Below are 57,671 nucleotides of genomic sequence, written 5' to 3' on the forward strand. Positions count from 1 at the left end.
GACAAAAATACTCCCCCTAAGGTAAAACAGATTTTTATTTTTTAATCTGTCTACCCTAGAGGGAGCATATCAAAAGGCAAAAACTAACCTTTTGTCCCAGCTTCTTGTGTTTCATCTATTTCGTAACTTCTACAAGAAGATCACCTGTTGAAATGGCTTCACCACTTGATACAAATAATTCTTTTATTTCACCATCAAACGGAGCTTGAACCGTTGTTTCCATCTTCATTGCTTCAGTAATCATGAGGTGATCGCCTTTTTTCACACGATCTCCTTTTGTCACTAAGGTCTTCACTACCGTCCCAGGCATTGATGCACCAATTTGATTTGGGTTTGATTTATCAGCTTTTTGCTTAACGATAGAAGACGTCTTTACATTTTGGTCTTTAATCATAACCTCTCGGGGTTGACCATTTAATTCAAAGTAAATGATTCGATTTCCATCGTCTTGTGGTTTGGAAATTGATATTAGTTTCACAATTAATGTTTTCCCTTGTTCAATTTCCACTTCAATCTCTTCGCCTAAACGAAGCCCATAGAAAAATGTTGGGGTATCCAGTACTGATACGTCGCCAAACTGTTCTATAAACCGCTGATAATCCATAAATACTTTTGGATACAGAGCATAAGAGAGGTTATCGAAGCTTGTCACTTGACGGTCCAACGTATGATATAATGTTTCTTTTAGCTCTTCAAAATTCACTGGCTCCATATGTTCTCCAGGACGACCAATCAACGGTTCTTTCCCTTTTAAAATAATCTGCTGTAGCTTCTTCGGGAATCCTTGATATGGTTGACCAAGTTGTCCTTGGAAAAACTCAACGACTGAATCTGGGAAATCAAGGCTTTCCCCACGTTCATAAACATCATCTTCGGTTAAATCATTTTGGACCATATAAAGGGCCATATCTCCAACAACTTTAGATGATGGCGTTACTTTGACCACATCACCAAAAAGGTCATTCACGCGGCGATACATTTTCTTAACCTCATGCCAGCGATTTTTTAAGCCAACAGCTTTCGCCTGTTGTTGAAGATTACTATATTGACCACCTGGCATTTCATGTTCATATACCTCGGTATGTGGGGCATTCATACCACTTTCAAATCCACTATAAAATTTACGGGTTCCTTCCCAAAACTCACTTAATTGCTCGAATGCTTTGATATCAAGGTTCGGTTGTCTACTAGAGCCTGTTAGTGCATAGTAGAGACTATTCGCACTTGGTTGTGAGGTTAAACCCGCCATTGAGCTAACAGCTACATCGACAATATCTACCCCTGCCTCAATCGCTTTAGCATACATATAGACACCATTACCACTCGTATCGTGTGTATGCAAGTGGATTGGAATATCAATCGTTTCTTTTAAAGTTGATATTAACTGATATGCCGCTTCCGGTTTTAATAAACCTGCCATATCTTTAATACCGAGAATGTGTGCGCCGGCACCTTCAAGCTCTTTGGCCAAGTGTTTGTAGTAGTTTAGGTCATACTTTGCACGACTTGAATCTAGAATATCTCCTGTATAGCACATCGAAGCTTCAGCTATTTTACCAGACTCACCTACCGAGTCAATCGCCAGCGTCATCCCCTTCACCCAGTTAAGGCTGTCGAAAATACGAAAAACATCAATACCAGCTTCAGCTGATCGGCTAACAAATTCCTTAATGACATTATCAGGATAGTTCGTATAGCCTACAGCATTTGAAGCACGTAATAACATCTGGAATAAGACATTTGGTGCTTGTTTACGTAATGTTAACAACCGCTCCCACGGATCTTCATGAAGGAATCTCATTGAAACATCAAAGGTTGCCCCGCCCCACATTTCCATTGAGAAAAGATTAGGCAGTAATCGTGCCGTTGGTGCCGCAATTTGTTTTAAATCGTGCGTACGAATTCGCGTTGCTAGTAACGACTGGTGAGCATCCCGAAATGTGGTATCTGTTAAGAGAACTTCTTCTTGCTCTTTTACCCAGTTTGCCAAGCCAACTGGACCTTTTTCATCTAATATTTGCTTTGTTCCTAATGGCATCTGTTCAGAATACTTCACATCAGGAATCACGGGTTTATCAAATACAGGTTTTTTCTGTCTTTCTAGCCCAGGATATCCATTAATGGTTGTTTCACCGATAAATGATAACATTTTCGTTCCTCGGTCTTTCCGCTTCGGAAACACAAAAAGCTCAGGTGTTGTATCAATGAATGATGTATTGTATTCACCCGTTAAAAATTGACGGTGTTGAACAACATTTTCTAAAAATGAAATATTCGTCTTAATACCACGGATCCTGAACTCCCTTAAATTGCGGAGCATCTTTGCAGCAGCACTTTCAAACGTTAACGCCCACGTCGAAACCTTTACGAGCAACGAATCATAAAATGGCGTAATCACCGCACCTTGGAAACTGTTCCCCGCATCTAGTCTTACACCAAATCCTCCACCCGAGCGGTATGCCATGATTTTACCTGTATCAGGCATAAAGTTATTACTTGGATCTTCAGTCGTCACTCGTGATTGGATGGCAAATCCGTGACATTTAATATTCTGTTGTGTCGGTATTCCGAGCTTTTCTCCATGCAGTGGCTCGCCATCAGCAATTAATAGTTGTGATTGGACAATATCTACCCCTGTGACCATTTCCGTAATTGTATGTTCCACTTGTACACGTGGATTCACTTCAATAAAGTAGAATTCCCCTGTCTCTGTAACGAGAAACTCAACTGTACCGGCATTCACATAATTGATATGTTTTGATAACTGTACAGCTGCATCACATACCTCTTCACGAACATCCTGCTCTATAGAGACACTCGGTGCTACTTCGACCACCTTCTGATGGCGACGTTGCACCGAACAATCGCGTTCATATAAATGAATCGTGTTCCCATGCTTATCAGCTAAAATTTGCACCTCTATATGTTTTGGGTTTTCAATAAACTTTTCGATATACACCTCATCATTACCAAATGCAGATTTCGCTTCTGACTTTGCACGCTGAAACGCTTCTTCTGCCTCTTGGGCTGTGCGGACAATTCTCATCCCTCGTCCACCGCCACCTAACGACGCTTTAATAATGAAAGGAAAACCATGTTTTTCTGCAAAAGCTTGAACATCCTCAAAACGATGTACAGGTCCGTCACTACCAGGAATCACCGGCAAGTCTGCATTAATGGCCTGCTGACGTGCTTGCACCTTATCCCCGAACATGACGAGGTGTTCAGATTTCGGACCGATAAAGATCAGACCTTCTTCTTCACAACGCTTCGCAAATTCAATATTTTCTGAAAGAAACCCATAACCTGGATGAATCGCATCAACATCATTTTGTTTAGCAACCTGAATGATCCCTTCAATATCGAGATAAGCATCAATTGGCTTTTTTCCCTCACCAATTAAATAAGCTTCATCAGCTTTATAACGATGATAGGAGCCACTATCTTCCTTAGAATAAACAGCGACAGTACGAATATGTAATTCAGTGCATGCCCGAAAAATCCGTATTGCAATTTCCCCACGATTAGCCACTAGTACCTTATTAATGTTCTTTAAGCTATTCAAAGAATGTCCCCCTCACAAAATAGTGTTTCACTCTCATTTTATCGATGTTTGATGCGAAAGTCCAAGCTCTCTTATCAAAACATTCCAACTATTCAATCATACGGTCATCAGATGACCTATATCTCTATTGTATACGAACAAAACGATAATTTCAAATTATTTTAATATTTACATCCTTTCTAGGGTAAATAAAAACCAAGCTATGAACATATAGCTTGGTTAGGTTTATTTTCGAAGCGAAGCATCATGTAATTCAGCAAGTTTACGCTCCAATTCGGCTAACAAGTGTTTCCCAGCGTCCTCACTCACTAATTTTAAGCGAGTCGCAAAGTCAATCTCCCTTGATAATCCGAACATTTGTGTGTCTAGTACTTCTTCATATAGAGGACACTGTGGCATGGTTAAATTGTCCATCTGCACTTCGATCAACTTTAAGATCTTATCTGCATCGGCTTTAAGAAGGGCATATGCTTTTTCGCTATGTCCTGTCATTGTCTCGGTCGACAAGGTTGATCCCTCCTTTAAGAAAAATACCCTATACTTAATACTATCTGTTCACTTTAAAAATTGCAAGATTTTTAAAACAAACTCTTACGAAGCGGTTGGAAAGAGATCACTTCTATCAGGACTCTAATTAAAACATACTTAAATCAAAACGACTTGATAACGTTTCTAGCAATTTCATCCCGGCAATGCTGTTACCTTTTTCATCTAATGCAGGACCATAAATACCAATTCCTAATTTATGAGGAACAGCACCTAATATCCCTCCTGAAACACCACTTTTTGCAGGTATACCTACTCGAATCGCAAATTCACCAGATGCATTATACATCCCACATGTCACCATAAACGTCTTTACAATTCGCGCAATATGGAGAGGGATAATTTCACGTTGCGAAACAGGGTCCACACCTTCGTTGGCGAGAACATAGCCAATTTTCGATAGATCTTCACAGTCCATCTCGATGGCGCACTGCTTTGTATACAAGTCCATTAGCTCTTCTACTCCGCCATCAATACCACCGTGTTGCCTCATAAAGTAACATAACGCACGATTCAAATCCGCTGTTTCGAATTCTGAGGTTGCGACTTTTTCATTGTAAGTAATCGATGTGTTGCCTGTTAAATCGTGAATAAACTCAAGCAACCTTCCTAATTTGTCTTCTGTCCCTGCACCTGCAATCATATTCGTTACCGCTAGAGCTCCCGCATTAATCATCGGATTTAGCGGTTTCGATGGTTTGAGACTCTCTAGCTTTGCAATTGAATTAAATGGGTCACCCGTTGGTTCCATTCCCACTCTCGTAAACACCTTTTCAGCGCCATTATCAAGTAAAGCAAGGGCTAGCGAAAGAACCTTTGATACACTTTGTAATGTAAAGGTTTCTTCAACATTACCTGCGGATAGACACGTTCCATTTCCATCAAACATAGCAACAGCCAAATTGTTGGGGTCAGCTTCTCCTAACGCAGGTATATAGTCCGCCACTTTTCCATCTTTTGTATATTTTCGCGCTTGCGAAACGATCTCATATATATCATCGAAATTATCGCAAATCACAGACTCACTCCCTTTTTCCTCGATCGTTTACCATTAGCTTTTCCAAATGTGACAAAATGAATGATTCGAATTATACTAGAGAGAGAATTCATAAGTTTACAACTTATGACATGATTAAACAAAGGAGAAAGAGAGGGAGACGATGGAATTTATTATCGACATTACGGGTGATGTTGATCATCCATTAACAATTGACCCATCTGTATGGATTTTTGATGAGCGTAAAGTGGATCTCGATACATATTTTGATACAGAAAGGGAAGATGAATTAACCGCTTATAAAAAAGCAATTTCTGCTCAATGGGATCGTGAAATTACTGAGGGATCGAAGCCTCCGAGCCAAACAAATGAAAACCAAATCGACTATAACAAGCAACAGTTAATGAATGGATCATTCGGAATGCGCTTAGAACCCTTTTTAAAAAATGCAAAACCAAATGAAAATGCTACCATTGTTTCAATTGAAACCGCTGACAACAGTACGGTTGATGTTGCAATTGACAAAGCGTACTCACTCATTTTAGGCTTCTCCTATAAAGGTAAGCCACTTAAAGATGATGGCCCTGTACACATTTATTTTGATGATGGTTCAAATCGAGATCAACCCATTAAAAACGTCTTACGTTTACGTGTCAAATAATAAAAAAACAGCCAGGAATGAACCTGGCTGTTTTTTTATAATATATCAGCAGCTAACTGTGCTAATCCTGAGCGCTCACCTTTTTCTAATTTCACATGACCGCTCACTGTTTGGTCTTTAAACTTTTCGACGACATAAGTCAGTCCATTATTATATTCATCCAAATATGGGTGGTCTATCTGGGCTGGGTCTCCCATTAGAACAATTTTGCTCCCTTCCCCTACCCTTGTTAAAATCGTCTTCACTTCATGTTTAGTTAAATTTTGTGCTTCATCAATGATAATATATTGATCGGGGATACTTCGTCCACGGATATAAGTTAAAGCCTCAACTTGAATCGATCCCATCCCAGCAAGAATTTGATCAAGTTCCCCTGGCTTTTGCGCATTAAATAAATACTCTAAATTATCATAGATCGGCTGCATCCAAGGACGGAGTTTCTCCTCTTTTTCCCCCGGTAAAAAGCCTATATCTTTTCCAACTGGTACAACCGGCCTAGCTACGACTAACTTTTTATAATCACATAAATCTTCGGTTTGCAAAAGCCCTGCTGCAAGTGATAGTAATGTTTTCCCCGTCCCTGCTTTACCGATTAAGGTAACTAACTCAATATCGCGACGAAGAAGTAATTCGACCGCCATTTTTTGTTGCACATTACGTGCTCGAATCCCCCAAACATGATCATATTCTGAAACAAATCGTTTTACTTTTTTTCCATCCGGCTCCACTTTTCCGATTGCCGAACTGGAACTCCCTAAAGAATCCTTCATAATAATAAATTGGTGCGGATAAAACGGATGCTCAGCTAGCTCTGAAATGGCAAGCTCATTTGCAGAATAAAACTTTTTTAAAACGTCATTTTGTACATAAATTTCAACATATCCAGGATAAATATGGTTAAATTCAACGACACGATCACTTAAAAAGTCCTCTGCTTGTATACCTAAAGCATCTGCTTTCACCCTCACTAATGCATCTTTACTAACAAGGATAACTCGCTTTCCATCTTCCTTTTCATTTTCTTCTAACATTAAATTAAGCGCAACTGCAATAATACGGTTATCATTGGTCATATCAGCAAACGAGTGCTTCAATTTTTGAAATGAGCGATGGTTTAACTCAACTCGTATTTTACCACCGTTTTCCAACTGGACAGCTTCATGAAGTTTTCCTTTTCCTCGTAACCCATCCATAAACTTTGAAAATTGCCTCGCATTCCTACCAATTTCATCCATATACCTTTTTTTAGAGTCAATCTCCTCTAAAACGACGGCTGGAATGACCACTTCATTTTCTTCAAAAGCATAAATCGAATGTGGATCCTGTAGAATTACATTTGTATCCAAGACGTAGATTTTCCTCAATATCTCGCCTCCCGACTGATGTGTAGTGAACATTATAGTTACTAATATCCTATTCAAAAATTGATCATGTTGTTATCTAGACCTTGTACCAGTTGTTTACTATAAATGTATGTTGCATTGGATAAACTTAGACGAAAAAACCAACAATATAAACAAATAATCAATAGCTAGAAAGGACATCCATCATGAAAATCATTCAGATGATTGGGTATATCGTCTTAATAGGCATGATAACAGCCTGTCAATCCAGCCCTCCCGAACAACAAGAGCAACACGTGCAAAATATCGGCCAACAGGGCATGAGAGAGGTCGACCAAGCTCATGTTCGAGACTCACAAACCGTTGCCAATCACTTGTCAGAACTCGCTACCAACGTTAACGGTGTCAACCATGCGGTCACGGTTGTAGCGGGTCAATATGCGGTTGTTGGTCTAGATGTCAACGCTACTCTTGATCAATCGGAAGTGGGCGCCATAAAGTATCAAGTCGCAGAAAGCCTCCAAGATGACCCGTACGGCGACCATGTCGTTATTACTGCAGACACCGATATTCTTACCCGCTTGAGAGATATGCAATCAGAGATTGACAGAGGAAAACCTGCACACCTCTTTCTAGAAGAGCTCGCAAGCATCGTAGGACGACTCATGCCAATCACCTCACAGTGATACCATTTCAGTGTACTACCCCTTACTCCAATCTAAGGCGGTGCGAGTAAGCCTCCTTCTCTGATTAGCTCCCCGGCGGGCGCACTCCGCCCCTTCCCCCCAAAAAAAGAAAAAAGCTTAGTCTAAGACTAAGCTTTTTTGATCGCTTCCATTACTTGCTTATCTAATTTTGCTGCCGCTTGTGGGTCATATGTTTTTTCATATTTCGGCTCGACAGAAATTTTCGCACCATAGAACATAACATCTCGCACTTCTTTGATCGAGATCTCCACACAAGCTAATTTTAAAGGAACATCGTCTAACTTCTCAACCTTAACCTTAGCGTCACCTGCAATCGAATACGTCGAACCATTACCAATGACACTTAATACGACTCCCTCTTTTGCGTTGATATTTTCAACGATACGTGAACGATTATCAACAGCAAAGCGTACAGTTTCCTTGTCTGGTGCGTGAACCCATGAAATTGCACTTACGTTAGGTGCTCCCGTTTCATGATCAACCGTTGCGATTGTTACTAAACGCTCACTTTGAAGAAGCGGTAGTAATTCATCTGTTAATGTTTTTTCTACCTCATTTGCCATAGTTCATACCTCCGTTAAAATTAAGTAGCTTACAACTATACTATACCTACTTTTTACCAGAGATAAAACCGAAACGCATCAATTGATTTATTTTTTCTTGCAAACTCTATTATCCAGTAGCTGATACATGCTATACTGACTTCAAGAGATTGTGAGGTGTAGACATGAGGGTGAAATGTGTTATATGCGATCAGGTCAACACAATTGATGATTATGACCCATTAGCAAAAAAATTACGCAACCGTCCGATTCACACATATATGTGTCCAGAGTGTCACGAACGAATCAAACAACGTACAGAAGAACGAGCTGCAACAGGTAACTTTAGATTGTATCGAAGTAAGAAACGCGAATCAGATTGGTAACTGGTCTTTTCATTTAACTCGTTCATCTATACCCTGCTGCGAGTGTACGTATGCATTCCTGTCATTTAAAGCAGACCCTGCTCCTTAATAAACAGAAAAACGACGCAAGCTGCTGTTGCTTGCGTCGTTTTTCTGTTTATTCATTGTATTTTGGCTCAGCATTTATACTATCCAACAATGCGTCAATAAGTTCAATGGGGTACTGCTTTTTATGCTCTTCCCCCGCAATCCAGTAATGGACATAATATAGAACATCATCTTGAGTAATTTCAACCTTCTCAATTTCAAGATCGTTAGTCAGCATCTCATCGAAAAACTCATACGTATCCCTAGCCGCATCATCATCGGGACGCGCGTCAGCCACAACCTTAATCGACAACCAGTTATAAATAGCGTCTTGAATATTCATCGGCTTACCCCTCTGCCTCTTCTTTTTGTTTGCGAGCAAGATTAAACTTATACACACCAAGGATAATAGCTGCAACTATCAACGATTCTATGACAGGCATTCCGATCGCAAATATCGTAATCGGAATACAACCAACAAACAATGCGATATAGACGATTGCAGATTTTAGCACTGGAAGCTTTCTAGCAAAGCCTAGATTATACACGACAATTGATAAGATTACAATAATCGCATATAACATCCAAAATCCGAACACAGGATTTTGATCTATATTGACTAAGGCCGCGAACGTTGAAAGATCTTCTGGATTGACTTGAACTTCATCGATTTGCACTTCCTCCATTAGGCTCCTCCTTTAATCATATCTAATGAAGAACTTACATGAAAACCTATTTATTCGCAAGCTTTTTCTTCTTTTCAGCACGTTCACGCTCCGACTTATTTAGAAGTTTTTTACGTAAGCGAATGGATTCGGGCGTCACTTCACAGTATTCATCTTCATTCAAATACTCAAGCGCTTCCTCTAAAGTCATAATTCTCGGCTTCTTCATAGTCACCGTTTGATCTTTCGTCGCAGAACGAACATTCGTTTGCTGTTTCATCTTTGTAATATTTACGGACAAATCGTTATCACGAGTATGTTCACCTACAATCATACCTTCATAGATTTCTGTACCAGGTTCAACAAAAATGGTCCCACGGTCCTCGACTTGCATAATCCCATACTGTGATGCCTTTCCTGATTCCATTGACACAAGCACACCTTGGCGACGTCCACCGACTTGCCCTTGAGCAACAGGTTGATACCCATCAAAAGAGTGGTTAATAATACCGTATCCACGTGTTTGTGTTAAAAATTCAGTCGTATATCCAATTAAGCCACGTGCTGGGACTAAAAACTCTAAACGAACTTGTCCACTACCAGTGTTCGTCATGTTAAGCATTTCACCTTTTCTCGCACCTAATGACTCCATGACTGCACCTGTGTATTCATCTGGCACATCAATTTGTACGCGTTCTACAGGCTCACTCTTCACACCATCAATGTCTCGAATAATAACCTCTGGTTTTGATACCTGAAGCTCAAATCCTTCACGTCGTAAGTTTTCAATTAAAATCGATAAGTGAAGCTCACCACGGCCCGAGACAATCCAAATATCAGGGGAATCCGTATTCTCAACACGCAAGCTTACATCTGTTTCTAACTCCGCTCGTAACCGTTCTTCGATTTTACGACTCGTCACATATTTACCTTCTCTACCTGCAAATGGACTATTATTCACTAAAAATGTCATTTGCAGTGTTGGTTCGTCAATACGCAGTGTCGGCAATGGGTCTTGCTGTTCTACCGGGCAAACGGTCTCTCCAACATTTATTTCTTCCATTCCGGAAACAGCGATTAAATCTCCTGCTTTCGCTTCATCAATTTCAATTCGCTTCAAGCCAAGGAAACCGAAGATTTTTGTCACACGGAATTGTTTCACTGAACCATCTAATTTCATTAAGGCCACTTGTTCGCCGACCTTCATCGTTCCTCTAAACACGCGGCCAACCCCAATTCGCCCGAGGTAATCATTATAATCAAGCATTGTTACTTGAAATTGTAAAGGCTCTTCACTATTATCAATAGGCGCTGGGATTTCACTAACAATGGTTTCAAATAGTGCTGACATATTCTCGTCTTGCTGTTCGGGGTCCTCACTTGCTGTTCCATTGATGGCTGAAGCATACACAACAGGGAACTCTAATTGGTCTTCATCAGCACCTAGATCAATAAACAAATCAATGACTTCATCGACCACTTCCGCTGGTCGAGCAAAATCACGGTCAATTTTATTAACAACAACGATCGGCGTTAATTTTTGTTCTAATGCTTTTTTCAACACAAATCGAGTCTGTGGCATACACCCTTCATACGCATCAACAACAAGTAATACACCATCAACCATCTTCATGATTCGCTCAACTTCACCCCCGAAGTCAGCATGTCCTGGCGTGTCCATAATATTAATTCGCTTATCTTTATAGTTAATGGCAGTATTTTTTGCTAAAATCGTAATTCCGCGTTCTTTTTCAAGGTCATTTGAGTCCATCGCTCGCTCATCTACTTGTTCATTCTCTCTAAATGTTCCAGATTGCTGCAACAACTGGTCAACTAATGTCGTTTTCCCGTGGTCAACATGGGCAATAATCGCAATATTGCGTAAATCTTTACGAAGTTTCATTCTTTACAAATCGCTCCTTACCGTCTATTTGATAACTGTACTAGTATATCACAACAAAGCCCATATTCCTAAACAAATCTTTTTTGCAAGGGTAAGGATTATACAGTTTTATGACAATTCCACTTTATTCACAGTATTTTACTTATTTTTAATCACAAAAGGGTTTCTATCTACTTATTTAATCATGTAAACTAGAATGAGAACGAACATACTGCCATCATCGCTATATAAAAAAGGCGCTAGAAGGGAGGTCCTTATGAAAAAAGAAAATGTTTTATTTCTATCGTTAGCCATTTTCACTGTGATCAGCATTATGGCGATTGGTATTGCGATCGCCGAAAGAAGTGTTTTCATTTTTATTCTTGCACTCATTGGGGTTACTGCAGCTACAGGCTTTGGCTTTACACTTCGAAAAAAATTACGAGAACAAGAGGAGCAAAAAGCATCTCTAAAAGCGGAATGACAACATTGTCTATTCCGCTCTTTTTTATTTATTTGTTGTGAGCGAGCGTGTCAAAATGAGAAACTCCCTTTCCTTTAGATCTTTTTGAACGCCATATTGTTCAAACTGAAGGTGACCCAGGAAATCAAGCCACTCATAAGCTGAAATGGGGACGGCAGCAAAGAGAACCAGTTGCTCTTTTTTTCGAAAGCAAAGTTCGTCCACAACAGCTCGAGCTACCCCCCGACCTCGAAACAAAGGGGCAACGATAATTATCCCTAGCCATGGCTTATGGTTGGACTCTGCTTCATCTACATGAAACGTGACAGCAACACACGTATCATCTATCTCCCAAACGAGCCACTCACCTCCGAATTCCCTGACAGCTTCGTCCATATAGCTACTCCATTCGTCGTGCTCCACTTTCGATTGTCCCCATTCATAGGTTAACCATTGTGGCGATTGAGAAACGAACTGAACAACAGTATCAATATCAGAAGGATGCAGTGGCCTCGACCTTACTCGTCTTTCCATCGTTTAACAACAACACCCGTTTTTTCTTCAAGAGGGCGGATAACCGCTGATACATCCTCATCACTGTGCTCTTTTTTCGCTTTTGAAACCATCTCTTCTGCCAAGGTTGCGACCTGAACGGGAATATCAAGCCCTTTCGCTAAATCAAGAGCGAGGTTCATATCTTTATGAAGTAGCTTTACACTAAATCGTTGCTCAAACTGACGATCAAGAATCGCATCAACCGACCAATCCATGCTCTTTGAAAACCCTGAACTTTTTTTAATGATGTCATACAGAACAGCTGGATTCACGCCTGCCTTTTCTCCCATCACATAAGCTTCGGAAAGAGCTGCAGTGTGAACACCGACAAGCATATTATTGATCAGTTTAATCACGCTACCATTACCGGTTTGCCCCACATGAACGACATAATCACCGATTACGTTTAACACCTCGTATGCATGTGTAAATGTATCGTGATCACCACCACACATGATCGTTAGCGTCCCAGCTTTCGCTCCCATTGGACCACCACTTACAGGTGCATCAAGAAAGGACGCACCCTTTGCGGCTAATGATGTACTGACTTGTTTGTTAAGTTCAGGACTAACAGTCGAATGATCAATCACAATTTTGCCTTCCGTAGCCCCAGCAACTAAACCGTTGTCACCTTCATAAACATCGACCACGGTCTGAGGCAGTGGCAAACAAGTAAGAACAATATCGACTTGTTCAATTAGCTCTTTTGGCGACTCAGCTTCTTTTGCTCCGTGTGCCACCGCTTCATCAATCGGGGGACGACTGCGACTTACAACATATGTATCAAAACCCGCAGCAAGAATATTTTTCACCATCGGTAATCCCATCGTTCCTAACCCAATAAATCCTACTTTCATACTCTCATCTCCTCATTCCCTAAATTTTAAAATATCCTGATGGATTGTTGGATTGGCAACAAAAACTGAACTAGATTGTAAAATATTTAGCTCTTCTCCTGGATAGGTAGAATAAGTTCCTCCAACCTCATGTAGCAGAACTAACCCAGCAGCAAAGTCCCATGGTGATAGCCCCATGCTGATGTACCCATCCAATCGACCAGCTGCTACATAAGCAATTTCAATCGCCGCTGACCCATATGAGCGAACCCCACGCACAGTGTTAACAATATTAGCTAGCCTCTCACGGCCAGGAACACCGTCAGTCACTAACCAACCAGCATTTAAACCGATAATCGCTTTCTCTAATGACACCGGTTCCAATGGTGAAAGTGCTTCACCATTTAAATAAGCTCCGTGATTTCGTACCGCACTAAAAAATTCATTACCGATAACATTATAGATCATGCCGACCATACCGATACCGTTATGATAAACCGCTACTGAAATGGCAAAATTAAATTGTTGGTGGACAAAGTTTGTTGTACCATCAATGGGGTCAATAATCCAAACCGTCCCTTTCGTTGATGCCACTTCCTCCCCACTACCCTCTTCACCTAAAAATGAATGGTTAGGGTATTTTGCTTGTATCTTTTCTAGAAAAAAACGTTCAACATAGCGATCCATTTCGGTGACGAGATCATCAGGATTGGATTTCCATTCGACTTTAATATTTTCAGATAGTGATTCTTTTACAATATCGCCAGCCTCTCTTGTCCATTGTTCAGCTACCTTCTCGATTTCAGTCCAATCAATCCCATTCATAATAGTGCCGCCCCCTCGTTTTCTTTCTCTCGCTCATATGGTATATTATGACACAAAGGTGAACGGTAAGAAAATATTAAACTATTTATATTCGAAAAATTGCAAATTGACAACCACCTTAAGTGACTTACTATTATGTCTTCTCTATATCCAAAAAAAGTGAACCCCATGCAATAGGGCTCACTTGATTGATTCCTTTTTCACTTCTACACTTCGAGTTGGATTAATTCTTGCCTGAGCTTTTCTAATCGTTCCTTACTTGCATTCATTTCCTCTAAATTTTCCTCAAGCATCGCATCGTGTAGTGTTACCAGTTCATAATCAATTTCTAAACGAAGAACAGGGACTCTCTTTTCACCATCGGTTCTTTTAAACGTTTGAATTACTTGTTCCATGGAAACCTACACTCCTTTTTATTTAATATACAAAAAAAGGTGGAAGTAGAAAACTTATCTATTAACTAAATTTTCTGATTATTTAGTTTATATTTATTATAACATATGAGATTTATGTATGAAATGGTACATTTTCAAAACATTTATTTTTTCGTCGTTACTCACGCCCAGATTACAAAATTATCGTCCATTCGCATCATATGGTACACTTATTCTTATACGTTTATTCTATTTTGTAAAGGAGTTGTTCACATGGAGTTCAAAGGGTTTGATCGCATTGACTTTGATACATTTTCAATTGAGGGTCTTGACGAACGAATGGAGGCTATCCGCGGACGAATTCAGCCAAAATTCCAGGCAATCGGAGAGCAATTAAGTGGAGATGCCGCCGTTTTTGTTGGAAATGAGATGCATTTACATATCGCAAAACACGCACGCCGTACCGTAAATCCACCAAAAGATACGTGGTTAGCCCTATGCCACAATAAGCGCGGCTATAAAAAGCACCCTCACTTTCAAATTGGGTTATTTGATGATCACTTGTTTATCTGGCTTGCGTATATTTACGAATTACCTAATAAAAAGGAAATTGCACAAACCTTCCTTGATCATTTCGACACCTTAAACGATACCATTCCAAATGATTACGTACTTTCCATGGATCATACAAAGAAAGATGCCGAGTCAATGGGTGTATTATCAGCAGATGACTTCTCAAAGCGGCTAGAACGCTTTCGTGATGTAAAAAAAGCTGAATTTCTCATCGGACGACATATCGATAAAGATGATCCCATTCTAAAAGATGGCGAGCAATTTCTAGCATTGGCGCGAACAACATTTGAAACATTGACTCCCATCTACCGCATGTCATTTGTATAAGAACAAAAGGGGTGTCCTTAAAGGTTCATACCTTCTGGGACATCCCCGACATAACTTTGTCATCGCTACTTTACTACATCCCTTTTAGTTCCTGTCCATTTTAATCACATCGAGATTACTGTTCTCTCGCGCTTTCTTAACAGTATGGTAACATGACACCCCAGCATCCTCGTCGAATTGACGGCATAATTGCTTCTCTTCACTTTTACTCGGTACAATCTCTTTAAAGCGCTTGTATAGCCCTAATAGCCGTTCACGCTTTATCCCTTTGCTATAGGCCTGTTCAATGCCTTGAAAGAAATTCGTTACATCAATCACTTCTTGCTTACTCCAATCTAACGAAATCGGCATATTTATTCCCATAATCTTCACCACTTCTTTCTTTTTTCACTAGTTACTTTTATGTTTGCCTGAGAATCCACTTTGAGAATGCACACCCTTAACGTATGCCCATAATCCGAATATAAAAACACTGTAAGAATATCATATTTTCAACACATTATACAAAACCTAACATCTAAATCACTTCTACAGTAAAAATAATCTTTGAATTTCAACCTGCATTTGGTATACTCAATTTTGCTTTTTAGATTTTGATAAAAGAATGAGGTGACAATGGTGTCCCACCAAAAGCGTACGCCGTTATTTAGCGGCTTGGTCGAACATGCGAAGAAAAACCCTATCCAATTTCATATCCCTGGGCATAAAAAAGGAAATGGCACAGATTCTAACTTTCGATCATTTATCGGTGATAACGCCCTATCGATTGATTTAATTAACATTGGACCACTAGATGACTTACATCATCCACACGGTATTATTAAGGAGGCACAAGAACTTGCCGCAGAAGCTTTCGGGGCAGATCATACGTTTTTTTCTGTTCAAGGAACAAGCGGTGCCATCATGACGATGATTATGTCTGTCTGCGGTCCTGGTGATAAAATTATCGTCCCACGAAATGTTCATAAATCGGTGATGTCAGCAATTATTTTCTCAGGTGCTACCCCAATATTTATCCATCCTGAAATTGATAATCGTTTAGGGATTTCACACGGCATCACAACAGATGCTGTTGAAAAAGCACTTGAACACCATCCCGACGCGAAAGGTCTACTTGTCATTAACCCGACATACTTTGGGATCTCAGCGAATTTAAAGGAAATCGTGAATATCTGCCACCGCTATCACATACCGGTCCTCGTTGATGAAGCGCATGGTGTTCATATACACTTCCACAATAAACTCCCTTTATCGGCGATGCAAGCAGGGGCAGATATGGCTGCGACAAGTGTACATAAATTAGGTGGTTCGATGACCCAAAGTTCAGTCTTAAATGTTAAAGAAGGACTTGTATCCCCGACACGAATCCAGTCGATCATAAGTATGCTCACAACAACATCAACGTCATATTTGCTGCTTTCTTCTCTCGATACTGCTCGTAAGCAATTAGCTACGAATGGACATGAAATGATTGAAACAGCCTTACAATTAGCCGAACAAACAAGAAATGATATTAACCAAATTCAGGGTCTCTATTGTGTTGGACAAGAAATTATTGGCTCAAAAGCAACTTATGATTATGATCCAACCAAGCTGATCATTTCCGTAAAAGACCTCGGAATCACTGGTTACGAAGTCGAGGGATGGTTACGTGAGAATTATAACATTGAAGTTGAACTCTCCGACCTCTATAACATCCTGTGCATTGTTTCGTTTGGAGATACACGCCAAGAGACAACAACATTAGTTGAAGCACTATCGAATTTATCAAAGCTTCATGTCCACTCGATTGAAGCACGGCAGCCACATCCAGTGACTGTTCCTAACATTCCAACACTAGCCCTTTCGCCAAGGGATGCCTTTTATGCTGAAACAGAAGTCATTCCTTTCGAGAAATCAGCTGGTAGAATCATCGCAGAGTTTATCATGGTGTACCCACCTGGCATTCCGATCTTAAGCCCTGGAGAAATCATCTCTCAAGAAAACCTAGACTATATTAACGAAAATGTTAATGTCGGGTTACCTGTCCAAGGGCCTGAAGATGATCAATTGAACCAATTACGAGTCATCAAAGAACATCAAGCAATTAAATAAGACAAAAGGAAGGCGACAATAGATTGTCGCCTTCCTTTTGTCTTCAACATATTATCTGTTATTTCCCACCGTTTCATGTTTGCAATTCTCACACTCAGTACTTTTGGCGTAAAGCGTTGAAACCTTCTCCCCTTCAAAATGTTCAATTGTTTTTTCACAAGATTGGCAGACGATGATTCCCATGATTTACAACTCCCTTTTGTTTTTTGTAAGCGTTTAACGTTTTCTGTAATTCCATAATAATATGTCACATTAAAACTGTCAACTGCAAATTGTATAACACATTTATTTTTTTAGGTTTTATACTAATACCCAGATCAGAAGCACCTTTTATTAGACAGAAAAAAACAGCCCCTCGGTAGGGACTGTTCCTTTTATGTTTTAGCATTGAGATTAATATTGAGGTTCTAACGGTAAATTAGGTAACGTTTCATCAAAGAATGAAGCTAAATCCTCCGCCTCTTGTTTCGTTTTAATATGAAAGACATTTTGTAGATGCTTGACATCTTTAACGTCTTCCGCTGACAAGAGTGTTGATCGCCCCGTTTGCATGCAGATCACAAGAGGCTTACCAAAGAACATGTTTGTATAAACGATCCCAAAATCATAGCGGACCTCATCAGTTGTAAACCCAATAAACTGCACCTTCACATTTTCCTGCTCATCATATAAACGCTCAAACAAATTCATCAGCAACACCTCCGTTAAGATTTAATATTCTGAATTTTATTATAACGTAAATCCTTTAGGGGTGCAACTATTTATTTTAACATATCGTTGAATAATTTGTGAACATATTTGTCTCACAAACAGGAATTTTGATAATAAATATGATGAACTTCTATAAATCGAGTCACTTCTTTCACAAAGATAATATCCTCCTCCGTAAGAGGATATTCCATTTTGGGTGTTTCAATGACAAAGAATCCTTTTAAATGGTGCCCCTCAAAGAAAGGAGAAATGATACAGTTGCGGCTAGCCGTCTCTTGAACAAGTAAATGACTACGTATCGCACTTATACTTAACATCCCCTCACCAAAGCGCTCAAACCGACCTGGACTTACTTCCCCAACACTTGAACACAACTCAAAATGTGGAGGATGACTTATGTACAAACCAACAGCAAAGCCTTCGGTAAGGTGCTCTCCGATCGTCCAGACGATCCCTCTATAAAACTCAGTTAATGACTGTGCATAATCCAAGACTTGCCCAACCTCTAATCTTAATTCATCTAATAAATCCGATTTATTCATACTTGTACCCCCAAAAACATAATACACAATCAACGTACTCTATATGTATTTTTGAACATACACTCCTCAAATAGAATAACACGAAAGTAAACAATCGTGCATACAGTTTTCAAATTTGACAAGTCATATAAATTTATAGTTGTCAAAAAAACTTTGAAAGTGCTAAGATAATACTAGATAATGAAAACGCTTTTAGACGGGAGTGTCGTCAATGTCCAATCATGCCTACATAAAATTAGTCGAAGCATCATCACAACAGACCATTACGTTAGCTGAATTAAAAGACATTTTCACTTACTACAAGGGCATTACAACCAAAACAGGGGATCAATTAAGTTGGAATTACAGCGAAGCTGCTTTCCCATATGAGATTGTTGACTTACCAGAAGAAGATGGAGAATGGTTTTATTTAAAAAATAAAGATCAACCACGCTATAACTATATCGTTTTCGGAATCGGGAACGAAGAAATCAACACAGACGATGGTGAAACGAAGTCTCAAACATATATAGAAATTATTTTACCAGAGGGAGCCACTCACGGCGATAAGGCAAAAGCTAATGAATTTTGTAAGTTTCTTGGCAACAAATTAAAAGGTGAAGTCCACCTATTCAACAATCGTATTATGTATTACTACAAGCGTAAATAACAATAAAACACTTCGAGTTAGAATCACAATGTTACCTGTGGTTATAGACGAAAGGCTGCCTAAAGTGAATTTAGGCAGCCTTTTCTACAGCATGTATTATTTGGCTTGAAAAATACGAACGAGCACGTCTCTGACTTCTTCTTGGCTTAACGGCTTCCAGAATAACTCACCATATATTAATAAGTCTTGATGCAAATGGAGTTCAGACGAGTCTTGATTTACAGCTCCACTCGTCCCCGAATTTCCGACATACCCAATCACTGTGTCCTTATCAACAGGATCTCCTACCTGCAATGATTCAGGTACATCATCAAGATGAGCAAAACGGTTCATGACTCCGTGATCGTATTGTACCCAGACCTGTCTGCCTCGTAATCGATCAAAGATATACTCCGGGGTTTCTTCAAGAGCAGCTGTGAGCTTCAAATCATCGTTACGCTCCTCTGGAGAAGAATATTCCTCAAAGTCATGGTCTACACGAACAACAACCCCTTCAGCCATTGCATAGACAGGAGTGTCTGTACTAATATCTCCCCCAGAAGCAAAGTCATACCAGTCAATTCCTTCGTGATAACCGTTTCGGTATGCACGCTCAGCCCCAGGCAAATGACTCGAAATTGTACTGACCTCTGCATCTTTAATCGGCTTCTCTAAAAAGGATAAATAATCAACCATTTCATCTGCACCCCATTTTTCAAAACCGAAGTTTTCAGGTGGGCCTCCTACCTTTTCTACCGGACCAAACCAATCAAAAACAACAATTTCTTCTTCATAACCAATATCCAGGTTTAAACCCTTTTCCAAAAATGCAACAGGCAAATAGTGCTGCTGTTCTTCCTCACTCATCAGATAAATGTCTTCTGTAGGTAAATACTCACCATTTCGCTCTAATACAGGTACGCCCTCAATTAAATGATACTGATCATCGTGAATCGTCATCGTTAGCGTTCGGTGGATCTCATTATAAATAAAATCCCCGTCAACAATGTCGAATAAGTCATCTACAAGAAACCTTGCCTCATTCTCCGTTAATTCAATTGGAAGTTTCTCTTGATTGGTAGATTCCTGAGCATCGTCTGTTATCGAAGTCGTTCCTAACTCCGTTTCATGCTCAGCTACTTGCTTCTGTTCTTCACTTTGTTGACATGCTGTTAGTGCCATTACTAAAAAAAAGATTGTCATCCACTTCAAAACATCCACACAACTTTCTTTATTACGTTTCATTTGTCATTTTAAGTTTTTCTTCATTTTTTGACAAGATTCATCAGCAATTGTTAACAAAAAAGAAAAGCTATAAACCCAATTAAACTGGTTTTAGCTTTTCTTTTGAGACTCATTCATTCGATTTTATTTCTGTAGGATCTACGAATGTATAGCCTTGTTCCCGAATTCCTTTAATGATTTCTGGTAAGGCATCCTTTGTCCATTCACGGTCATGCATAAGTATATTTGCTCCATCTGAGAGTAGATTCGTATTGACCATAATATCTGCTAATGCATCTGCATCCATATATTCAGGCTCCCAATCATATCCGTACGTCCAATTCATCCATTGCATCCCTTCCTCCTTAGACACTTGTTTTGAAACATCTGTATTCGCTCCAAATGGTGCCCTGAAAAAACGTGGCCGTTCCCCTATAATTTCTTCAATTAAATCATTGAGGGCAACAATTTCCTCTCTCTGTTCTTCAGGTGCTAAATCACGCAAATTAGGATGAGTCATGGTATGGTTTCCAATTTGAAAGCCAAGCTCATGAATCGTTTTTAAGTGTTCACGACCCTCCTCATCCAAAAAGTGACCATTGATAAAAAAGATCGCGTTAACTCCTAACTCACTCAAGGTCTTAGCCATATCCACACTATAATTCTCAGGCGCATCATCAATGGTTAGCAAAACGACCTTTTTATCGGCATCATCAATTGGCTCAACCCGCCAATTGCCTTCATTAATTCTATACCGCGGTTCTAGTTGCCGTTCATCGACCTCTTCAAACTCTTCGGGATTATATTCATCTTGTTCACTTTTTTCTACAACTTCCTCAAGCTCTAGATCTTGCTCTTTTTCGACAGCTTCATTTGTCTGGTTAGTTCCTTCAGCTTCTGGCTGTGGAAGATCAGTTCCTGTTTGACAGCCAACAAGCAGAATAACCATCATCATTGTAACTAAACATTTGCTCATTATCTCCCCTCCTCGCTATTCTCACCATTCTCCCTGTGCTCAAAGAGAATTCACTTTACACAATACCATACTTTTCTAAATAACTGGCCTCTGTTACCACTAGTTACTACTTATGACAATTTTTATTGTATAACTTTATTGTCTCCTTCTCATACTAACGTTAAATCTCACAACAAGGTAAAGGTGAGTTGCATGAAACATTCAAAATTAATAGGTAGACGTGTAATAAAAACAGGTGTAGCCGTCTTTATTACAGCTTGGATTTGTAGAACATTTGATTTACCGGTCATGTTTGCCGTTATTACTGCGATTGTGACAACAGAGCCCACAGCTGCTGACTCGATTAAAAAAGGGATTGTTCGCTTGCCTGCAGCAGCAATTGGTGCATTATTTGCTATTGTATGCGACCTCTTGATTGGGCATTCAGCACTCACATATGCAATGGTTTCGATGTTAACGATCGTTGCTTGTTATCGCTTCAAACTCGATTATGGTACGCTTGTTGCAACGTTAACAGCTGTTGCCATGATCCCAGGAACGAGCGAAGGTTTTTTCATTGACTTTTTCACACGATTATCTGGGACGTCTATTGGGATTATTGTCTCTACTCTCGTGAATTTTGTTGTTTTACCACCGAAATTTGGCCCGATTGTCGTTCATAAAGTGAACCAATTATTTATAGATACAGCAAAGGAAATATATCAATATACCGAGCAATTCCCTGCTGTCTCGTTAGAAGACAGCAATCCAATTGTACATTACCGAACGTTAAGTCAAGAGATCGATAAAACGTACCAATTAACCACATTCCAATACGACGAATGGAAATATAGGAAATTTCATTTAAATGAAAAACGGTCATTTCAATTCCTGCAAAAGAAACTTCATATTTTGCAAAAAACGATCTCTCACATCGGTAACTTACGTTTCATTGAAATATCAAAACAAGAATTATCAAGGAAGGACATTAAAGTCATTCAATCCTCATGTGAAGCGGTTGCAATGATTTTTGAAGACCCTCTTCACTCTATTACTGCAGAACAAAACAGTCATATCAATGAAATGAAAACGTACCTTACAAAACGATTACAGTTCGAACAGCATACAAATACGCTTCACCCAGTTACGATGGTGTTTTATGAGCTACTGTCGCTCCTTTTAGTCGCCGAGCAGTTATCAGAGCTAACGATTAAAGAAAAACAATTCTCAAATAATGAAACAACATATCCGAAGTACATTTTTCAAAATCAGGTACAATACGATTAACTGAACTTCGAACCTATTGAAGACCATTTGGCTAACGACAAGATTCGGCACTGTTTTACACTTTTTAATTGTTTCATAGACTATAATATGTTATTTTAGGTAGGGTCATGAAGCACCAAGTGTCGTTGAACGTTAGAAAGGTGGTCTTTATTTTTGAAGAAGTTAACTCCTGTATTTTTTATTGCTGTTCTAATAGCAATAGCATTTATTTTGTGGGGTGTCATTGCTCCTCAGCACTTAGATACAGTAACAAGTAACATTCAAGGATTCATTACAGAACAGTTTGGTTGGTTTTATTTATTAGCGGCTTCAGGGTTTTTAGGTTTTGCGATCTTCCTGATTTTTAGTCGCTACGGAAAAATTAAATTAGGTAAAGATGATGATGAACCAGAATACAATTTTCTTACTTGGTTCTCATTTTTGTTTACGGCTGGCATGGGGATTGGGCTCGTCTTTTGGGGAGTCGCAGAGCCGATGAATCACTTTTACGCCCCACCAACCGGTGATCCTGAATCAACCGGTGCTGCAAGTGCCGCATTAACCTATTCTTTTTTCCATTGGGGATTACACCCATGGGCAATTTATACCATTGTCGCTTTGGCACTTGCTTATTTCAAATTTAGACTTGGCGCTCCAGGTGTGATAAGTGCCGTATTTCACCCGCTCTTAGGTGATCGAGTTAAAGGTCCAATTGGGACAACGATTGATGTTATCGTTGTGTTCGCAACGATTTTCGGTGTTGCGACTTCCCTTGGACTAGGTACCGCTCAAATTGCTGGTGGCGCTGCTCACATTGTTCCAGGAATCTCGAATACAATTTGGACGCAAATGATTATTATTATAATCGTTACAATTCTCTACATGCTTTCATCTTTAACAGGTTTAAACAAAGGAATTCGCATACTAAGTAAAACAAACATTTACTTAGCGATTGCATTGTTACTTTTTTTATTGTTCGCTGGTCCAACAAACTTCATTATGAACGTATTTACACAAACAATTGGAAGTTATATTCAAAATTTAGTTGGTATGAGCTTCAGACTCGATCCATTTGATCCAGAGACAAGCTGGGTACAAGGATGGACGATCTTCTATTGGGCGTGGTGGATTGCGTGGGCACCATTCGTAGGTTCATTTATAGCCCGTGTTTCTAGAGGTAGAACAATACGAGAATTTGTTATTGGTGTACTTGCTGTTCCGACGGTTTTCGGTGCCCTATGGTTCTCTGTTTTTGGAGGAACAGCCATTAGTTTAGATCTTTATGGCAACGGTGGAATCATGGAAGTCATAAATACAGAAGGAATGGAAATGGCATTATTCTCTGTGTTACAACAATTCCCACTTGGTACATTTATGTCGATCGTTGCTGTGCTTTTAATTGCATCTTTTTTCATTACATCAGCCGATTCAGCGACATTTGTTTTAGGGATGCAAACCACGAATGGAAGCCTCTATCCGCCTAATTCAGTAAAAATCATCTGGGGAATTATTCAATCCGCAGCTGCGGCTGTTTTATTATGGTCTGGCGGGTTAAACGCGTTACAAACGGCATCGATCATCGCTGCCTTCCCATTTGCGATTATCATGATCTTTATGATTATTTCTTTAGTCATCGCCCTACGCAAGGAAATAACCTCAACAAAAAAACATAAGTAGCATCCGATATCTAACTCGAGACAAAACTAATTAAAATATTAGCAATGGCTTCACTCGCCACATGCCCGATGTGAGAAACACACTCACATCGGGCTTTTTAAAAGTAGTGGCGGTTACGCTCACTACTTCGAGGCTAGGACAAAAAAGGTAAAACCCAACCTTTTGGTCCTAGCCTCTTACTTTGAGAGCTATTATTCTTCATTGCTACTATTGCGTTTCTATTTGATTACATTTTTGTTACTATGGTTTTTACAACAACAACTCATGGTAAAATAAAGGAACGATAGAATGCTCGTCAAAGGAAGTGAATTACTTTATGAAGCGTCATCTTTCTTATTTTATTTTAACGTCACTTATAGTCACTTCTGGTTGTTGGTCAAGCAATGCAGATGCCGATCACGACATCTTACCATCAGACGGAGAAAAAATGACCGTACTGTTTTCAAATGAGAATTCACTTCAAGATGAAAGCAATTTTTATGATGCCATTCTCGAAATCCAACAACGAGAGCCTAGTATCTCTTCGGTTAAAATTGTCTATGCGACAGATCGAAGCCTTGTACAGCAATATGAGATCTCTGAATATCCAACGTTATTAGTATTCTACGGTGGAGAGATTTGCGTACGAATGGAAGGAGCCCACCCAAAACGCGAAATTATTGAAACACTAGAACAAGCCTATCAACTTACTGATGCTACCATACACTAAACTTTAACATCAATAAAAAATGCGTCCTCTTCAAAAAGAGAACGCATTTTTTGATTTCTTATTTTACGATATGAATTGGTGAACCTATAGCAACTTCTGCTGCTTCCATTGTTACCTCACCTAATGTTGGATGAGCATGAATCGTCATCGCAACATCTTCAGCCGTCATACCCGCTTCAATCGCAAGACCAATTTCAGCGATAACATCTGAGGCATTTGGACCTGCAATTTGACCACCAATTAATAAGCCATCTTCTTTACGAGTAATTAGCTTCATAAATCCATCAGTATCATTTAGAGATAACGCACGACCATTTGCACCAAATGGGAATTTAGAAGCAACAACATCAAAGCCAGCTTCTTTTGCTTCTTTTTCATCATAACCGACGCTTGCTAATTCAGGGTCAGAGAATACAACGGCAGGAATTGCTAAATAATCGATTTCTGCTGCTTCTCCACTGATCGCTTCAGCGGCAATTTTTCCTTCATAAGAAGCTTTGTGTGCAAGTGGTGGTCCTGCAACGACATCACCAATTGCATAAATACTACCTTTGTTGGTACGGCATTGTTTGTCAATCTTAATTAAACCTCTATCATCTAACTCAACGCCTGCTTGCTCAAGTCCTAATTCATCTGTATTTGGTTTACGACCTACAGTTACAAGGCAATAATCAGCTTCAAAAACTTCTTCTTTCCCTTTAACTTCTGCTGTAACTTTTACACCATCAGCCGTTTCTTCGACACCTTTTGCCATTGCTTTCGTATGAATCGTCACACCGTTTTTCTTTAAGCGACGGGCAACAAGTTGACTCATTTGCTTTTCAAACCCTGAAAGAATTTGACTGTCACCTTCTAAGACAACAACTTCCGTCCCCATGTTTGCATAAGCACCACTTAATTCAATTCCAATATAACCGCCACCGATGACAACCATTTTCTTCGGAACTTCTTTTAATGAAAGAGCACCTGTTGAATTAATCACGCGATCACTGTATTTAAACGATGGTAATTCAATTGGGCGTGAGCCAGTAGCAACGATTGCATTTTTGAACTTATACGTTTGAGTTGTATACTCATCTTTCATAACACGAACTGTATTTTCATCAACGAAGAAAGCTTCACCTTTAATAATTTCAACTTTATTTCCTTTTAAAAGCCCTTCAACTCCACCTGTTAATTTATTAACAACAGAAGCTTTCCACTCTTGAACTTTAGAGAAATCAAGTGAAACATTTTCAGCAGTGATCCCCATGTCATCAGAATGCTTAGCATGGTGATAACGATGGCCTGCTGAAATTAATGCTTTAGAAGGGATACACCCTACATTTAGGCAAACGCCACCCATGTTGTCCTTTTCAACAATCGCTACTTTTTGTCCAAGTTGTGCCGCGCGAATAGCAGCAACATATCCCCCAGGACCTGAACCGATAATCAGCGTATCTAATTCTTCTGCGAAATCGCCTACTACCATTACTTATCCCTCCATTACTAATAATTCTGGGTCATTTAATAAACGCTTAACATGGTTTAGTGCATTTTGTGCAGTTACACCATCAATTAAACGATGGTCATAACTTAATGAAACAGCGAGAACTGGTGCTGCTACAATTTCTCCATCTTTAACTACTGGCTTTTCAGCAATGCGTCCAATACCTAAAATAGCCACTTCAGGATGGTTGATAACTGGTGTAAACCATAATCCGTTGGCTGAACCTACGTTTGAAATCGTACAAGATCCGCCCTTCATTTCATCACTTGATAATTTACCATCACGTGCTTTAAGCGCTAATTGATTGATTTCATCAGCCAGCATAAAGATCGATTTACGATCTGCATCTTTAACAACCGGAACAACTAGTCCTTGCTCAGTATCAGCTGCAATTCCCACGTTATAATAGTTTTTGTAAACAATCTCTTCATTTACATCATCAATTGAAGCATTTAATGCTGGGAACTGACGAAGTGCTGAAGTTAAAGCTTTAACAACGTATGGTAAGTATGTTAATTTAATATCTTTTTCAGCAGCCACTGGTTTATATTTCTTACGATGAGCAACAAGTGCTGATACATCAACTTCATCCATATGCGTTACGTGTGGAGCTGTCTGCTTAGAGTTAACCATCGCTTTTGCAATTGCTTTACGGATACCTTTTAATGGTACACGCTCCTCATTCGCACCTTCAGGGATTGCAGTAGGCGTTGTTTTTGGCGCTGCTTTTTCTTGTGGTGCTTCCGCATTTGCAGCAGGCGCTTCTGCTGGTTGTTCTCCACTTGCAAACTTATCAATATCTTCTTTTAAGACACGTCCATTTTCACCGCTTCCTTGGACTTGACGGATGTTAATGCCTTTTTCTCTTGCATATTTACGTACAGATGGCATCGCGATCACACGTGTCGTTTCATCACCATCGTCTTGCGTAGCTGCTGGCTTTTCTTCTGTTTTTGGTGACTCTTCCTTCGTTTCAGATTGAGAAGCTGGTGCTTCTTCTTTCGCAGACTCTTCCTCCGCAGCCGGTGTTTCTTCACCTGTATCAATGGTAAGAAGAGTATCGCCAACAACCGAAACGGTCCCTTCTTCTACTTTAATATCTAACACTTTTCCATCAACTGGAGATGGAATTTCTACTACAGCTTTATCATTTTGTACTTCTAGTAAGATGTCATCTTCTTTAACTTCATCACCAGATTTTACAAACCATTTTACAATTTCACCTTCATGGATACCTTCTCCGATATCAGGAAGTTTAAATTCGTATGCCACAAAAAGCGCCTCCCTTAAATTATATTCGCTTCGTTAGAGATTGAAAAAGAAATCAGCAAGCCGCTGACCCCTTTTCAATTCGTTCATCATCTATAGCTTTTGTTAACAATTAAAAGTTAATAACTGTCTTGGCTTTTTCAACAATATCTTTAAAGTCAGGAAGCCATACATCCTCTGCTGCAGCAAAAGGATAAACCGTATCAGGTGCTGCCACACGTAATACAGGTGCCTCTAAACTTAAGATTGCACGTTCTGTAATTTCTGCTACAACATTAGCCCCAATACCTGCTTGCATTTGTGCCTCTTGAACAACAATAGCTCGGTTTGTCTTTTCAACTGAGGCAATAATCGTCTCAATATCTAGTGGGCTAACCGTACGAAGGTCAATAACCTCAGCGTCAATGCCCTCTTTTTCAAGCTCTTCAGCCGCTTTTAATGAAGAATGAACCATTGCTCCATACGTAATGATTGATAAATCTTTACCTTCACGCTTCACATCAGCTTTACCAAGCTCAATTGTGTATTCTTCCTCAGGCACTTCACCGCGGAATGATCGATACAATTTCATATGCTCTAAGTATACGACAGGGTCGTTATCACGGATGGCAGAAATCAATAGCCCTTTTGCATCATATGGCGTAGAAGGGATTACAACCTTCAACCCTGGAGTCTGAGCCATTAACCCTTCTAGGTTATCCGCATGAAGTTCTGGAGTTTTAACCCCTCCACCAAATGGAGAACGAACGGTAATTGGTGAATGATACTTACCACCTGAGCGGTAACGCATACGAGACATTTGTCCGGATACTGAATCCATTACTTCAAATACGAAACCAAAGAATTGGATTTCCATAACCGGTCTAAAACCTGTTAAGCCAAGCCCAATGGCTAAACCACCAATCCCTGATTCAGCAAGTGGTGTATCGAACACACGCTCTTCTCCGAATTCCTTTTGTAAACCTTCTGTCGCACGGAATACACCACCATTTTGACCTACATCTTCACCGAACACGAGAACATCTTCATTCGTTTTTAATTCATTTCTCATCGCATCCGTAATTGCTTGAATCATCGTCATTTGCGCCATGGTTTACTTCGACTCCTTCGCTGTGTATTCTTCCATTTGCTCACGTAGGTGGCTTGGAAGTTCCTCAAACATCGTTCCAATCAGATCAGTCACCTTTTGTTTTGGTGCTGCGTCAGCTTCTTTAATGGCCGCTTTGATATCTTCTTTTGCCTTATCTACGACCTCATTTTCTTTTTCTTCACTCCATAGTCCTTTTTTCTCTAGGTATTTACGGAAACGGACAATCGGATCTTTCTTTTCCCACTCATCATCAAGCTCTGAAGTACGGTAGCGTGTTGGGTCATCCCCTGCCATTGTATGTGGACCATAACGGTAACACATCGTTTCAATTAATGTAGGAACACCGTTTAATGCACGCTCACGCGCATCCTTTGTAGCTGCATAAACCGCCAAAATATCCATACCATCCACTTGAACGCCTTCGATTCCAGCAGCAACAGCTTTCTGGGCAATTGTTTTTGCTGCAGATTGTTTTTCAACTGGAACAGAAATTGCAAATCGGTTATTTTGAACAACGAATACTGCAGGTGCATTATATGCTCCAGCAAAGTTTAAGCCCTCATAGAAGTCACCTTGAGATGCACCACCATCACCTGTATACGTAATCGCAATATTGTCTTTGTTCTTACGCTTAAGACCTAGTGCAACACCAGCCGTTTGAACGATTTGTGCGCCGATGATAATTTGTGGCATAAGCACGTTGACTTCATCAGGAATTCTCCCACCTTCAATGTGTCCACGAGAATAGAGAAATGCTTGATAAAGCGGGAGTCCATGCCAAACGATTTGTGGGATATCACGATACCCTGGTAAGATCCAATCTTTGTTATCTAAGGCAAATTGTGAGCCTAACATTGAAGCTTCTTGGCCCGCAACTGGTGCATAGAACCCTAATCGTCCTTGGCGGTTTAAAGAGATTGCACGTTGGTCCCAAATACGTGTATAGACCATTCGTCTCATCATTTCTTGTAATTCTTCATCAGATAATTTAGGCATCGCTGATTCGTTTACGATTTCGCCTTCTTCATTCATAATTTGAAACATTTCAAAGTTGTTTTCAACTTGCTCAACATTTTTTGTACTCAATACCTTCACCTCTTCCTTTGTATTCAAGTCCATCGTATTAACTTGTTGTTACCTGACTTGCACCTTATTAATAAATAATAATTTCGAATGTACTGTACGATTCGATGCAAACTCCCTACTAGGATACCCATATTTTCTCCATAAATAACTTCATCTAGACGATCAACTGATTTAACTACCATCATTAACATCCATTTTTTGATACTCATATCTTTCACTAGTTCGCAAGTACAACGGTTAATACGTTTCATAAAAACTGTATTAGTTGTTTTTTTAGTAAAATAAATACAACTTCTTTTCACAAAATAAGTCTACATGAAAGAGGTAAAATCCGTCAATCATTTTGTATTATATATTTTTATTTTTTCTCTCACACGTCAACACCCTACAAATCCAAATAATCTGAACCTGTTACACAACAAAACAACAAACACAATAATACAGACAAACAAAAAAAAGAAGACATTATTTACATAATGTCTTCCAATACCCTTTTGTAACAGATGAACTTTATTCACTAGGATAGCTAACGTCCAATTCTGCGGCCTCGTAGAAGTCTTTTTTGTGTTGATTGTAACTTTCCGTATATTGATTAAATGTTTCCTTTAATTCTGAAACGCTTTGATAGGAAGTGTTAATCAGATCAATTTGCTCCTGAAGAACATCAATGGTTAATTCCTCGTCTTGGAGCATTTCATATAACTCTCGATCAAGGTCAATCGCATTTTCATATTCATGATAAAGTTCTTGATACTTGTCGTAACGCTTATTCATAACTTCGACTAATTCATCAGCTGACGAACGAACATCTTGGTTGTCGATACTTTCAATTTCAGTTTCAACCTTCAAAAACTCCTCAAAGCTAGCATCAAGACTTTCCTTTTCTTTTTCAATGTACCCCTGCCGCTGTTCAACAATCGTTAAGGCCTCTTCTGCGAGGGAACGAATTTCTTCAAACTCTTCCACCCCTAACGAAATAATTTCTTCATATAATTGATGCTCCCGTTGCTCTGCGTCGACTAATGGTTGCTGCTGTTGTTCAAAAACATCCTCCATTGCAACAGCCTTTTCTAAATGATTGTAAATCGTTTCCGCTGGATCTGTACTACAACCGCTAAGAACCATTGATGCTAGCAACATAATGATAAATAAACCCATCCTCATCTTACGTTACGCCCCCTTATGTATACCTTCATTAAAGTGCCAATAAAACCTTACCTTAATTTATTTTCATTGACAATAACCGAGCAACAACCTGATAACTTCTATATGCTTGACGATTCAAAGATTGTCTATATAGTATATTTCATACTTCTTCTCATAGTACCCCATTTTACATTTCTCCCCCACGCAACCTTCCATTTTTAATAGCTTTGCTTTCTCAATTTTTGGGTATGCGTCCACCCACATTATTCCAATTAGCATAATGTAATAGTGAATCGTCAAAACGACGATGATTACAAAAAGGAGGTTTTCTCATGCATTGCTATGACCCTTGTGGATATGGATACGGATATCAAACTGCACCTGCATACGGGCCAGGTTATGGACGCGGCAGAGGATTTGCGTTAATCGTTGTGTTATTTATTCTGTTAATCATCGTTGGCGCATCACGGTTCGGTGCCTGTTAGAGGCATAAAAAAGCGGGAGCGATGAAAGGAAATTGTAATAGCTTCGCACGTTGCGCGCTTGCTACGAGAAACTCACTCGTAGCAAGCTTTTAAAAATGGCAACGGCTTCGCACAATACTTCGAGGTTGCTAAAAAGTGAAAATCGTATTTTTTGCAACCTCATGAAAGCTTCAGTTTTTTCATCTTAATCAATTTGATATACTAAAGAGGTCTTGATTTCTAGTTATTTTATACATATAGTCATTGATATCGAATAAGGAGTGAAATGTGAATGTTAACAATGAAAGATGTAATTCGCGAAGGTAATCCTGTTTTAAGAAAAGTCGCCGCCGAAGTCAACCTTCCCGCAAGCGATGAGGATCAAGAAATCCTACAACAAATGCTTGATTTTGTTAAAAACAGCCAAGACCCTGAAGTGGCTGAAAAATATGATTTACGCCCAGGAGTCGGACTAGCGGCACCACAAATAGGTATTAGTAAACGAATGATTGCAGTTCATGTTGAAGATGAAAAGGAAAAGCTATACAGTTACGGTTTATATAATCCAAAGATTGTAAGTCACTCTGTTGAAATGACTCATTTGGAAAACGGCGAAGGTTGTTTATCTGTAGATCGTGAAGTTCCCGGAATAGTACCTAGATATGCACGGATCACAGTACAAGGTATGACACTTGAAGGGGAAGAAGTTTCTCTACGTTTGCGAGGATTACCCGCCATCGTTTTCCAACACGAGATTGATCACCTAAATGGCATTATGTTTTATGATCGCATCGAGGGCTTAAAAGACAAAATGAAGCGCGAGCTACCAAAAGGACTTTAAGTAAAAAGAGACGTGTGAAAAGTTCATAACTTTTCACACGTCTCTTCCATTTTATAATATGTGTGTAGCGCACGTGCAGCTCAACGAAGAACTTCGACAGTCATTTTACCGGACTTTTTGAACATCCTCTATAATAATCCAACTTTCTTTAAGCCATTGAAAATCCCATCACCTGAGACATCAGAAGTGACAACATTGGCGACTTTTTTAACTTCATCTAATCCATTACCCATCGCCACACCTGTCCCAACAAGTTCAAGCATTTCTAAGTCATTTAATGCATCACCAAACGCGTAAGTATTTTCCACTTTGATTGAATTTTTACGTAATAATTGCTCGATCCCCTTTGCCTTTGAGCCACCTTTCGGTAAAACGTCGATGGAAAATTGATGCCACCGGACAAAATCAAATAAGTGAGGTCCTCCTACATATGTATGCTCTTGTTGACGTTCACAAAAAATTAAAGCCTGATAGATCTCTTCGTTGTGATAAAACGTATGATCATATGGTGGATAAGGTAACTTCAATCCAGTCATACATTCATCAATATGTGTATGTCCCTCAGCATTAGCACGTGCAACTTCGTGATTTAAAAAAACCATCGGATGTTCATTCTCACTTGCCTGCCCTTCTAGGCGATAAAGGTGATCTTTATCAAGCGGTTGCTTATAAATTACTTCCCCTTCATATACGACATAGGAGCCATTAAAACTTATATACGAGTCAATCCCTAATTCTGATCGGAGCTCTCTAAACATAAATGGCGCCCTCCCAGTCGCAATAGCAACATGAACACCTGCCTGTTTCAAATTTATAATGGCTTCCTTTGTTGAGGCTGGCACTTCTTTATGATCATCCACAAGTGTACCGTCAATATCGAAAAACACCATTTTCTCTGCCATAGACTTTTTCCCCTTTACTAGTTTCTCCTCTGTATTGCTATTGTTTATTGCCACCAACATTAGTATGAAGGATACATTAGAAAAAAGAAAGATTTCGTGTTTACTTCCTTCCGGCATTAATTTCCTTGTAGAAGTGCAGCTTTTTCAACACATACTAAAAACAAATCAGGAGACGAATCTATAGTCAAAGGAGTGGATCAAAATGTTTAAACGAATGAAAAGAAGGATATTAAAACGAGTCAAGGATTTATTACCAAATAAGAATCTTTCAAGCGTATAAAAGGTTTTAGATTGTAGCGAAAAGGCAAGGATGACATGAGGGAATTAATAAAAATCTGAGTGGCAAATGCACAAGTTAAAAAATTAAACATGAAAAACAATCCAATTTCCTTTATAATGAAAGACATATAATAATACGTTTTACAAGGAGAGGTAACAAAGCATGATTTATAAAGTTTATTATCAAGATTCATTTGACCAAGTACCCGTTCGTGAGAATACACACTCATTGTTCATCGAAGCCGACAGCGTGCGTGATGTTCGCCGAAAGCTCGCTGAAAAAAACTATAACATTGAATTCATTTCACCATTAACAGGTGCCTATCTCGATTATGAACAACAAAAAGAAGACTTTAAAGTGGAGACGTTTTAATATATGAAGCAAATTAAAAACAATCAAACAGCCGTTTTCGCCCTAGGCGGACTAGGAGAAATAGGCAAAAACACATACGGCGTCCAGTTTCAAGACGAAATCATTTTGATTGATGCTGGTATTAAATTCCCTGAAGATGAGCTATTAGGGATTGATTATGTCATCCCTGATTATACGTACTTGGCAAAGAACGAAGACAAAATTAAAGGATTATTTATTACCCATGGCCATGAAGACCATATTGGCGGCATCCCTTACTTGTTAAGGGAAGTTAATATCCCCATTTATGGCGGAAAGCTTGCATTAGGACTGTTAAAAGGAAAGCTAGAAGAACACGGTCTACTCAGGCGGGCGAAGTTACACGAAATTCACGAAGATCAAATTGTAAAATTCCAAAAAACTTCGGTATCCTTTTTCCGAACAACACACAGCATTCCAGATTCTTATGGAATTGTCGTGAAGACACCTCCGGGCAATGTTGTTCATACAGGCGATTTTAAATTTGACTTCACTCCTGTTGGTGAAGCAGCTAATCTTACGAAGATGGCGAAAATCGGTGAAGAAGGCGTACTCTGTTTATTATCAGATAGTACAAATAGTGAAATCCCTGAGTTTACAATGTCAGAGCGCAAAGTCGGTGAAAGCATTGACTCTATCTTTCGTAAAGTGGACGGCCGAATTATTTTTGCTACATTCGCTTCTAACATTCACCGACTGCAGCAAGTCGTAGAATCTGCCGTTAAAAACAATCGAAAAGTCGCTGTATTCGGTCGTAGTATGGAATCAGCGCTGACAATTGGACAAGAACTAGGCTATATTAAAGCACCGAAAAATACATTCATTGAACCATCTCAATTGAACAAGCTTCCTGATAATCAAGTGACCATTTTATGTACCGGGAGTCAAGGTGAACCAATGGCTGCCCTATCAAGAATTGCTTTTGGGACACATCGACAAATTCAGATTATCCCTGGAGATACCGTTGTCTTTTCATCTTCACCGATCCCAGGGAACACGCTTAGCGTTAGCAAAACCATTAATCAGCTATTCCGTGCAGGAGCAGAAGTTATCCATGGCTCATTAAATGATATTCATACTTCTGGTCATGGTGGACAAGAAGAACAGAAGCTCATGCTTCGTTTAATGAAACCAAAATACTTCATGCCCATTCACGGTGAGTATCGCATGTTAAAAATGCATACACACTTAGCTCAGGATTGTGGTGTACCAGAAGAAAATTGCTTTATCATGGACAACGGCGAAGTACTGGCCCTCCACCCTGACGAAACTGGGATTGTTGGTAAAATCCCATCTGGAGCCGTCTATGTCGATGGTCACGGCATTGGCGATATCGGTAACATCGTTCTACGCGATCGCCGGATACTCTCTGAAGAAGGGCTTGTCGTCGTTGTTGTTAGCTTAAACATGAAAGAGTTTAAAGTCACTGCGGGGCCTGATATTATTTCAAGAGGGTTTGTATACATGCGTGAATCTAGTGATCTGATCTATGATGCACAGAAATTATTAGCAAAGCATATTAATGATGTGATGGAGCGCAAAACAACTCAATGGTCTGAAATCAAAAATGAAATTACAGATGTGTTAGGGCCATTTTTATATGAAAAGACAAAACGAAAACCGATGATCTTACCAATCATCATGGAAGTTTAAACTGAAATGCGCAAGGCTCCCGTTCATCGGCCACCATCAAAGGAGATCTGACAAGCAGAAGCGCTTCTTTGCTTCTCTTGACAGAGCGAAGTGACCTCGAACCGATGGCGCCTGAGCTAGACAAGAAAATGAGCTTAGGGAATTTCCCCTAAGCTCATTTTTAGTCTACATCTAATATACCCTTTTCTAATCGCTGAATATCTTGATCTGCACCGATAATGATTAAAATATCACCACGCCGCACTTCTTTATCTGGTTTAGGTGACACATGAATTTCTTTACCTCGCTTAACGGCCATGATGTTACACCCGTAGTTTGCCCGAATATCAAGGTCAATCAATGTTTTACCGTGAATTTTATAACCAGCAATCAACTCAACAATACTATATTCATCGGAGAGTTCGAGATAATCTAGAACATTTTTCGAAACAATGTGGTGAGCGATTCTTGTTCCCATGTCTCTTTCTGGATGAACAATACGGTCAGCACCTATTTTACTAAGTACCTTTTCATGATAATCATTTTGGGCTTTGACGGTAATGTGCTTAATACCCATTTCTTCTAAAATAAGAGTCGTTAAGATACTTGCTTGGATGTTATCTCCAATCGCGACTATTACATGTTCAAAATTCCTAATCCCCACGCTTTTTAACGCCTTTTCATCAGTAGAATCAGCAACAACTGCATGTGTAACGATAGTTTTATATTCATTCACTCGATCTTCATTGTTATCGATCGCTAAAACATCCATCCCTTGGTCACTTAACGACTTACAAATACTACCCCCAAAACGTCCTAATCCGATGACTGCAAATTGCTTTTTCACGATTATGCCCCCAGTGCTAACTTCTTCTCATTTGCGTACGTTTTTACAATATCTTACCACATTCAAATCAAGATGAAAATTGGAGTAGGGACATAACCATGACAAGAGGATTATCCTCCCGGAAATAGCCGCGACCACGTGTGCGGTCCCACGATCCCATCTACACTAATTCCTTCTTGTCGTTGGAAATTTCGAACTGCACGCTCCGTAACCGGCCCATACAGGCCATCAACAGCAACGTTAAGTTCACGTTGAACTCGTTTGACATCATCTCCACGCATATAAGGTGACTGCAACGATAGTAAGCGCTGGTAAGAGGGTTGATTATCTCCGTTGACTCGGTCAAGCGCACGCCAAGTTTGCGGTCCTACAATGCCATCAACAGAAAGGCCATGTTGACGTTGAAACTCTCTAACTTTTTGTTCCGTTTCATTACCAAACACCCCATCAACCATCGCTCCAACTTTTTGCTGCACTTCTCGAACATCTTCTCCCCGCATCATCGGACGAATGTGACGTAACATCCGGCGTGATTCACTATTAAACCGCTCTTCACTTTCGTCAGGTTCATCCGTAGGTGATGCATGCTCGATTTCTTCATCATTTCCATTACCTTCGTAATTACTGAGAGCAGTCCTAGTCTCTGGACCGACGATCCCGTCTACACCAATACCTGCACTTCTCTGAAACCGTTGCACAGCATCATACGTTTGTGGTCCAAAAATGCCATCAATTGGCCCAGGTTTAAATCCAAGTTCATTTAGACGCTCTTGCAAAGCTAAAACATCGTCTCCTTGGTCGCCACGGCTTAAATAATTTCTCTGACGGACACCGGCAACGTAATTAGGAGAGCGATATGAGCCACTAATATCTTCACCAGCCCGTTCTGCAAGCTCTCTTCTAAAGTTTTCCATGTTAATTGATGGGCACTGTTTCCACTCATAACCTGGAAATTCGATGTGTCCCCACACATTTTCAACTGAAATATTTAACTGATCCATTAACATCAATGTTAAATCCAAGGTTGCATTACGCTGCGCTTCACCTAATGATTGCTGAGTGAAATCACCAACCATACAAATACCAACTGCTCGACCATTGCTATTACCTACATGATAACTAACAACTTCAGCATTATGACACCAATTGATCGTGCCATCTTTATCAACGACATAATGATAACCAATTCCTGGCCATCCTAAATTATTTACATGATAGCGTGCAAAAGCTTCTGCACTTCCTGATGTCGTTGCACTATGATGGATCGCAATATTTTGTATTGCATTTCTAGAACGTTGACGATAACTTCGATTTCGATTTTGTGTTAGTTGATTTCGTTTATCGATAATTTCCATTTCAGCAATCACCTCATTGTATATATATAACTTACAGCTTTCATAGGTGATTGTTCTAGGAAAATTTTTTAAAAGAAGTCATAAAAAAAGCGATAAAAATCGCTTTTTTTAAACCTTATTCTTTAATCCCAAGCACACGATTTACTCGTTTGGTTAGCATCTTCATGCCACCACCACCAGCCTGGAAATGACGAAGTTGACCTTCAGCATCAAAAACGTAGTAGGAAGGTACATACTCATTTTCAAATGCATCGGTTAATTTATGTGCATTATCAACAAAGATCGGCTGTGAAATATCATGTTCATCTGCTACTTGTTTAATTTCATCAAGATCTAGATCTTTTTCAGAGCGCGGCATATGAACAGCGATTACATTTAATTGATCTTTGTACTTATCACGAAATTCATTTACATTTGGCATCGCTTCTTTACATAAACCACAGCTAATTGACCAAAAATGAATCAATGTCGGCTTATCACCAATTAACTGCTCTTTTGAGATCTCACCATTAAACCAAGTTGTAGCTCCTTCTAGTTCAGGCATTGGAGAACGTAATTTTAACGCCATATTGCTTCCTCCTTTATGTGTAAAAAACGGTTAGAAAAAGGCCTAACATGTTTGCTAGACCTTTATATCCACACTTATAATATGTTCAAATGATCGAATTATAATGTTTCTTGACCTGGTTTCCAGTTTGCTGGACACAGTCCACCAGTTTGAAGCGCTTGAAGTACACGTAGCGTCTCATCAACGTCACGTCCAATGTTGTTATGGTTAACAACAGAATACATTAATTCACCTTCTGGACTAATGATGAATAGGCCACGAAGTGCAACACCTTCATCTTCAATAAGAACGCCATAATCTTCAGATACGCGGTGGTTTGTATCTGCAGCTAGTGGATATTTCAGCTCGCCTAAACCATTGCTGTCTCGAGGTGTGTTGATCCACGCTTTGTGAGTGTGGATTGTATCTGTAGACACACCGATAACTTCTGCATCTAAATCTTCAAACTCATCGTAGCGATCACTCATTGCAGTAATTTCCGTTGGGCACACAAATGTGAAATCCATTGGATAGAAAAATAGAACTGTCCACTTGTCATTTTTCATATTCTCTTCAAGGCTTACATTACCAAATTCCTTGTTAGGTAATACTGCATCCATTTCAAAACGAGGCGCCTGCTTTGCAACCATACGCTTATCTGTCATATGTACATACCTCCTAATAGTTATTAAATATTTTGATTATAGTAATGATTATAAGAGAGAAATTACCTATATTAAATAATAATTAGTTTAAATTACTAATGTTCCCCTCTTTATAACACTAAAGGTATTATACCCGTTTTCTCATCAACTCAAACCTCAATCTTATGCTTTTTCTTCCTTCATTTATTCATTCCATCAATAAAAAGACCACTCTTACTGAAGTGACATCCTTTTCTTACGAGAACAGTTATGATAGTATATTCGTTATTCTTAATTAAACATTTTTGTTTAGGTTTTAGTTGGGAGGATTAGCGGTTACGTTAAAAGTATAATAAACAGAGGAGTGTTAAACATTGGATTATATTAAAAATATCGATTATTCTTCTTTCATAAGTGGAGCATTAGTTATCATTCTCCAAATCCTTCTACTTATCATTATATTTCTAATTGCAAAAGCCATTGGAAAGAAACTCATTACAACAAGCTTTACTAAAATGGCGGAACAGAGACAGATGACAGCAGGTCGAATGAAAACACTGCAAAAATTAGCGATTAATGTCTTCTCTTATGCATTAATTTTTATCTTCTTCACCATTCTCATTGGTATTTTCGGTCTTGATATTGCCCCTCTCATCGCTGGTGCTGGTATTATCGGACTAGCAATCGGTTTTGGTGCTCAAGGGCTCGTTAGTGATATTGTTACAGGGTTCTTCCTATTATTAGAAAAACAAATTGAAGTCGATGATTATGTAACAATGGCAGGCGTTGATGGTGTCATCGAAGAAGTTGGGTTACGTACGACACAGCTTCGCGGCTTTGATGGTACACTTCACTTTATTCCAAATCGCGAAATCAGTAATGTTAGTAATCATTCACGCGGCAATATGCGTGCCCTTGTTGACATTAGCATTTCATACGATGATGATATTGATCAAGCTATTGATGTATTACAAAAGGCTTGTGACGATGTCGCTAGACAAGATGAGTCAATTAAAGAAGGCCCGAACGTCATTGGTGTTCAAAGTTTCGGTTCTTCCGATGTAGTGATCCGGGTAATTGCGAAGACGGAAAATATGTCGCAATGGGCTGTAGAACGACAACTTCGTAAAGCAATGAAGGAAGCTTTAAATGAAAACGGCATTGAAATTCCATTCCCTCATCAAGTATACCTTACAAAAAACGATAAGAAAGGACAGCACTAAAGGCTGTCCTTTTCTTATTTACCTTGTAATGTTTGATCAACACGTTCACAGATTTCATTAGCATTCATGCCATGTGCATTAATAACTGACCCAGTTGTTATTGTATTCTGTATCCCCATCATATTTTCATCTTGCCCAGTGATCACGCAGCAATCACAACCTTTAGCATCCTGTTCCTGCTTTAATTGGACAACATCATACCCTCTTGATTGTAGTTCTTCTTGTACATTTGTTAACGACTGCTCAATACCTACTTTAGGCATGAAAAACACCTCCAATAAACTTTTAAAACCATTCGTTACTAGTGTGACCAGAAGTAGCAAAATCATACGGATTCACTTTTCGCATTACTGTAATTCGGTTATTTAAGAACTTTCTGATCCACTCTTGGTCAATAGAAATGTAATTCATAAAAAAACGCTCAGAATAACATCCTCCTGAGCGTTTTACTAATGCTTCTTATATTTAGTTTAGGAGACTTTCCATGATAGGTAGTCGATCATATGTTTTATCGCAACCGGGATCGCTTCTTCCGATGGCTCAATTTTCGCGTCATGTAAGCCATGGTTCGTATCGACTCCTAGCCAAAACATAAAACCCGGAATTTCATCTAAGAAATAGCCAAAATCTTCGCCTGTCATTGCTTCGCGGCATTCAATGACATCAACGCCCGCCTTTTCTTGGCTGAATTCAAGGAACTCTCGAGTCAACGCATGCTCATTATACACTTGACGGTAATTCGCCCCATAATCAATGACAGCATCACATTCAAATCCAGCTTCAATTCCGTTTACTAATGCCTCTATTCTCGATTTAATCTTTGTCATGGATTCAATCGAAAGCGTTCGAATCGTTCCTTCAATTCGTGATTGTTCTGCAATAATGTTTTGCTTTGTGCCACCTGAAATTTTGCCAATCGTAACGACACCGGAATCAAGTGGATCAACGTTACGTGAAACAATGGTTTGTAATTGTGTTACGAGATGACTTGCTGCCACAACCATATCATTGGCCGTATGCGGATAGGCGGCATGTCCACCTTTTCCTTTTAAATCAATGAATAGTTCAGAAGTATTGGCAAATAGCAAGCCTTCACGCGTCGCAATCGTCCCTACCGGATATTCTGGCGCAATGTGTAGTGCAACGATCATATCTGGTTTCCATTCTTGGAAAATTTCTGTTTCCATCATCGGCTGGGCACCACCTGGCCCTTCTTCAGCCGGCTGAAACAGAAATAATAAGTCATCTTTTGGTTGGTGGTTCGCAAAGTGAGTTAGGATCCCAAGTGCTATCGTCATGTGCAAGTCATGACCACATGCATGCATATTGCCCTCATGCGTTGATTGGAAGGAATAGCTTGTCTGTTCACGAATGGGCAGTCCATCCATATCCGCACGATAACCTACCATTTTTGCCGGGTTCGTACCGTTCACTTTTACAAAAATACCCGTCTTCCACGTTTTCACTTCAATAGATTCTTTTGGTAACGTTTCAATATACTCTAGAAGGAACGCTTGTGTTTTCACTTCTTCAAAGCCTAGTTCAGGGATCTGATGAAGCTTTCTACGAATGGTTAGAAATGGATCAACTACACTCATTTGGCAACCTCTTTTTTAATTGCATTTAAATTTTTTTCAAAGGCTACTATGAAATCATCAATCTCTGCACGCGTTAACGTTAACGGCGGTAGCAGCCGCACGATCGTTTGTTGCGTGACATCAATCAGGTACCCTTCATCTAACATTTGCTTTTGGAATTGTTTAACGTTTGCTGCTGTTTCTTTCGTTGCAATCCCAATCATCATTCCTATACCCCGGATATCTTCGATTAGCGCTGGGTAACTTTCCTTAAGATGAAGCAACCGTCCCCATAAGTAATCAGCATGTTCCTTGCCAGCTTGCAACTGTCCTTCATGTAAGAGGACATCGAGGACCGTATTACCAAGTGCAGCACTTAGCGGCGATGGTGCAAAGGTTGTTCCGTGGTCACCAGGCTGAAACAGATTTGCAAGTTTCTCACCAGAGATCAATCCCCCTAATGGCAGGCCTCCACCAACGCCTTTGGCAAATAAAATCAAGTCAGGTGTGATGTTCGAATGTTGATAAGCAAATAATTTTCCAGTTCGACCAATTCCTGTTTGAATTTCGTCAATCCCGAATAGGACTTGATGCTCTTTACAAAGCTTTTCAATCCCTTGTAAGTAATCTGCTTCTAGCGGAACAATTCCACCAGATCCGAGCACAGGCTCCATCAAAATTGCTAATGGCTTTTTCGTTTTAAAAAGCTCTTCGACTTGCTCTAAATCACCAGGGTCCACCTCATAGACAGGTGTCGATGTCACCGGAAAGTCTTGATACACATTTGGCTGTCTGGTTAGCTTAAGTGCCCCTAAAGTCCGTCCGTGGAAACTCTTCTTTAAAACGACAATCCCATCACGGTCGCTCTCTAGCGTTTGCTTCCATTTATGAATCAGTTTTAACGCCGCTTCGGTTGCTTCTGCGCCTGAATTAACAAAAAACACTTTGCCAGGAATTGAATTCTCAACAAGCGTTTTTGCTAATGTAATCGCAGGAGGGTTCAAAAACACATTAGATATGTGTAAAAACTTCTCACCTTGATCTTTAATTGTTTTTACAATTGCCGGATGTGAATGCCCTAAAATATTGACCGCTAAACCTGTAAATAAATCTAGGTAAGCTTTACCATCCACATCATACAAATGATTGCCGACACCACGTTCAATGGCAATCGGCAATCGGTTGTACGTCGACATGATATAGGTTTGATCGAGGCTTTTCCAGTCAGTCATGTTCATGCCTCCTTCATATCAATCACGAATTAGTTATCTTCATTCAAACGACGAAGTTCTGTTTTAATCTCTGTCTTCCCTTTTGTCTGTTCATCAATTTCTTTAATGACACGTGCTGGCGTACCTGCTACAACCGTATTCGGAGGAACATCTTCTGTTACAATCGCACCGGCTGCAACAACTGCCCCTTTCCCAACAGTTACTCCTTCAAGGATCACACAGTTTGCTCCAACAACTACGTCATCTTCTACAATAACAGGCTTCGCTGATGGTGGCTCAATCACACCTGCTAGGACAGACCCTGCACCAATGTGACAATTGTTTCCTACTGTTGCACGTCCCCCCATAACAACGTTCATATCAATCATTGTACCTTCACCAACTACAGAGCCGATGTTGATTGATGCTCCCATCATGATGACCGCATTTTTCCCAATTTCCACTTGGTCACGAATAATCGCACCAGGCTCAATACGTGCTTGAATGTTCTTCATGTCAAGCAAAGGAATGGCAGAGTTACGGCGATCATTCTCAACGACGTAGTCCTCAATTTTTGCTTCATTTTCTTTTAGTGCTTGTTCGATCTCTTTCCATTCACCGAAAAGGACACCTGTATTTCCAGTTACAAACGTCTTTGTCGATTCACCAAAGGTAAGTCCTTCTAATTCACCTTTAATATGTACTTTTACTGGTGTTGATTTTTCACTATTTGAAATAAATGAGATAATTTCATTTGCATCCATCATTTTCATGGGATTGCCTCCTTCTTAATATGTAAATGTTTTTTTCTTCTATACCATGATAGTTATTCCAATTAAAAAATGCAATCATAAGTACGAAAACACTCACAATTGTTCGAATCATTATCATAGCACCTTCGATTTTACCATGAATGCTCACTTTCCTCTACGAATTGCTAAAAAAGAATTCCACCTTTAAATGCTTTTTACATCATGAATCCTAAGAGCCAAGCACGTTTGTGACATTCTCCCACAAGAAGATTAGCCTGATCACTAAGCAGGAATTTGCCATATTTTAGCGAATTTCTAATTATGTATAACTATTTTAAAAAGGGGATGAACCGATGAGTTTTCATACTGCCGATTTATGTGATGATTACCGTGATGAACTAAAGTTAGCTGATCCGCTCTTTAATCAATTTGGTAAGAAGAGAAATTTTTCTGGACCGATCGTAACAGTCAAAGTGTTTGAAGACAATGTTTTAGTAAAAAAAGCACTTGAAACGATTCCATCAGGAAGTGTACTTGTTGTAGATGGTGGGGCTTCACGTCGTTGCGCACTTATGGGAGATAACTTAGCTGAAATTGCAGTTAAGAGAAAGCTTGCTGGTGTGATCATTAATGGGTGTATACGAGATTCAGGAGAGATCAATGAGATGGACATCGGCGTCTTCGCCTTAGGGACAAACCCGTTTAAAAGTATAAAAGAAGGGAAAGGATACGAAAACCTGTCCGTACAATTTGCCGGAGTGGATTGGTCTCCTGGCCAATATGTTTATGCTGATGAAGATGGTATTTTGCTCGCTGAACGAAAATTAATCTAACGAAAAATATTGTTGAACGTTGAATATTGTAATAGAACAGAGGTGGTATAACCACCTCTGTTTATAGAACACATCGGACAACACCTATTCTCACACAAAAAAAAGACTCCGCGATCAAAACGGAGTCTTTCTATAATATATGATGAGATGAGAGAGATAATCAATCGTGATTACTTTTGGAATTGCGCTTCTTCTGTTGAACCTTTAAGTGCTGTTGTAGAAGAAGTGCCACCAGAAACAACTTGAGAAACTTCATCAAAATACCCTGTACCAACTTCACGTTGGTGACGTGTTGCTGAATATCCTTTTGCTTCACTAGCAAACTCAGCTTGTTGAAGCTCAGAGTATGCACCCATTCCACGAGTTTTGTAGCCGTGAGCAAGTTCAAACATGCTATGGTTAAGAGCATGGAAACCAGCAAGCGTAACGAATTGGAACTTGTAGCCCATTTTACCAAGTTCAACTTGGTATGTTTCAATCGTATCTTTATCAAGGTTTGCTTCCCAGTTAAATGAAGGTGAGCAGTTATAAGCAAGCATTTTGCCTGGGAATTTCGCATGAATCGCATCAGCAAATTTTTGTGCTTCTTCAAGACTTGGTTTTGATGTTTCACACCAGATTAAATCAGCATATGGCGCATAAGCTAACCCACGTGCAATCGCTTGATCGATACCAGCATTTGTACGATAGAATCCTTCTGGCGTACGCTCTCCTGTAATAAACTCGTGATCTGTCGGATCTACATCTGAAGTAATTAAGTCAGCAGCATCCGCATCTGTTCTTGCAACTAGAAGCGTTGGAACACCACTTACATCTGCAGCTAGTCGAGCAGCCGTTAAGTTACGTACCGCTGTTTGCGTTGGGATTAATACTTTACCACCAAGGTGACCACATTTTTTCTCAGAGGCCAGCTGATCTTCAAAGTGAACGCCAGCAGCGCCTGCTTCAATCATACCTTTCATTAGTTCGAATACGTTTAATTGACCACCGAATCCAGCTTCAGCATCAGCAACGATCGGAGCAAAATAATCAATGTCACCTTCTCCTTCAAGGTGTTGAATTTGGTCTGCACGTTGTAATGATTGATTAATCCGTTTTACGACTTGAGGTACACTGTTTGCAGGATACAAGCTTTGGTCAGGATACATTTGTCCAGCTAAGTTTGCATCTGCCGCCACTTGCCAGCCACTTAAGTAGATCGCCTTAAGGCCAGCTTTTACTTGTTGTACCGCTTGCCCACCTGTTAAGGCACCTAGTGCGTTTACAAATGGTTCTTCATTAATTAACGTCCATAACTTTTCCGCTCCACGACGAGCAAGTGTATGTTCAATTTGAACAGAGCCTCGTAAGCGAATGACATCTTCAGCTGAATATGGTCTTTCGATGCCATTCCAGCGTGAATCATTTTCCCAGCTTTCTTGTAATTTTCTAGCTTCCTCTTGAATGTTTACGTTTGTCATAATACTCCATCTCCCTTTTTTGAAATTAAATGATTCCCCTCTACATTCAGTCCCGACGACTACAATAGCTTTCACGCGATCGTCTGCATTAAACATTTAGCTTATCAGCTGGCCAATCACACGAAATCTCCTAATCTGAGCAATCACCCCTACCTTCAACTTAATGGTATGTAGTAAATTTCTTTCTCGCTGTGTTAATACAGTGTTTTTATTTCTGGTATTATAATATAACAGACTTTTGTAAAATACAACCACTTTTTAGAATTTTCTCATCTTTAAATAAAAGTTTAAATATTCAGATAATAAACCGATTGTTAGGTCTCTCACTTCTTCCTTGTATTAAATAGTAAACTATGTTACTTTGTTGTTAACTTAAAAGATGACCACTAGGGGTGCCATCGTGCTGAGAGAGGCCTTCGCCTTAACCCTTAACCTGATCTAGATAATACTAGCGTAGGGAAGTGGATGGGATACATCGTACATCGATCAATGGTTTTCTGAATAGATTGACATTGGTCCATGTCCAATTGTTAAACCAAACCACTCCTTATGTTGGAGTGGTTTTCTTTTTGGTTTATAGCCATAGCAACATTAAATCTCCCAAGAACCTACATACTACAAACTCATAACAAACAAAAAGGAGTGAAACATATGAAACAGACGATTGACCCCCATCAGGTTCAACGGGAAGTAGACAACAGAAAAGATGAACTACTTGAGCTCGTTCAGGCATTAGTGCGCTATAAAACACCAAGTCCACCCGCTCGCAACACTGTAGCTGCTCAAACATACATTGCCTCCTACCTAGAAGACCTCGGCTTCTCTATTGATAAATGGGATGTATACAAAGGAGATCCTAACGTAGTCGGAACATTAAAAGGGACAGAACCTGATTACTACAATAGCCTCATTATTAATGGTCATATCGATGTTGCTGAAGTTGATGATAGTGAAGGCTGGAACACTGACCCTTTCGATCCCGTGATTAAAGATGGCAACATCTATGGACGCGGAACTGCAGATATGAAGGCTGGAAAAGCCGCTTCGCTATTTGCGATTAAACTTCTTAAGGAAGCAGGTGTCAAACTGCCAGGGGATCTTATCTATCAATCTGTCATCGGCGAAGAAGTTGGAGAAGCAGGAACATTGGAATGTTGCCGCAGAGGTTATGATGCCGATTTTGCGGTTGTCGTCGACACATCTGACTGTCACATCCAAGGTCAAGGCGGTGTAATCACGGGATGGATTACTGTTCAAAGTCCGAAAACCTTTCACGATGCAACAAGAAGAAACATGCTTCATGCCGGCGGAAGCTTGTTTGGAGCAAGCGCGATTGAAAAGATGATGAAAATTATTGAAGGGTTACAATCGCTAGAACAGCATTGGGCGGTAACAAAATCATACCCAGGGTTCCCTGCTGGAATGAATACCATTAACCCAGCTGTCATTGAAGGTGGTAGGCATGCAGCATTTATTGCCGACAAGTGTTCCCTATGGATTACCGTCCACTTCTATCCTGATGAAAATCATGAGGACATTATTAAAGAAATTGAAGAGCATGTTTTGAACGTTGCCGCTGCTGATCCATGGCTACGCGAACACCCTCCGACATTTGATTGGGGTGGTCAATCAATGATTGAAGATCGCGGAGAGATCTTTCCTTCATTAGCGATTAATAACGAGTGGCCTGGGCTTAAAACACTTGCTTCATCACACCAACACTCAACAGGTACTTTACCAACTATTGGGATGTCACCTACTGTCACTGATGGCGGCTGGTTAGCTGAAGCCGGCATTCCGACTGTCATCTATGGGCCTGGTGATTTGCAGAACGCACACGCAGTTAATGAACATGTCCCGATTGACCAACTTCTTCAGTTTACAAAAGTAATGATTCAATTTATCTATGAGTGGTGTCATACAAAAAAATCTAAACATAATTAGGAGTGATTACGATGAAATTTTCAGACCGACTACATAAAAGTGCAGAAACCGTATGGAGAAAGAGCCATGATCACCCCTTTGTCCAAGGCATCGGCCATGGTACTTTAGATGTTGACAAATTCAAATTTTTTATGCGTCAAGATTATCTTTATCTCATCGACTATTCTCGCTTGTTTGCCCTTGGTAGTTTAAAAGCACATGACCTTAAGACCATGTCGACATTTGCGAAATTACTTGATGCAACCTTAAATATTGAAATGGATCTTCACCGCGAATACGCGAAGAGACTTGGGATCAGTAAAGAAGAATTGGAAGAAACGAAGGCGGCACCCATAACACTTGCTTATAGCGGTTATATGTTAAACATCTCCCAACGCGGATCATTAACGGACTTAATCGTAGCCGTACTTCCCTGCACATGGAGCTATTTTGAAATTGGAAAAGAATTAAGTAAAATCCCTGGAGCTAGCGATCACGAGCTTTATGGTGAATGGGTAAAGATGTACGCTTCAGAAGATTTCGAAGAATTAGCCGTGTGGTTAATTGATTTAATTGATGAATTAACAGTAGGTGCAACTGAAAAAGAACTTGCTAGACTCGAAGAGATCTTTTTAACAACAAGTCGCTATGAATATATGTTTTGGGATATGTCTTATAAACAAGAAATGTGGCCAACAGATGAGTAAACAGGCTCTTGCGTTTGAGAACGTATCATTCTCTTACGAACCACAGCAAAAACAAACCTCTTCCCTAGTTCTCGATTCACTTGCACTTTCAGTTAATGAAGGTGAATTTATTAGCTTGCTTGGTCCAAGTGGCTCTGGGAAAAGTACGATTTTTCGGTTAATTACAGGCCTTGAACAACCTACTGCTGGTACAATCTCGCTTCATAATGAGGTTTCATCAAACCGCTTAGGAAAAGTCGGTTATATGCCACAACAGGACCTACTGCTTGAGTGGCGAACGATCTTAGAAAATGCTACCTTACCACTCGAACTAAAAGGCACAAATAAAAAAGAAGCAAAACAGCTAGCCAAACAACATTTACAAGATTTTGGGCTTAATGGCTATGAAAATCATTATCCACAAGCTCTATCAGGAGGGATGAGACAGCGTGTCTCTTTTCTACGTGCGATGCTAAGTGGTAGCAACATACTGCTACTTGACGAACCATTTAGTGCACTAGATGCGATGACCCGCTTAACCATGCAAGAATGGCTGCTTGAACAATGGGAAAAGACAAAGAAAACCATTATCTTCATTACTCATGATGTTGATGAAGCATTATTGCTATCTGATCGTATATTCCTCTTCTCCGCTCGACCCATTTCAAGCTATGAAGAGATACACGTCCCACTAAAGCGACCACGAACAATCGAAAAAATGAGCGAGCCGACTATGGTTGAATTAAAGCGGGAATTGTTGCAGCAACTACGAAAACAGGTGAAATTATGAAACCACTTCAAAATTATTGGCTCTCAATCATTCTCGTACTCGTACTTATTACGCTATGGGAGATTAGTGCTAGCATCTATGATAAAACCTATATTCTACCGACACCTAGTGCAATCCTTGAAAAAATGATTGAATTAAATGATGTGCTATTATTCGTTCATCTACCGGCAACCTTACAAGTGATTGTGATCGGTCTATTGATCTCGATTGTCTTTGGCGTCTCCCTCGCTGTTTGGATGAACCAAAGCACGCTCGCTGAAAAAACATTTTTTCCGATCGTTATCGCATCGCAGACGATACCAATTATCGCACTTGCTCCGATTTTCGCACTATGGTTTGGGTATTCCATCTGGAGTAAAGTCGTTGTCACCATTTTGATTACCTTTTTTCCAATTACGGTCAGCACCTTTGATGGACTGCGTTCGACAAGCAAAGATGTCACGGAACTTTTGAAAACAATGGGAGCAACGAAAAAACAAATCTTTCTAAAAGTTCAAGTTCCATCAACCCTCCCCTATTTTTTCTCGGGATTAAAAATTGCGGTCACCTTAAGCGTCATCGGTGCAGCGATCGGTGAATGGCTTGGGGCTAACGCAGGGCTTGGTTACTTTAGTCGCAGGATGATGACCCAATTTGATGGAGCTGGTGTTTTTGCACCGATTGTTTGGTTATCGATCTTAGGGATTGGATTATTTTTACTAGTAAAAGCTTTAGAAAAAATCACCTTAAAATGGAGGAAACATTCATGAAAAAACTATCAACCTTTTTATTTTCTCTCTCACTTGTCCTTGGTCTAACAGCTTGCGGGGGAGACGAAACGGATAACGAAGCCGTCGAACCAAATCTTGACAATGATAACGAATCGACTGAAACGTCGCAAAATGAAGCTAGTGAATTAAGCGAGCTTGAAATCATGTTAGACTGGTATCCAAACGCCGTTCATTCCTATATCTACACGGCACTTGAAGAAGGTTATTTTGAAGATGAAGGGCTTGACGTATCGGTCGTCTTCCCCGCTAACCCGACTGATCCAATTAATTTGGCTGCCTCGGGCGGTGTCACATTAGGAATTACGTATCAACCAGATGTGATCATGGCACGCGCGACCGACGTTCCTGTGGTCTCGATTGCATCAATTGTACGGTCACCATTAAACCATATGATGGTATTAGCTGAAAGTGACATCAAGTCTCCTGCCGATCTTGAAGGAAAACAAGTCGGATACCCTGGTATTCCTGTCAATGAACCACTTCTAAAAACGATGGTGGAAACAGATGGTGGAAACTTTGAAGACGTAGAAATGATTGATGTTGGCTTTGAACTCGGGGCTGCGATTGTGAGCGAACGCGTCGATGCTGTTGTTGGTACATATATCAACCACGAGTTTCCAGTGCTTGAACACCAAGGCCATGACATTCGCTATTTTAATCCTGTTGATTTTGGTGTTCCTGAGTTTTATGAGTTAGTAATCGTCACAAATGAAGATACACTTGAGGACGAAAAAGAAAATATTGAGGCCTTTTGGCGAGCAGCAACAAGAGGCTATGAATTTATGAAAGAGAACTCAGAAGAAAGCTTGAACATTCTCTTCGACAACCAAGATCAAGCAAACTTCCCACTCGTTCGAGAGGTTGAAGAGCAAAGTATCGAAATTTTACTAGACATGATGGAGACGGATACTGAACCGTTCGGAAGTCAAACAAAAGATTCATGGCAAGAAACCATTGATTGGTTAAGTGACGCAGGGCTTATTGAAGACGAGCCAAACGTTGATGACATATTTATTAATCTAGATTAAGTCTAACGAACGACCATTATGCCACTGGGATCATCACCAAATGGCAAGTGGTCGTTTCCTATTGGTTATAACCCTCCGTTGGTAACCAATCTTCACAACAAGTATACATTACTTATTTCCATCAATGTCAAAGTTCGGTTATAATAAAAGAAACATCCATCCATGGGCACTGCCCCTGGTGGGTTGTTAATGTTTAGATGTCAGTGAAAGGAATGGTAATCATGAACTGGAATGAAGATGCTAAAGCATTTTTAGAAGAGTTAGTCGAACCGATCCCTGTATTCGTTCGTCCAATGGCAAAAAAGGGGATCGAAAAGAAAATCACCGAACTTGCAGAAGGTGACGAGATCACAAAAGAAGATGTTATCCGTGGATACATACTAGGCTCAACAGGGAAGATGCAACAAAAAGCGATCGAAACATTAAAAAGCAAAGACATCGACCTAACACCATACGAAGACCTACTTCCATAACAAATGCAACAGCGACATAAGGGCTACCCGAAATGATTGCTAACTCGGGCAGCCCTGCTTTGTTGACTGAGGACTGAGGTTTAGATCAGTACCCCTACAGCTACGACCACCAACTCATCATTGATTATGATTAGGTAAAGTCCCACCTACCAACGAAACAACAAGAATCATGGTAAAAAAAGCGTTCTTGAACAGTTCGTTCCGTGATTAACGAGCAAGCACTGTTCCGCTTCCCTTTTCAACCTCAACCGCATGCTTCTCAACTTTGATCATTTGCAACATCAAATACGAAGTAATAGCTAAGATGAGGATCGCACCAATGACAACCCCAGCCCAATGACCAATATTCCAAAAAATACTTAAATAAAAACTACCAAGACTCCCCCCAAAATAGTAGGATGTCAGATAAAGACCAGATGCGCTAGCTTTCCCAAATTGAGCATATTTACTAACCCAAGCACTCGAACAGGAATGAGCAAAAAAGAAGCCAAAACTTAGACCGAGCAAACCGAGTACAATGACCCAAAGGTTTGAAACGAGTGTCAACAGTGTACTGACAACCATAATTAAAATTCCAATCCCGATACAATGAGACTGCAGTAGCTTTTGTGAGACTTTGCCAGCCAGTGTTGAACTGAACGTACCTGCAAGATAAGTAATAAATAGAAAACCTAAAATCGTTGTTGACACGTAAAAAGGGTCCCCACTCAATAAGTACGTGATGAAATTATAAATGCCAACAAAAATAAAAAAATGAAGACCTCCGACAAGGTATGCCAACCGTAATGTTCGGTTTTTTAAATGAAGTTTATATTCAGTTACAGCCGATTTCCAATCAAACGATTTCCGCTTGAAATGCTTAGATGACGGTAACAGCAGCATAAATGCTACTAAAGCGACTAAACTTAAAACTCCCATCACTAAGAAAGCAATCCGCCAATCATACCAATCCGTGACCATACCACTAACCATTCTCCCACTCATTCCACCGATGCTATTAGCACTAATATGGATCCCAATTGCAAGTGTTAAGGCACGCGCGGCAAACTCTTCCCCAATATAAGCCATTGCCACTGTCGGAATTCCCGCTAGGGCAACTCCTTGCAAGACCCGGAGAACTAGTAACATTTCAAAATTAGGAACAAACGCAATTGAAACAGTGACGACCGAAGAGATGATCATCGCAATGACGATGATTTTCTTCCTACCAATGGCGTCAGATAATGCACTATAAAAAAAGAAACTAACACCTAATGAAAAAAGTACTAATGACACCGATAAACTTGAAACAGCAGGCGATAACGCAAATTCATCTGTGAACACCGGTAACAACGGTTGAGCGTAATAAACATTAGCAAAAATGACAAAAGAAGCAATACCCAAAGCAATCGTTGCCCGCCAAAACTGTTTCGTTTGTAACTCAATCATGTTATTCACCCTTCTTTCTATCCATGCTATCATGGTATCAGGCTTAAGATCATAAATAAAATATATTATTTTTATACAAATGATAAATTTAAGTTATTAGAGGTGAGTTTGATGGAGTTCAGACAGTTACAGTTCTTTTTAGAAGTGGCTAAACAAGAAAGCTTTACGAAAGCAGCGAAAGAACAATTAGTTGCACAACCAGCAATTAGCAAATCGATTCAAAACCTCGAAAATGAGTTGGGTGTATATTTATTTAATCGTCGAGATAAAAGGGTTGTATTAACTACTGAAGGCAAGCGGTTCCTTTCACATGCAAAGGCCATACAGGAGCAGGTAGAGGCAGCAAAATTAGAAATGGAGGAGTTTCGTGGATTCGAAAAAGGGGAAGTGACGATTGGACTCCCCTCCATGGCAGGCTCTTATTTTTTCCCAAACATTATCGTAGATTTCAAATCCATTTACCCACACCTTAGTCTGTCTATCGTCGAAGCAGGAACCAAAAAAATTCAGGCAATGATCGAAGAGGGGGAAATTGATATGGGGGTTATAATCATTGATGAGCACACACCACACACACTTGAACTCCTCCCTTTTTTAAGCGAAGAGATGGTCGTCTGCGTCCCTGTCACACATAAACTAGCCAATCAAGCGACAATGACCTATGAACAACTAGCAAATGAACCTCTCGTGCTCTTTAAAGAAGGGTACTATCAACGTGACATAATTTCTGAGGCAGGTAAAAAATCGAATATCACACCAACCGTCAGCCTCGAAACAAACCAAATTTCACTCACGAAGTCGTTAACGAGGAAAGGACTCGGGATTACTCTTTTCTTAAAAATGGTCATTAGTGATGACGACGATCTTGTTCCCGTTTCCCTCGACCCTCCACGTTTTTTACAGTTGGGACTTGCTTGGAAAAAGAGATCTTACCTTTCGAAAGCGAATCAAGCGTTTATCGATTTTTTAATGGAACAAACCAATCAATAATACTAATGAGATTGAACGTTTGCCTCGCTATATTAGCGGGCATTCGTCCTGTCCTTTTGCCCCCATCAGGTGTTTCAATTCTTTTAAACAGAGTATTCAATACTAGTCATATAATCAATAAGAAAAGGCTAGGACAAAGAATTGTTTTTCATTTTGTCCCAGCCTCGGTTTAACTAGTTTTGTGCCGACACCTTCTCTCACTTATTCTATCTTTTTTAATACATAGTGCACGAGCTTTTCCCAGAGACGCCACGGCAAAATTGTTTTAGCCAAAATTGTTATTTTAACTCCCTTACCTACAGGATAGCGAAGTTTCGGTCTTTTCGCCGTTGCCACCCTTACTAATGTTCTGATCACTTCCTCACGGTCACCGAAGTTGTCTTTACGGCGTTCAACAGCACGCTCCAACCTCTCAAATAGCGAATAATAAGGCGATGATGGCGATGCAGAGGCACTAGCAACCCTTTTTCCGGAACTCCAAATCTTTGTCTTATAGGATCCAGGTTCAAGTAAACAAACATCAATGCCAAAAGGCATCACTTCTAAACGTAAACTTTCACTATAACCTTCTAGTGCATGCTTTGATGACCCATATGCGGCAATGCCTGGGTAAGAAACCTTGCCACTAATACTACTCATATTTATGATACGACCGTATCCTTGCTCTCGCATCCATGGGAGAATTTCATTCGTTACGGCAATCACTCCAAACAAATTCGTCTCAAATTGAGTTCGCCACTCACTAATCGTGAGATCTTCTGCAAAACCAGCAAATGCAAAGCCTGCATTATTAATTAACACATCGATCGAACCAACTTCGATCATAACAGATTCAATCGCTTCCTTTACCTGCTGATGGTTAGTGACATCGAATTCAACGAGAATCATTTGTTCTTTCAATTGTTTTTGTTTCATTTCTGCGAGCAATTCGTTTGCACGTGATAAACGTCGTACCGCAGCAATCACAACAAAGCCGTTTTTAGCAAATGACACTGCCGCATCCCTGCCAAAGCCGCTTGCAGCTCCTGTAATTAATACGACTGGAGATGTTTTCTTATTCATTCTTTATGTAACCACCTCAGTAATAAAGACTGTGGTCGCTTTGGCTAGATCGAGTTCTTTTATTTCATAGTCATCGGCACTACCATGAATCTTGTACGTCCTCACGATAGGGCGTTGTGGAAGACCTGTATGTTGCCCAACAACAACTCCTGTCTCTCCTGTTGATAGTTTGACTTGACTACCAGTAGGATAAAACGCCACCGCACGCAAAAAGCGCCACACAACTGGATGCGAGAAACGAATGTTGGTTAACCCCATAATTTCCTCACACGCTTCGTACGGATGTAACCGTCGAGCCCCAGTTTCAGATGAAATCAAGTTATCATAATGATTTGTCACTGCAACAATCTTTGATAACACATGAATATCTTTATCACCTAACTGCCGCGGGCTTCCACTACCGTCAACGTGCTCATGATGCGTTAACGCAATATGAGCAGATAATGTACTAATCTCTTTGTTCTTTCGTAACAAATTGAAACCTTTCCATGTGTGGTCATTAAGGTCACCTTGCCCATCATTCCCTTTTGCAGTTGAATCATTATCAATAACTTTGCCGATATCATGAAGCAATGCCCCAATAGCTAATTCTTGGAGCTTCGTTCGATCTAGACCAACCTTTAAGCCAATAATCACAGACATGATACAAACATTAACAGAATGAACAAACAACTCATTATCTTCCGTGCGTATATCTGTTAGTGTGATAAGGAGGTCTTGATTTTCAAAAATCTCATCAATAATCGATTTTATCGTTGTTGTAATCGCCTTTCCATTCAACTGTTGGTGTCCATTTTGAACATATTGATAGGATTCAGACAAAGTCGTTATAGCTTTGCGCTTCGTTTTCTCGGAAATAACTTCCTCCACTTCAATATCATTAAAACGGTCGTCTTTTAAATAAATTGCGTGAACACCCATATGGCGTAATTTCGAGAGCAAACCTATCGTCAATTGCACACCCTCATGAAGTAAAATCCGTCCATCACTAGCGTAGATGTTACGTCCTAAGTAATCTCCTTGCTGAACTTGATCAATGGCAGTATAAATCATCGTAATCATCCTTCATTTAATGAATTACCACCATTATAGATGAATAGAACGAGAAATTGAATCTTTCACTACCAAGTTAACGAAATCGTTGTCATTCACGATAACGATAACACAATTCGAAAGAATCTGAATTTTCATTTGCTGTTTACAAACAATTATAGTACGATGATTTTACCTTTGCTAACGTTATTCTATACTATCATCTATTGTACAAGTAGAAAGAGGTGAAAAAATGAAGAAATGGCATAAAGGTTGGTTAATTTTAGGACTGATCGTCTTATCTGTATTATCTTGCTTAGGTTTTGGTCGTTTTTCATTTGGTGCGATCTTGCCATTTATGAAAGAAGGTTTATCTTTAGATTATCGCGATACAGGGTTAATAGCCTCTTCGATTTTTTTTGGCTACCTAATCGCTGTAACGATTGTGGGTTTCTTTGTTATTCGTTTTACCGCTAAGGCCGTTATCGTTGTATCCTTAACGATCATTGCGCTAGCCATGGTGATCACCGCACAAGCACAAGGATTTTGGATGGCCTATCTCGGTTGTTTTTTAATCGGTATCGGGACTGGTGGAGCATATGTTCCATCTTTAGGCTTAATTGGTCAATGGTTTACACAAAAAAAACGTGGTATGGCGATGGGAATTGCGATGGCAGGTTCAGGAATTGGCATTGTATTTAGTGGTCTCATCGTTCCAGTTCTCGTTACTGAAAATGGCGTAGATGGTTGGAGAATCAGTTGGTATGTACTAGCAACCCTTATTATCGGGATTGCAATGTTGAACTTTTTTCTTTTACGCAATCGCCCCGAGGACGCCTCCCTTCAACCGATTGGCCCAAAAGAAACAGCTAGAAAGCAGAACGATACAAAATCAAATCAAATTGAAACAACGACAGTCTATCGTAATAAAACGCTATGGCTGATCGGACTAATTTACCTATTTTGGGGGTTTAGCTATTTAAGCTTTTCAACATTTTTAGTGGATTATTTAATTTCAGATCGCAGCTTTACTGACAATCGGGCAGGAACCTTCTTTGCAATTGGAGGGCTTGCTAGTATCATAAGTGGCTTTATTTGGGGCGCCGTCTCCGATCGTATTGGTCGAATGGCATCCTTATCGATTGTCCTTTTTATTCAATTCCTCGTCCTCCTGGGATTAAGCTTTACAACAAGCCCGTTCGTTATATTATCACTTATTATTAGTTATGGAATCACACTTTGGGGTGTTCCTACAGTGATGAATGCGAGCGTTGGTGATTATATCGCTCCATCATATGTGCCTGTTGCGATGGGATTTATTACATTATTTTT

Annotated in this window: 59 protein-coding genes, 1 pseudogene and 1 riboswitch (1 of these 61 running past the window's edge); of the genes and pseudogenes, 24 read left to right on the top strand and 36 right to left on the bottom strand. The window is 39.8% G+C overall.

The features are described from left to right. Positions 1-115: 115 nt before the first annotated feature. The 3 genes from pyc to glsA form a co-directional block, all read right to left on the bottom strand. On the bottom strand, positions 116-3,565 hold the full coding sequence (pyc, locus tag KH400_RS08920; RefSeq protein WP_217224070.1) for a pyruvate carboxylase: 3,450 nt from the start codon (positions 3,563-3,565) through the stop codon (positions 116-118). A 225-nt stretch (positions 3,566-3,790) separates the two neighbouring features. Continuing rightward, positions 3,791-4,072: an Fpa/YlaN family protein gene (locus KH400_RS08925; protein ID WP_217224072.1), complete on the bottom strand. Its 282-nt coding sequence runs from the start codon at positions 4,070-4,072 to the stop codon at positions 3,791-3,793. A gap of 127 nt (positions 4,073-4,199) precedes the next feature. After that, complete coding sequence (glsA, locus tag KH400_RS08930; RefSeq protein WP_217224073.1) at positions 4,200-5,129, bottom strand: glutaminase A; 930 nt, start codon at positions 5,127-5,129, stop codon at positions 4,200-4,202. Between the two features lie 142 nt (positions 5,130-5,271). On the opposite strand from glsA, the gene KH400_RS08935 reads away from it, so the two are divergent. After that, complete coding sequence (locus tag KH400_RS08935; protein WP_217224074.1) at positions 5,272-5,769, top strand: peptidyl-prolyl cis-trans isomerase; 498 nt, start codon at positions 5,272-5,274, stop codon at positions 5,767-5,769. A 35-nt stretch (positions 5,770-5,804) separates the two neighbouring features. Here the strand turns inward: KH400_RS08935 and KH400_RS08940 are convergent, their stop codons facing one another. Further along, on the bottom strand, positions 5,805-7,133 hold the full coding sequence (locus KH400_RS08940; protein ID WP_217224075.1) for a PhoH family protein: 1,329 nt from the start codon (positions 7,131-7,133) through the stop codon (positions 5,805-5,807). 185 nt (positions 7,134-7,318) lie between these two features. Here KH400_RS08940 and KH400_RS08945 point away from each other — a divergent pair, with 185 nt between their 5' ends. Then, positions 7,319-7,798: a YhcN/YlaJ family sporulation lipoprotein gene (locus KH400_RS08945; protein ID WP_217224076.1), complete on the top strand. Its 480-nt coding sequence runs from the start codon at positions 7,319-7,321 to the stop codon at positions 7,796-7,798. 128 nt (positions 7,799-7,926) lie between these two features. Here the strand turns inward: KH400_RS08945 and KH400_RS08950 are convergent, their stop codons facing one another. Next, positions 7,927-8,382, bottom strand: coding sequence for a pyridoxamine 5'-phosphate oxidase family protein (locus KH400_RS08950; RefSeq protein WP_217224077.1), 456 nt, complete (start codon positions 8,380-8,382; stop codon positions 7,927-7,929). A 164-nt stretch (positions 8,383-8,546) separates the two neighbouring features. Between KH400_RS08950 and KH400_RS08955 the strand changes: the two genes are divergently transcribed. Beyond that, positions 8,547-8,747, top strand: coding sequence for a YlaI family protein (locus KH400_RS08955; protein WP_217224079.1), 201 nt, complete (start codon positions 8,547-8,549; stop codon positions 8,745-8,747). 136 nt (positions 8,748-8,883) lie between these two features. On the opposite strand, the gene KH400_RS08960 is transcribed toward KH400_RS08955, so the two are convergent. The 3 genes from KH400_RS08960 to typA are packed head-to-tail and all read right to left on the bottom strand — an operon-like array spanning position 8,884 to position 11,381. Continuing rightward, positions 8,884-9,156: a hypothetical protein gene (locus KH400_RS08960; protein WP_217224080.1), complete on the bottom strand. Its 273-nt coding sequence runs from the start codon at positions 9,154-9,156 to the stop codon at positions 8,884-8,886. A 4-nt stretch (positions 9,157-9,160) separates the two neighbouring features. Further along, positions 9,161-9,499 (bottom strand): YlaH-like family protein, encoded by a 339-nt coding sequence (locus KH400_RS08965; RefSeq protein ID WP_217224081.1) that lies wholly within the window; start codon positions 9,497-9,499, stop codon positions 9,161-9,163. A 46-nt stretch (positions 9,500-9,545) separates the two neighbouring features. Beyond that, positions 9,546-11,381 (bottom strand): translational GTPase TypA, encoded by a 1,836-nt coding sequence (gene typA / locus KH400_RS08970; RefSeq protein WP_217224082.1) that lies wholly within the window; start codon positions 11,379-11,381, stop codon positions 9,546-9,548. Between the two features lie 256 nt (positions 11,382-11,637). Here typA and KH400_RS08975 point away from each other — a divergent pair, with 256 nt between their 5' ends. Then, complete coding sequence (locus KH400_RS08975) at positions 11,638-11,844, top strand: DUF5325 family protein (RefSeq protein WP_217224083.1); 207 nt, start codon at positions 11,638-11,640, stop codon at positions 11,842-11,844. A gap of 24 nt (positions 11,845-11,868) precedes the next feature. On the opposite strand, the gene KH400_RS08980 is transcribed toward KH400_RS08975, so the two are convergent. The 4 genes from KH400_RS08980 to KH400_RS08995 form a co-directional block, all read right to left on the bottom strand. Further along, entirely contained in the window at positions 11,869-12,357 is a 489-nt protein-coding gene (locus KH400_RS08980) for a GNAT family N-acetyltransferase (RefSeq protein WP_217224084.1), read from the bottom strand. After that, positions 12,342-13,235, bottom strand: coding sequence for an NAD(P)-dependent oxidoreductase (locus tag KH400_RS08985; protein ID WP_217224085.1), 894 nt, complete (start codon positions 13,233-13,235; stop codon positions 12,342-12,344). Before KH400_RS08985 ends, KH400_RS08980 begins: the two co-directional genes overlap by 16 nt. A gap of 12 nt (positions 13,236-13,247) precedes the next feature. Beyond that, positions 13,248-14,039 (bottom strand): inositol monophosphatase family protein, encoded by a 792-nt coding sequence (locus tag KH400_RS08990; protein ID WP_217224087.1) that lies wholly within the window; start codon positions 14,037-14,039, stop codon positions 13,248-13,250. Positions 14,040-14,245: 206 nt separating this feature from the next. After that, a complete protein-coding gene (locus tag KH400_RS08995) occupies positions 14,246-14,434 on the bottom strand; it encodes a YkzI domain-containing protein (RefSeq protein ID WP_217224088.1) in 189 nt (62 codons plus the stop codon). 252 nt (positions 14,435-14,686) lie between these two features. On the opposite strand from KH400_RS08995, the gene KH400_RS09000 reads away from it, so the two are divergent. Beyond that, on the top strand, positions 14,687-15,313 hold the full coding sequence (locus KH400_RS09000; RefSeq protein WP_217224089.1) for a YktB family protein: 627 nt from the start codon (positions 14,687-14,689) through the stop codon (positions 15,311-15,313). A gap of 84 nt (positions 15,314-15,397) precedes the next feature. On the opposite strand, the gene KH400_RS09005 is transcribed toward KH400_RS09000, so the two are convergent. Then, on the bottom strand, positions 15,398-15,676 hold the full coding sequence (locus KH400_RS09005; RefSeq protein WP_217224090.1) for a UPF0223 family protein: 279 nt from the start codon (positions 15,674-15,676) through the stop codon (positions 15,398-15,400). Between the two features lie 252 nt (positions 15,677-15,928). Between KH400_RS09005 and KH400_RS09010 the strand changes: the two genes are divergently transcribed. Then, positions 15,929-17,407 (top strand): aminotransferase class I/II-fold pyridoxal phosphate-dependent enzyme, encoded by a 1,479-nt coding sequence (locus KH400_RS09010; protein WP_217224091.1) that lies wholly within the window; start codon positions 15,929-15,931, stop codon positions 17,405-17,407. A 51-nt stretch (positions 17,408-17,458) separates the two neighbouring features. On the opposite strand, the gene KH400_RS09015 is transcribed toward KH400_RS09010, so the two are convergent. From KH400_RS09015 to KH400_RS09025, 3 genes are all read right to left on the bottom strand, one after another. Beyond that, entirely contained in the window at positions 17,459-17,590 is a 132-nt protein-coding gene (locus tag KH400_RS09015) for a GapA-binding peptide SR1P (RefSeq protein WP_217224092.1), read from the bottom strand. Positions 17,591-17,800: 210 nt separating this feature from the next. Further along, positions 17,801-18,097: a DUF3055 domain-containing protein gene (locus KH400_RS09020; RefSeq protein ID WP_217224093.1), complete on the bottom strand. Its 297-nt coding sequence runs from the start codon at positions 18,095-18,097 to the stop codon at positions 17,801-17,803. 113 nt (positions 18,098-18,210) lie between these two features. Then, the gene (locus KH400_RS09025; protein ID WP_217224095.1) at positions 18,211-18,660 is read right to left on the bottom strand and encodes a hypothetical protein; all 450 of its coding nucleotides are present in this window, start codon (positions 18,658-18,660) and stop codon (positions 18,211-18,213) included. Between the two features lie 211 nt (positions 18,661-18,871). Between KH400_RS09025 and KH400_RS09030 the strand changes: the two genes are divergently transcribed. After that, entirely contained in the window at positions 18,872-19,309 is a 438-nt protein-coding gene (locus KH400_RS09030) for a DUF1885 family protein (protein ID WP_217224097.1), read from the top strand. Between the two features lie 96 nt (positions 19,310-19,405). Here the strand turns inward: KH400_RS09030 and KH400_RS09035 are convergent, their stop codons facing one another. Together KH400_RS09035 and KH400_RS09040 are read right to left on the bottom strand one after the other, a co-directional pair. Further along, positions 19,406-20,491 (bottom strand): M23 family metallopeptidase, encoded by a 1,086-nt coding sequence (locus KH400_RS09035; RefSeq protein ID WP_217224098.1) that lies wholly within the window; start codon positions 20,489-20,491, stop codon positions 19,406-19,408. 151 nt (positions 20,492-20,642) lie between these two features. Continuing rightward, positions 20,643-21,488: a polysaccharide deacetylase family protein gene (locus KH400_RS09040; protein ID WP_217224099.1), complete on the bottom strand. Its 846-nt coding sequence runs from the start codon at positions 21,486-21,488 to the stop codon at positions 20,643-20,645. A 192-nt stretch (positions 21,489-21,680) separates the two neighbouring features. On the opposite strand from KH400_RS09040, the gene KH400_RS09045 reads away from it, so the two are divergent. The 3 genes from KH400_RS09045 (at position 21,681) to KH400_RS09055 (ending at position 25,119) form a co-directional block, all read left to right on the top strand. After that, the gene (locus KH400_RS09045) at positions 21,681-22,754 is read left to right on the top strand and encodes an FUSC family protein (RefSeq protein ID WP_217224100.1); all 1,074 of its coding nucleotides are present in this window, start codon (positions 21,681-21,683) and stop codon (positions 22,752-22,754) included. 153 nt (positions 22,755-22,907) lie between these two features. Then, a complete protein-coding gene (locus KH400_RS09050) occupies positions 22,908-24,410 on the top strand; it encodes a glycine betaine uptake BCCT transporter (RefSeq protein ID WP_217224101.1) in 1,503 nt (500 codons plus the stop codon). A gap of 316 nt (positions 24,411-24,726) precedes the next feature. Further along, entirely contained in the window at positions 24,727-25,119 is a 393-nt protein-coding gene (locus KH400_RS09055; protein ID WP_217224102.1) for a thioredoxin domain-containing protein, read from the top strand. A gap of 58 nt (positions 25,120-25,177) precedes the next feature. On the opposite strand, the gene lpdA is transcribed toward KH400_RS09055, so the two are convergent. The 5 genes from lpdA to KH400_RS09080 form a co-directional block, all read right to left on the bottom strand. Beyond that, positions 25,178-26,590: a dihydrolipoyl dehydrogenase gene (gene lpdA, locus KH400_RS09060; RefSeq protein WP_217224103.1), complete on the bottom strand. Its 1,413-nt coding sequence runs from the start codon at positions 26,588-26,590 to the stop codon at positions 25,178-25,180. 3 nt (positions 26,591-26,593) lie between these two features. Continuing rightward, positions 26,594-27,880 carry a dihydrolipoamide acetyltransferase family protein gene (locus KH400_RS09065; RefSeq protein ID WP_217224105.1) on the bottom strand — a complete coding sequence of 429 codons (1,287 nt, stop codon included), beginning with the start codon at positions 27,878-27,880 and terminating at the stop codon, positions 26,594-26,596. A gap of 109 nt (positions 27,881-27,989) precedes the next feature. Continuing rightward, complete coding sequence (locus KH400_RS09070) at positions 27,990-28,967, bottom strand: alpha-ketoacid dehydrogenase subunit beta (protein ID WP_217224107.1); 978 nt, start codon at positions 28,965-28,967, stop codon at positions 27,990-27,992. Between the two features lie 3 nt (positions 28,968-28,970). Beyond that, a complete protein-coding gene (pdhA, locus tag KH400_RS09075; protein ID WP_217224109.1) occupies positions 28,971-30,086 on the bottom strand; it encodes a pyruvate dehydrogenase (acetyl-transferring) E1 component subunit alpha in 1,116 nt (371 codons plus the stop codon). Positions 30,087-30,563: 477 nt separating this feature from the next. Continuing rightward, positions 30,564-31,217 (bottom strand): YkyA family protein, encoded by a 654-nt coding sequence (locus KH400_RS09080; protein WP_217224111.1) that lies wholly within the window; start codon positions 31,215-31,217, stop codon positions 30,564-30,566. Positions 31,218-31,597: 380 nt separating this feature from the next. Here KH400_RS09080 and KH400_RS24060 point away from each other — a divergent pair. Both KH400_RS24060 and def read left to right on the top strand, forming a co-directional pair. Then, positions 31,598-31,684 (top strand): annotated as a pseudogene (locus KH400_RS24060) (YjcZ family sporulation protein); the annotation flags it as partial. A gap of 271 nt (positions 31,685-31,955) precedes the next feature. Next, the gene (gene def, locus KH400_RS09090) at positions 31,956-32,504 is read left to right on the top strand and encodes a peptide deformylase (RefSeq protein WP_217224115.1); all 549 of its coding nucleotides are present in this window, start codon (positions 31,956-31,958) and stop codon (positions 32,502-32,504) included. A 128-nt stretch (positions 32,505-32,632) separates the two neighbouring features. On the opposite strand, the gene KH400_RS09095 is transcribed toward def, so the two are convergent. Further along, a complete protein-coding gene (locus tag KH400_RS09095) occupies positions 32,633-33,406 on the bottom strand; it encodes a Cof-type HAD-IIB family hydrolase (RefSeq protein WP_217224117.1) in 774 nt (257 codons plus the stop codon). 442 nt (positions 33,407-33,848) lie between these two features. Between KH400_RS09095 and KH400_RS09100 the strand changes: the two genes are divergently transcribed. Continuing rightward, a complete protein-coding gene (locus KH400_RS09100) occupies positions 33,849-34,058 on the top strand; it encodes a DNA-dependent RNA polymerase subunit epsilon (protein WP_217224119.1) in 210 nt (69 codons plus the stop codon). Positions 34,059-34,061: 3 nt separating this feature from the next. Beyond that, positions 34,062-35,729, top strand: coding sequence for a ribonuclease J1 (rnjA, locus tag KH400_RS09105; RefSeq protein ID WP_217224121.1), 1,668 nt, complete (start codon positions 34,062-34,064; stop codon positions 35,727-35,729). A 160-nt stretch (positions 35,730-35,889) separates the two neighbouring features. On the opposite strand, the gene KH400_RS09110 is transcribed toward rnjA, so the two are convergent. The 4 genes from KH400_RS09110 to KH400_RS09125 form a co-directional block, all read right to left on the bottom strand. Beyond that, positions 35,890-36,555, bottom strand: a complete 666-nt coding sequence (locus KH400_RS09110; protein ID WP_217224122.1) for a potassium channel family protein — start codon at positions 36,553-36,555, stop codon at positions 35,890-35,892. Positions 36,556-36,665: 110 nt separating this feature from the next. Next, positions 36,666-37,910 carry a peptidoglycan recognition protein family protein gene (locus KH400_RS09115; protein ID WP_217224124.1) on the bottom strand — a complete coding sequence of 415 codons (1,245 nt, stop codon included), beginning with the start codon at positions 37,908-37,910 and terminating at the stop codon, positions 36,666-36,668. A gap of 115 nt (positions 37,911-38,025) precedes the next feature. Next, entirely contained in the window at positions 38,026-38,478 is a 453-nt protein-coding gene (locus KH400_RS09120) for a redoxin domain-containing protein (protein WP_217224126.1), read from the bottom strand. 98 nt (positions 38,479-38,576) lie between these two features. Further along, the gene (locus tag KH400_RS09125) at positions 38,577-39,122 is read right to left on the bottom strand and encodes a peroxiredoxin (RefSeq protein ID WP_217224127.1); all 546 of its coding nucleotides are present in this window, start codon (positions 39,120-39,122) and stop codon (positions 38,577-38,579) included. A 362-nt stretch (positions 39,123-39,484) separates the two neighbouring features. Between KH400_RS09125 and KH400_RS09130 the strand changes: the two genes are divergently transcribed. Beyond that, positions 39,485-40,324: a mechanosensitive ion channel family protein gene (locus KH400_RS09130; protein ID WP_438821111.1), complete on the top strand. Its 840-nt coding sequence runs from the start codon at positions 39,485-39,487 to the stop codon at positions 40,322-40,324. Positions 40,325-40,338: 14 nt separating this feature from the next. Here KH400_RS09130 and KH400_RS09135 read toward each other — a convergent pair whose 3' ends face one another. From KH400_RS09135 to dapD, 4 genes are all read right to left on the bottom strand, one after another. After that, the gene (locus KH400_RS09135) at positions 40,339-40,587 is read right to left on the bottom strand and encodes a YkuS family protein (RefSeq protein ID WP_217224129.1); all 249 of its coding nucleotides are present in this window, start codon (positions 40,585-40,587) and stop codon (positions 40,339-40,341) included. 207 nt (positions 40,588-40,794) lie between these two features. After that, positions 40,795-41,922 carry an N-acetyldiaminopimelate deacetylase gene (locus KH400_RS09140; protein WP_217224130.1) on the bottom strand — a complete coding sequence of 376 codons (1,128 nt, stop codon included), beginning with the start codon at positions 41,920-41,922 and terminating at the stop codon, positions 40,795-40,797. After that, complete coding sequence (locus tag KH400_RS09145; RefSeq protein ID WP_217224131.1) at positions 41,919-43,133, bottom strand: aspartate aminotransferase family protein; 1,215 nt, start codon at positions 43,131-43,133, stop codon at positions 41,919-41,921. The genes KH400_RS09140 and KH400_RS09145 overlap by 4 nt, the downstream gene beginning before the upstream one ends. 29 nt (positions 43,134-43,162) lie before the next feature. Then, positions 43,163-43,885: a 2,3,4,5-tetrahydropyridine-2,6-dicarboxylate N-acetyltransferase gene (dapD, locus tag KH400_RS09150; RefSeq protein ID WP_217224133.1), complete on the bottom strand. Its 723-nt coding sequence runs from the start codon at positions 43,883-43,885 to the stop codon at positions 43,163-43,165. Between the two features lie 332 nt (positions 43,886-44,217). Here dapD and rraA point away from each other — a divergent pair, with 332 nt between their 5' ends. Continuing rightward, positions 44,218-44,697, top strand: coding sequence for a ribonuclease E activity regulator RraA (rraA, locus tag KH400_RS09155; protein ID WP_217224135.1), 480 nt, complete (start codon positions 44,218-44,220; stop codon positions 44,695-44,697). 170 nt (positions 44,698-44,867) lie between these two features. Here rraA and aceA read toward each other — a convergent pair whose 3' ends face one another. Beyond that, positions 44,868-46,157, bottom strand: coding sequence for an isocitrate lyase (aceA, locus tag KH400_RS09160; RefSeq protein ID WP_217224353.1), 1,290 nt, complete (start codon positions 46,155-46,157; stop codon positions 44,868-44,870). Positions 46,158-46,535: 378 nt separating this feature from the next. Continuing rightward, a riboswitch (TPP riboswitch) is annotated at positions 46,536-46,634 on the top strand. A gap of 174 nt (positions 46,635-46,808) precedes the next feature. Between aceA and KH400_RS09165 the strand changes: the two genes are divergently transcribed. The 6 genes from KH400_RS09165 to KH400_RS09190 all read left to right on the top strand — a co-directional run bounded on the left by KH400_RS09165 (position 46,809) and on the right by KH400_RS09190 (position 51,827). Continuing rightward, positions 46,809-48,101: an acetylornithine deacetylase gene (locus KH400_RS09165; RefSeq protein WP_217224137.1), complete on the top strand. Its 1,293-nt coding sequence runs from the start codon at positions 46,809-46,811 to the stop codon at positions 48,099-48,101. An 11-nt stretch (positions 48,102-48,112) separates the two neighbouring features. Beyond that, complete coding sequence (tenA, locus tag KH400_RS09170) at positions 48,113-48,787, top strand: thiaminase II (RefSeq protein WP_217224138.1); 675 nt, start codon at positions 48,113-48,115, stop codon at positions 48,785-48,787. Continuing rightward, positions 48,780-49,556, top strand: a complete 777-nt coding sequence (locus KH400_RS09175) for an ABC transporter ATP-binding protein (RefSeq protein WP_217224139.1) — start codon at positions 48,780-48,782, stop codon at positions 49,554-49,556. Before tenA ends, KH400_RS09175 begins: the two co-directional genes overlap by 8 nt. Next, on the top strand, positions 49,550-50,305 hold the full coding sequence (locus KH400_RS09180) for an ABC transporter permease (protein WP_438821112.1): 756 nt from the start codon (positions 49,550-49,552) through the stop codon (positions 50,303-50,305). The genes KH400_RS09175 and KH400_RS09180 overlap by 7 nt, the downstream gene beginning before the upstream one ends. After that, positions 50,302-51,354, top strand: coding sequence for an ABC transporter substrate-binding protein (locus tag KH400_RS09185; RefSeq protein WP_217224141.1), 1,053 nt, complete (start codon positions 50,302-50,304; stop codon positions 51,352-51,354). The genes KH400_RS09180 and KH400_RS09185 overlap by 4 nt, the downstream gene beginning before the upstream one ends. A 221-nt stretch (positions 51,355-51,575) precedes the next feature. Beyond that, positions 51,576-51,827: a DUF2621 family protein gene (locus KH400_RS09190; protein WP_217224142.1), complete on the top strand. Its 252-nt coding sequence runs from the start codon at positions 51,576-51,578 to the stop codon at positions 51,825-51,827. 207 nt (positions 51,828-52,034) lie between these two features. On the opposite strand, the gene KH400_RS09195 is transcribed toward KH400_RS09190, so the two are convergent. Further along, a complete protein-coding gene (locus KH400_RS09195; RefSeq protein WP_217224143.1) occupies positions 52,035-53,255 on the bottom strand; it encodes an MFS transporter in 1,221 nt (406 codons plus the stop codon). A gap of 111 nt (positions 53,256-53,366) precedes the next feature. Here KH400_RS09195 and KH400_RS09200 point away from each other — a divergent pair, with 111 nt between their 5' ends. Then, entirely contained in the window at positions 53,367-54,245 is an 879-nt protein-coding gene (locus tag KH400_RS09200) for a LysR family transcriptional regulator (protein ID WP_217224145.1), read from the top strand. Between the two features lie 201 nt (positions 54,246-54,446). Here the strand turns inward: KH400_RS09200 and KH400_RS09205 are convergent, their stop codons facing one another. Together KH400_RS09205 and KH400_RS09210 are read right to left on the bottom strand one after the other, a co-directional pair. Then, entirely contained in the window at positions 54,447-55,307 is an 861-nt protein-coding gene (locus KH400_RS09205; protein WP_217224146.1) for an SDR family oxidoreductase, read from the bottom strand. Positions 55,308-55,310: 3 nt separating this feature from the next. Further along, complete coding sequence (locus tag KH400_RS09210; protein ID WP_217224147.1) at positions 55,311-56,360, bottom strand: HD-GYP domain-containing protein; 1,050 nt, start codon at positions 56,358-56,360, stop codon at positions 55,311-55,313. A gap of 232 nt (positions 56,361-56,592) precedes the next feature. On the opposite strand from KH400_RS09210, the gene KH400_RS09215 reads away from it, so the two are divergent. Continuing rightward, positions 56,593-57,671, top strand: the 5' portion of a protein-coding gene (locus KH400_RS09215; protein ID WP_217224148.1) for an MFS transporter. It continues 190 nt past the right edge of the window; 1,079 of the gene's 1,269 nt are visible here — the first part of the coding sequence; the start codon lies at positions 56,593-56,595; the stop codon falls past the right edge of the window.

This window comes from Desertibacillus haloalkaliphilus, assembly GCF_019039105.1.
GTDB classification, from domain to species: domain Bacteria; phylum Bacillota; class Bacilli; order Bacillales; family KJ1-10-99; genus Desertibacillus; species Desertibacillus haloalkaliphilus.

Coding starts and splice junctions, on each gene's coding strand:
- KH400_RS09175 (WP_217224139.1), top strand. CDS start 48,780: ATGAGTAAACAGGCTCTTGCGTTTGAGAACGTATCATTCTCTTACGAA.
- dapD (WP_217224133.1), bottom strand. CDS start 43,885: ATGAAAATGATGGATGCAAATGAAATTATCTCATTTATTTCAAATAGT.
- tenA (WP_217224138.1), top strand. CDS start 48,113: ATGAAATTTTCAGACCGACTACATAAAAGTGCAGAAACCGTATGGAGA.
- KH400_RS08995 (WP_217224088.1), bottom strand. CDS start 14,434: ATGGAACAAGTAATTCAAACGTTTAAAAGAACCGATGGTGAAAAGAGA.
- KH400_RS08990 (WP_217224087.1), bottom strand. CDS start 14,039: ATGAATGGGATTGATTGGACTGAAATCGAGAAGGTAGCTGAACAATGG.
- KH400_RS08945 (WP_217224076.1), top strand. CDS start 7,319: ATGAAAATCATTCAGATGATTGGGTATATCGTCTTAATAGGCATGATA.
- KH400_RS09140 (WP_217224130.1), bottom strand. CDS start 41,922: ATGAGTGTAGTTGATCCATTTCTAACCATTCGTAGAAAGCTTCATCAG.
- KH400_RS09115 (WP_217224124.1), bottom strand. CDS start 37,910: ATGGAAATTATCGATAAACGAAATCAACTAACACAAAATCGAAATCGA.
- KH400_RS08955 (WP_217224079.1), top strand. CDS start 8,547: ATGAGGGTGAAATGTGTTATATGCGATCAGGTCAACACAATTGATGAT.
- lpdA (WP_217224103.1), bottom strand. CDS start 26,590: ATGGTAGTAGGCGATTTCGCAGAAGAATTAGATACGCTGATTATCGGT.
- KH400_RS09165 (WP_217224137.1), top strand. CDS start 46,809: ATGAAACAGACGATTGACCCCCATCAGGTTCAACGGGAAGTAGACAAC.
- KH400_RS08980 (WP_217224084.1), bottom strand. CDS start 12,357: ATGGAAAGACGAGTAAGGTCGAGGCCACTGCATCCTTCTGATATTGAT.
- KH400_RS09190 (WP_217224142.1), top strand. CDS start 51,576: ATGAACTGGAATGAAGATGCTAAAGCATTTTTAGAAGAGTTAGTCGAA.
- KH400_RS09045 (WP_217224100.1), top strand. CDS start 21,681: ATGAAACATTCAAAATTAATAGGTAGACGTGTAATAAAAACAGGTGTA.
- KH400_RS09040 (WP_217224099.1), bottom strand. CDS start 21,488: ATGAGCAAATGTTTAGTTACAATGATGATGGTTATTCTGCTTGTTGGC.
- KH400_RS09125 (WP_217224127.1), bottom strand. CDS start 39,122: ATGACAGATAAGCGTATGGTTGCAAAGCAGGCGCCTCGTTTTGAAATG.
- KH400_RS08985 (WP_217224085.1), bottom strand. CDS start 13,235: ATGAAAGTAGGATTTATTGGGTTAGGAACGATGGGATTACCGATGGTG.
- KH400_RS09015 (WP_217224092.1), bottom strand. CDS start 17,590: ATGGGAATCATCGTCTGCCAATCTTGTGAAAAAACAATTGAACATTTT.
- def (WP_217224115.1), top strand. CDS start 31,956: ATGTTAACAATGAAAGATGTAATTCGCGAAGGTAATCCTGTTTTAAGA.
- KH400_RS08935 (WP_217224074.1), top strand. CDS start 5,272: ATGGAATTTATTATCGACATTACGGGTGATGTTGATCATCCATTAACA.
- KH400_RS09000 (WP_217224089.1), top strand. CDS start 14,687: ATGGAGTTCAAAGGGTTTGATCGCATTGACTTTGATACATTTTCAATT.
- KH400_RS09145 (WP_217224131.1), bottom strand. CDS start 43,133: ATGACTGACTGGAAAAGCCTCGATCAAACCTATATCATGTCGACGTAC.
- KH400_RS09030 (WP_217224097.1), top strand. CDS start 18,872: ATGTCCAATCATGCCTACATAAAATTAGTCGAAGCATCATCACAACAG.
- KH400_RS09035 (WP_217224098.1), bottom strand. CDS start 20,491: ATGACAATCTTTTTTTTAGTAATGGCACTAACAGCATGTCAACAAAGT.
- KH400_RS09210 (WP_217224147.1), bottom strand. CDS start 56,360: ATGATTTATACTGCCATTGATCAAGTTCAGCAAGGAGATTACTTAGGA.
- KH400_RS08960 (WP_217224080.1), bottom strand. CDS start 9,156: ATGAATATTCAAGACGCTATTTATAACTGGTTGTCGATTAAGGTTGTG.
- KH400_RS09205 (WP_217224146.1), bottom strand. CDS start 55,307: ATGAATAAGAAAACATCTCCAGTCGTATTAATTACAGGAGCTGCAAGC.
- KH400_RS09185 (WP_217224141.1), top strand. CDS start 50,302: ATGAAAAAACTATCAACCTTTTTATTTTCTCTCTCACTTGTCCTTGGT.
- KH400_RS09005 (WP_217224090.1), bottom strand. CDS start 15,676: ATGGGAATAAATATGCCGATTTCGTTAGATTGGAGTAAGCAAGAAGTG.
- rnjA (WP_217224121.1), top strand. CDS start 34,062: ATGAAGCAAATTAAAAACAATCAAACAGCCGTTTTCGCCCTAGGCGGA.
- typA (WP_217224082.1), bottom strand. CDS start 11,381: ATGAAACTTCGTAAAGATTTACGCAATATTGCGATTATTGCCCATGTT.
- KH400_RS09135 (WP_217224129.1), bottom strand. CDS start 40,587: ATGCCTAAAGTAGGTATTGAGCAGTCGTTAACAAATGTACAAGAAGAA.
- KH400_RS09070 (WP_217224107.1), bottom strand. CDS start 28,967: ATGGCGCAAATGACGATGATTCAAGCAATTACGGATGCGATGAGAAAT.
- KH400_RS09100 (WP_217224119.1), top strand. CDS start 33,849: ATGATTTATAAAGTTTATTATCAAGATTCATTTGACCAAGTACCCGTT.
- KH400_RS08950 (WP_217224077.1), bottom strand. CDS start 8,382: ATGGCAAATGAGGTAGAAAAAACATTAACAGATGAATTACTACCGCTT.
- KH400_RS09010 (WP_217224091.1), top strand. CDS start 15,929: ATGGTGTCCCACCAAAAGCGTACGCCGTTATTTAGCGGCTTGGTCGAA.
- KH400_RS08975 (WP_217224083.1), top strand. CDS start 11,638: ATGAAAAAAGAAAATGTTTTATTTCTATCGTTAGCCATTTTCACTGTG.
- KH400_RS08965 (WP_217224081.1), bottom strand. CDS start 9,499: ATGGAGGAAGTGCAAATCGATGAAGTTCAAGTCAATCCAGAAGATCTT.
- KH400_RS09095 (WP_217224117.1), bottom strand. CDS start 33,406: ATGGCAGAGAAAATGGTGTTTTTCGATATTGACGGTACACTTGTGGAT.
- KH400_RS09195 (WP_217224143.1), bottom strand. CDS start 53,255: ATGATTGAGTTACAAACGAAACAGTTTTGGCGGGCAACGATTGCTTTG.
- KH400_RS09025 (WP_217224095.1), bottom strand. CDS start 18,660: ATGAATAAATCGGATTTATTAGATGAATTAAGATTAGAGGTTGGGCAA.
- KH400_RS09200 (WP_217224145.1), top strand. CDS start 53,367: ATGGAGTTCAGACAGTTACAGTTCTTTTTAGAAGTGGCTAAACAAGAA.
- rraA (WP_217224135.1), top strand. CDS start 44,218: ATGAGTTTTCATACTGCCGATTTATGTGATGATTACCGTGATGAACTA.
- aceA (WP_217224353.1), bottom strand. CDS start 46,157: ATGACAAACGTAAACATTCAAGAGGAAGCTAGAAAATTACAAGAAAGC.
- KH400_RS09080 (WP_217224111.1), bottom strand. CDS start 31,217: ATGAGGATGGGTTTATTTATCATTATGTTGCTAGCATCAATGGTTCTT.
- KH400_RS09020 (WP_217224093.1), bottom strand. CDS start 18,097: ATGAATTTGTTTGAGCGTTTATATGATGAGCAGGAAAATGTGAAGGTG.
- KH400_RS09120 (WP_217224126.1), bottom strand. CDS start 38,478: ATGGCGTTAAAATTACGTTCTCCAATGCCTGAACTAGAAGGAGCTACA.
- pdhA (WP_217224109.1), bottom strand. CDS start 30,086: ATGGACTTGAATACAAAGGAAGAGGTGAAGGTATTGAGTACAAAAAAT.
- KH400_RS09055 (WP_217224102.1), top strand. CDS start 24,727: ATGAAGCGTCATCTTTCTTATTTTATTTTAACGTCACTTATAGTCACT.